Here is a 48,017-nt window from a genome sequence, read left to right as displayed (position 1 = left end):
CTCAGTGACAATCAAACTGCTCGGCTATCTGCTGTGATCAGCTGAGTCCCCGCAAACTCAACTGCCAGAACCATGGCAGTTACACCACTCGGTGGGACACGATCTGCGATTTGCTTGGGCGGCACAGCATTACTGCCGGCAGGTCTATTTGGCTCTGTCGAACTGACCGAAGAAGAAAAGCGTGTAACGCTTCTGTACTCACTGGCTCGCAATCAATGGGAGTGCAGAAAAAAGGAGGCAACGGAGCTTCTGTTGGCCCGGCACTTGGCCCGAGAGGCGGGCTTGCCAGGGTTTTCCATCACTGACGACCCTCAAGGCAAGATCACAGGGGAGTCGATGCTGGGGCTGTACTCAATGCTCGGTTACAAAGCGCGTTATCTTGCTATTCCTCAAGCCAAGCGAGCTCAACTCGACCAGATTGAAGCATTGAAGCGGCCATTCGATTTGATCGGGTCAGCCAAGGCATTGGGAATCTATCCGGAGCATTGAACAGGCATGGGCGATTGTTATGAATGAAAAAGCCGGCGCTAGCCGGCTTTTTCGTCTCGGGCGCGATTTAGTCGCAGGTTGTCCTCATCCTATTGATTGATATCAAGATTTTCCCTGTCCTCAGCCTCTAGCCTATCGGCGGTTTCGTTATTCCAGACAATGCCAAGGCTGCGCGGCGAGGAGGGCAAGTGGTGTTTCTCGAGTGGGAAAGCGATCTGGACACCGGTATCGAGGTCATCGATGGCCAGCACAAACGTATCGTCGAGATGATCAATGCGTTGCACGCCGCCCAGGTGGATCAGGACAAGGCCGCGGTGGCGCGGGTGATCGAGGAAGTAGTCGACTATACGCTGTCGCATTTCGCCTTCGAGGAAGCCTTGCTGGAAGATGCCGGCTACCGCTTCAGCCGAGCGCACAAGAAGGTCCATGAGCTGTTCATCCGGCGCGTCAACGTGTTGCGCACGCGTCACGAAGCCGCCGAAGACGTGGCCGACGAGCTCAAGGGCCTGCTCGGGCGCTGGTTGCTCAATCACATCCGCAACGACGATGCCAACTACGTCGAGGCAGTGAAGGCCAACATGCAGCAATTGACCCGGGACAACGGCAGTGGTGGCTGGCTGTCGCGCTCGATGAAACGCTTCTTCGGCTGAACGGGTTAGGACGCCGCCTGCCATGGCGGAGCGTCCGGGCCTGTACTAAGTTGGACGCTCCAGCCTGCCAACAGGCGTCCATCGGAGTGCCGGCCATGAAGTACCGGGGTAGCTGCCATTGCGGGAAGATAGCCTTCGAGGTCGAGGGCGTCATCGAGCAGGTCATGGAGTGCAACTGTTCGCTGTGCAGCCGGCGCGGCTACCTGCTCTGGTTCGTGCCACGGGAGCAGCTGCGTCTCTCCACGCCCGAGTCGGACCTGTCCACCTATCGCTTCAACCGCATGCACATCGCCCACCATTTCTGCGCCACCTGCGGCTGCGCGCCCTATGGCGAGGCCTCCGACCCCAAGGGCAAGGCCATGGCCGCAGTGAATGTCCGCTGCCTGGAAGACGTGCCCCTCGACGGGCTGAAGGTGGTGAAGGTGGACGGCAAGAGCTTCTAGCCGGCGAGGCCCAGGTCCTTGCCGTGGCGCAACGAAAGAAGCCGGCTTGCGCCGGCTTTTTCGGGGAAGGCGAAACTCAGTTGTTGATCAGGCTGAGGAATTCGCTGCGGGTCGCCGCGTTTTCGCGGAACTCGCCGAGCATCACCGAGGTGACCATGGAGGAGTTCTGCTTCTCCACGCCGCGCATCATCATGCACATGTGCTGGGCCTCGATGACCACGGCCACGCCCAGGGCGCCGGTGACCTGCTGCACGGCCTCGGCGATCTGGCGGCTGAGGTTTTCCTGGATCTGCAGGCGGCGGGCGTACATGTCGACGATGCGCGCGACCTTGGACAGGCCCAGCACCTTGCCGTTGGGGATGTAGGCCACGTGCGCCTTGCCGATGAACGGCAGCAGGTGGTGCTCGCAGAGCGAGTACAGCTCGATGTTCTTCACCAGCACCATTTCGCTGTTGTCGGAGCTGAACAGGGCGCCGTTGGTGACTTCTTCCAGCGTCTGCTCGTAGCCGCGGCAGAGATACTGCATCGCCTTGGCGGCGCGCTTCGGGGTATCGAGCAGGCCTTCACGGGAGACATCCTCGCCGAGCTGGCCGAGGATGGCGGTGTAATGCTGTTCCAGGGACATGGAAATTCCTGTGGGGGTTTACGCAAAGACGCAGGGTAGGGCGCCAAGGAGCGGCTGGCAAGGGCGGGCTGCGCTCGGCGCCCGCCGCTTGGTCGGGTGTTCTATTCGTCGCGGCCTTCCAGCATGGTCCGCCGCAGCATCACGTAGACCGCGCCGGTGCCGCCGTGCTTCGGCAGGCAGGAGGTGAAGCCCAGCACCTGCGGGTGCTGGCGCAGCCAGGTGTTGACGTGGCTCTTGATCAGCGGGCGCTTGCCGTCCAGGCGTGCCGCCTTGCCGTGGGTCACGCGCACGCAGCGCACCTCGAAGCGGGTGGCTTCGGCGATGAAGTCCCAGAGGGTCTCGCGGGCCTTTTCCACCGTCATGCCGTGCAGGTCGAGGCTGCCTTCGAAGCCGATCTGGCCTTGCTTGAGCTTGCGCATCTGACCTTCCTGGACGCCATCGCGGGACCAGGACAGCTCGTCCTCGGCGCCGACGTCGATGACGAACTGGTCGGACAGGCCGTCGACCTTCACGCTGGCGACGCTCAGGGTGGCGTTCTGCCGCCGGTTGGCCAGCTGTTTCAGGTCGGTGCGTACCTTGCCGGTGTCGGCGCGATCGGTCTGGATGCGCTTCACACCGCGCATTTCCATGGCGAACAGGGAACTTTCGTCGTCTTTCTGGGCGTCGTCTTGCATTACAGGCCTCCGCGAAGGGCGGCTAGTTTACCCAAATGCCCGGCTCGCGGCTCAGTCGCGTTTCTTCATCAGATGCGGTGACAGGCTGAGGTCGCTGCGGCGTCGGGAGCGCCGCCGGCAGAGGCGCCAGGCGAGTACCCCGACCCAGAGGAAGAGCAGGCCGAAGAGCAGCAGCACGATGGCCGCGCCGGTACTGTCGTTGAGTGGGCCCAGGGCGGGTGGGCGTCCCAGCAGGGTGGCGGTGCCGGCCATCGCCAGCAGTACGCCGAATCCGGCGAACAGCGCCGCCAGCGCCGCCGCGAAACGCCAGCGCCAATTGCCCGGGCCCCGTGGGCGCAGGCGGCGGGCATCGAAACCATCGGATAACTTCATCCGGACGTCCTCTTGCATGATCGGGATATGACCGGCGCCAGCTGGCGGTGGTTCCGGTCATTCCCCCGGCGGATGTCGTGGGATGCAACGACGCCTAGATCAGCGCCTTGGCCTGCGGCACCACGCTGGCGAAGTTGTCGGCGAGGGCGATCACCTCGACACGGTGCATTTCTTCCGCGCTGATGACGCCGCCATCGACGGTCGGCAGGTCGCGGGTCGCACAGGCTGCGCTCACCAGCGTGCAGCGATAACCATAGTCCTTGGCGGCACGGACCGTGGTGCTGATGCTGGAGTGGGTCATGAAACCGCAGACGATCAGGTCCAGGTGACCGATCTCCTGCAGGCGGTCGTGCAGGTCGGTGCCGGCGAAGGCGTTGGGCAGACGCTTCTCCACCACTATCTCGCCCGGCAGGGGGGCGACTTCCGGAAGGTGCTCGCCGCGTTCGCCACGGGGATCGAAGATACCGCCGGGCACGCCGAGGTGCTTCACGTGGACGATGGCGCTACCCATGGCGCGGGCGGCGGCGAGGAGGCTGGCGATCTCGTCGAGGGCGGCATCGAGGCCGGGCAGGGCGAGGACGCCGCTGCGATATTCCTCCTGGGCGTCTATGACGACCAGGGTGGCGTTGTTCAGGTTGGCCGGCGGATAGCCGCGGCCACTGAGCTGGAACATGGATTTTGGGGCGGACATGCGGACCTCCGAGTACGACATGGCCACTATTGTCCGCCGTGCGGAGGAATAAGTGAACCATGGACCAAGGTCCAGTTGCCCGGCGCACGTCGGGCATCGAGCCGCCCCGCGGCCTGCGGGGTGGCCGGGTGCTGGCCCCGGGCCTCCGTTCGTCGGCTGTCGCGAGCTGCCGCAAGTCGGGAGGGGTGCTAGACTTGACGCCCCGTTTGCCGAGGTAGCTGTCGTGTCCGAATCCCGCCTGCGAACCCTGCGTGATCACATCCGCTGGGCTGTCAGCCGTTTCCATGCTGAAAACCTGTTCTTCGGTCACGGCACCGACAATGCCTGGGACGAGGCGCGTCAGCTGGTGCTCGGTGCGCTGCACCTGCCCTATGAGATCGCCGACAGCTACCTGGACTGCCGCCTGGAAGAAGACGAGTGCGCCGGACTGCGCGAACTGCTCCGCCGGCGCATCGAGGAGCGCGTGCCGGTGGCCTATCTGCTGGGCGAGGCCTGGTTCTGTGGCATGCCCTTCGTGGTCGACGAGCGGGTCCTGGTGCCCCGTTCGCCGATCGCCGAGCTGATCCAGCAGCGCTTCGCTCCCTGGCTGCCCCAGGCCCCGGCGCGCATCCTCGACCTCTGTACCGGTTCCGGCTGCATTGGCATCGCCTGCGCCCATGGCTTCCCGGAAGCCGAAGTGGTGCTGGGCGACCTGTCCTTCGACGCGCTGGAAGTGGCCAACCTGAACATCGAGCGCCATGGCCTGGAAGAGCGGGTCTACACGGTGCAGGGCGACGGTTTCGACGCTCTGCCGGGGCAGCGATTCGACCTGATCGTTTCCAATCCGCCCTATGTGGATGCCGAGGACTTCGCCGACATGCCGGCCGAGTACCACCACGAACCCGAACTGGGGCTGGCCTGCGGCACCGATGGCCTGGACCTGGTACGGCGGATGCTGGCCGAAGCGGCCGACCACCTGACGGAAAAGGGCCTGCTGATAGTCGAGGTGGGCAACAGCCAGGTGCACGTGGAAGCGCTCTACCCGGAGGTTGACTTCCTCTGGCTGGAGTTCCAGCACGGTGGCCATGGCGTGTTCATGCTCAGCGCCAGGCAGTGCCGCGAGCACCAGGCGCTGTTCCGCGCGCGGCTGAACGGCTGACCCGCGGGGTCAGCGTGTGGTGATCCAGATCAGCAGGCCGGCCTGGAACACGGCGAAGGCCACCAGGCAGGCGATGGTGAAGCGCAGGCCGCTGTCTTCCCGCTTGTAGACGGCGATCCGCTCCCCCAGCTTGCGGATCTCCACCTCCTGCCGCTGCAGGTTCTGGTCCGCCTGTTCCAGCATCGCGGCGGCCTCCTGCAGATCCACCACCTGCACCTTCTCGCGGCGCCAGTCGCCGTGCAGTTCGCTGACCCGGCCAGCGCCATAGCGGGCCTTGAGCTGCAGGTTGTCCAGGTAGTCGACCTCGAAGCCCTGGGCCTTGAGCACGTGGTCGCGGCGCAGGCGCGCCTCGTTGTCCAGCGCGTCCTTGGCCGGCAGCGCGCCACCTTCGATCCGATAGTGCGCCCAGCGCTGCCTGGCCCAGGCGATGCCCTGGCCCAGCAGGAAGCGCCCCAGGCCACGGTTCTGCGGTTCCAGCTGCAAGCCGCTGTCCGGGCCGAAGCGGACTTCCTTGTTGCGATGATCGGCCCAGACCTCCAGCAGGTTCCGCTCCTTGCGGACTTTCTGTCCGGGCAACTGGATGACCAGGCGCAGCAGGCTCTGCTCCTTGCCGTGGCGCTCCACCCGGCCCAGCTCGACGAAGCGCAGGGGCCGCGCGCCGGTATGGCGGTCGATGGGCAGCGGCGCGAGGCGCAGCAGCTCGAAGCGCTCTGCGGCCAGTTCCGCCCAGGGGTGGGGCTGAGGTGCGGCTTCCTCGGTGCCCTGCTGTTCGGCTGTGCTTTCGGTCATCGGGAAATACCTTGTAGGGGCCTGCGCCGACGAATGTAGAACGTTCGTGCCGGTCTTGTTGAGCAATCTACCTGCACTGTGTGAGGTTTCTTGCAGAACCTGAGGTCTTATCGGCCGCTTTCCGAATTTCTGGAGGCGGGGAGCCCCTGGATGAAGGCCAGGATGTGCTCACCCAGCTCCCGCGCCAGGGGCAACTGCGGGTTCCTGTAGGACGCCAGCTGCTGTTCCATGTCCAGCGGCACGATACGCAGCATGTGGTTCATGCCTTCGACTATGGCCAGTCGGGCGTCGGGCCTGGCGGCCTTGAGCTGCTCGGCGTCGCTCACGCTGACCTGGATGTCGTGGCTGCCCTGGAGGATCAGCGCCGGTATGCGCAGGCGGCCGAAGGCCTGCGCCGGGTCCTGGCGGAACAGGGAGATCAGGTAGGGTTGCACGCTCGGCCGGAACAGTACCTCCAGCGCCTGCGGCACTTCGGCCACCTGCTGGCCCGCCCGCAGGCTGGCCAGCAGGGCGTCGCTCTGGGCCAGCAGGGGCGGCGGCAGGCGGTTCTGCAGCTGGTCGCGCAGCAACTGGTCGATGGGGCGGGCACTGCCGGCGATGCTGACCAGGGCGTCGGCTCCGGCCGCATCCGCGGCCAGGCTGGCGATCAGCGCGCCTTCGCTGTGGCCGATGAGGATCAGCCGGGAGAAGCGCGGGTCCTGCTTCAGGCGCTGGCCCCAGGCCGCCGCATCGCGGGCGTAGAGCTCGATGCTGAGCTGGCGCTCGTCGGTACCGGCCTCCCGGCTGGCGGCAATGCCACGCTTGTCATAGCGCAGGCTGGCGATGCCGTTGCGCGCGAGCAATTGCGCAAGCTTCTTCAGGCTGTCGTTGCGTCCGCCGAGCGAATTGTTGCCGTCGCGGTCGGTGGGGCCGGAGCCGGCGATGATCAGCGCCACCGGCACCGCATTCTCGGTCTTCGGCCGCAGCAGGGTGCCGTACAGCACGCCGCTGCCGGTGTCCAGTTCGATGGGGCGCTGCAGCACACTCTGGGGCTCGGCCCGGGCCAGGCCGGCGAGGAGGGGGAGGATCAGCAGGAGGAATCGCAGCATGGGTCGGGGTGGTGTCCTGGATGGCGGGTTGGACGCGGCCGACGGCACAAGGTTCGAGGGGTGAACTGGCTGGACGCCGCGGGTATACTGCTCGACCTTCGATCGAGGCCCATTTCTGCGGAGCACTGTGCATGTCCGGCAACACCTACGGCAAGCTGTTCACCGTCACCACCGCTGGCGAAAGCCATGGTCCGGCGCTGGTCGCCATAGTCGACGGCTGCCCGCCGGGGCTGGATATTTCCCTCGAGGACCTGCAGCGCGACCTGGATCGCCGCAAGCCGGGCACCAGTCGCCACACCACCCAGCGCCAGGAAGCCGACGAGGTGGAGATCCTCTCCGGCGTGTTCGAGGGCAAGACCACCGGTTGCGCCATCGGCCTGCTGATCCGCAACACCGACCAGAAGTCCAAGGACTACTCGGCGATCAAGGACCTGTTCCGCCCGGCCCATGCCGATTACACCTACCACCACAAGTACGGTATCCGCGACTACCGTGGCGGCGGCCGTTCCTCGGCGCGGGAAACCGCCATGCGCGTGGCTGCCGGCGCCATCGCCAAGAAGTTCCTGGCCACCCAGGGCATCACCGTGCGTGGCTACATGAGCCAGCTCGGCCCCATCGAGATTCCCTTCAAGACCTGGGATTCGGTGGAGCAGAACGCCTTCTTCAGCCCCGACCCGGACAAGGTGCCGGAGCTGGAGGCCTACATGGACCAGTTGCGTCGCGACCAGGATTCGGTGGGCGCGAAGATCACCGTGGTCGCCGAAGGCGTGCCGCCGGGCCTGGGCGAGCCGATCTTCGACCGCCTGGACGCCGAACTGGCCCACGCGCTGATGAGCATCAATGCGGTGAAGGGCGTGGAGATCGGCGCCGGTTTCGCCAGCGTGGCCCAGCGCGGCACCCAGCATCGCGACGAGCTGACCCCGCAAGGCTTCCTCTCCAACAATGCCGGCGGCATCCTCGGCGGCATTTCCTCCGGCCAGCCGATCGTCGCCAACCTGGCGCTCAAGCCCACCTCCAGCATCACCACCCCCGGCCGTTCCATCGATATCCACGGCAACCCGGTTGAGGTGGTCACCAAGGGCCGCCATGACCCCTGCGTGGGCATCCGCGCCACCCCGATCGCCGAAGCCATGATGGCCATCGTGCTGATGGACCACCTGCTGCGTCACCGTGCGCAGAACGCCGACGTGCAGGTCGAGACCCCGGTGCTCGGCCAGCTGTGACGGGCGGCGCGAGCGCGCTGCCCTACTGGCGGCTGTCCAGCTTCTATCTCTTCTATTTCTCCCTGCTGGGCGCCACGGCGCCCTTCCTCGGGCTGTACTTCGCGCACCTGGGCTTTTCCAGTGCGCGAATCGGCGAGCTGCTGGCCATTCCCATGCTGATGCGCTGCGTGGCGCCCAATCTCTGGGGCTGGCTGGGCGACCGCAGCGGCCGGCGCCTGGATATCGTGCGCTTCGGTGCCTTCTGCACCCTGGTGACCTTCTCGCTGATCTTCGTCAGCCACAGCTATGCCTGGCTGGCGCTGATCATGGCCCTGCACGCCTTCTTCTGGCATGCGGTGCTGCCGCAGTTCGAGGTGATCACCCTGGCGCACCTCAAGGAGCAGGCGGCGCGCTACAGCGAGGTACGGCTCTGGGGCTCCATCGGCTTCATCCTCACGGTGATCGGACTGGGCAAGCTGTTCGAGCTGTTCAGCCTGGATCTCTATCCCTGGGCGCTGGTGGTCATCATGGGCGGCATAGTCCTCAGCAGCTTCTGGGTGCCCAACGCCACGCCCCAGGCGCGGCCGGACGTGGCGGGGCAGGGTGGCTTCCTCGCCCAGCTGCGCCAGCCCGGCGTGCTGGCCTTCTATCTATGTGTGGGGCTGATGCAGCTGTCCCATGGCCCTTACTACAGCTTCCAGACCATCTACCTGGAGGCCCTCGGCTACTCGCGCAGCCTGATCGGCCAGCTCTGGGCCCTGGGGGTGGTGGCCGAGGTGCTGCTGTTCCTGGTGATGGCGCGCATCCTCGCGCGCTACTCGGTGCGTACGGTACTGCTGGCCAGCGTCCTGATCGCCGCTCTGCGCTGGCTGCTGCTGGGCAACTTCTCCGACCAGCTCCCGGTGCTGCTGTTCGCCCAGTTGCTGCACGCGGCCACCTTCGGCAGCTTTCACGCAGCCGCCATCCATTTCGTGCAACGTCGGTTCGGACCGCGCCAGCAGGGACAGAGCCAGGCGCTCTACGCCGCCCTGGCCGGCACCGGTGGCGCCCTCGGCGCACTCTACTCGGGCTATAGCTGGAGCAGCCTGGGGCCGGTCTGGACCTACGTCATCGCCAGTCTCGCGGCAACCGCCGCAGCCGTTATCATTGCCACCCGATTGCAAGAGGAGCGGGCATGAATCGCCAACAACTCGCCCAGGAAATCATCGACGCCGGCCGCTTCCTTTACGGCCGCGGCTGGTCGCCGGCCACCAGCAGCAACTACTCGGTACGCTTGTCCGCCAGCGAGGCGCTGCTGACCGTGTCCGGCAAGCACAAGGGCCAGCTGGGGCCGGACGACGTGCTGGCCACGGATCTCGACGGCAACAGCCTGGAGCCGGGGAAGAAACCCTCGGCGGAGACCCTGCTGCATACCCAGCTCTACCGCTGGAAGCCGGAAGTCGGTGCCGTGCTGCACACCCATTCGGTGAACGCCACCGTGCTCTCGCGGCTGACCCTGGCCGATTCCCTGGTGTTCGCCGACTACGAGCTGCAGAAGGCTTTCAGCGGCATCACCACCCACGAATCCCAGGTGCTGGTGCCGATCTTCGACAACGACCAGGACATCTCCCGCCTGGCCGCCAAGGTACAGCCCTGGCTGGAGCAGCACCCGGACTGCGTGGGTTACCTGATCCGCGGCCACGGCCTCTATACTTGGGGGCCGCGCATGAGCGATGCCCTGCGCCAGGTCGAAGCCTTCGAGTTTCTCTTCGAGTGCGAGCTGAAGACCCTCTCGATCTCCCGGCGTTGATGCTTCCTTCGCACGAAGATGCCTGACTGATACCGGTGCCGACCGACCCGCCAGAGAGCCGGGAGGAGGCCCGCAAAAGGAGTACCCGGATGAGCAGCCTGACCGTTTACCACGAATCCAGTCCTGACCTGCCGAACAAGGTCCTGACCCACCTGGACGATATCGCCTCCACCCTGGCCGCCGTCGGCGTGCGCTTCGAGCGCTGGGAAGCCGCGGCCCCCATCGCCCCGGGCGCCAGCCAGGATGAGGTGATCGCCGCCTACCGGCCGCAGATCGACCGCCTGATGCAGGAGCAGGGCTATGTCACGGTCGACGTGGTCAGCCTGACCGCCGACCATCCGCAGAAGGCCGAACTGCGCGCCAAGTTCCTCGACGAGCACCGCCACGGCGAGGACGAGGTGCGCTTCTTCGTCGCCGGTCGCGGCCTCTTCACCCTGCATATCGACGACTACGTCTACGCCGTGCTCTGCGAGAAGAACGACCTGATCTCGGTACCGGCCGGTACGCGCCACTGGTTCGACATGGGTGAGCATCCGCACTTCGTCGCCATCCGCCTGTTCAACAACCCGGAAGGCTGGGTCGCCCAGTTCACCGGCGACGAGATCGCCAAGCGCTTCCCGCAGCTGGAAGATTGAGCCGGCCATACCCGATTCACCTGGAGTTCCCCATGCCCATCAAGGCCATCCTGACTGATATCGAAGGTACCACCAGCGCGGTGAGCTTTGTCTTCGATGTGCTTTTCCCCTTCGCTGCCCGCCATCTGCCGGAGTTCGTCCTGACCCATGGGCAGGAGCCGGAAGTAGCGCGGCAGATCGATGCCGTGCGGGCCGAAAGCGGCGAGGCCGGGGCCAGCCCGGAGCGGGTGGTGGAAATCCTCCTGGGGTGGATAGCCGAGGACCGCAAGGCCACGTCGCTCAAGGCGCTGCAGGGCATGGTCTGGGAACAGGGCTATCGCGCCGGCCAGCTCAAGGGCCATGTCTACCCGGATGCGGTGGAAGCGCTGCGCCGCTGGAAGGAGCAGGGCTATGACCTCTACGTCTATTCCTCCGGTTCCATCCAGGCACAGAAGCTGATCTTCGGCTGCTCGGAGGCCGGCGACCTGACCCCGCTGTTCTCCGGCTACTTCGATACCACCTCCGGGCCCAAGCGCGAGGCGGCGTCCTACCAGCGCATCGCTTCGGCCATCGGCCTGCCCGGGGAGGAGATCCTGTTCCTCTCCGACGTGGTCCAGGAGCTGGATGCGGCCCGCGAAGCGGGCATGCAGACCATCGGCCTGGCCCGCGAAGGCGGTGCCCTGGATGGCCACGAGACAGTGGCCAGCTTCGCGGTGATCGACCTGGCGCGCTGCTGATGTCGCCCTGGATCGCCTGACGGAGCGCGAGGAAGGGTTCCTTCAGCCGATCTATCCTTGGGGTGACTGCATCCACCAGGGAGCGTCCTCCATGGGTTCCTGCCGCTGCGTCGTTGCGGCCCGACCGGATTCGGGCCTGTACAGGGCAACCAGTGGCCGGGCGTTGCAGCCGGCGCCCCGGCCATGACCCGACTCATCGTCCTTTTGCTGTGCGCGCTGCTGGCCCTGCCGGCGGCCGCCGACCAGAAATCCGCCTGGCAGGCCCTGCGCGAGGGCAAGGCCTTTCTGCTCCTGCGTCACACCACGGCGCCCGGTACCGGCGACCCTGAAGGTTTTCGCCTCGGCGATTGCAGCACCCAGCGCAACCTCAGCGAGCGGGGGCGCCAGGAGGCGCGGCGCTGGGGCAGGTTGCTGGTGCGGCGCAAGGTGGAACAGCCGCGCCTCTACACCAGCAGTTGGTGCCGTGCCCAGGACACCGCCCAGGAAATGGGGCTGGGGGCGGTGGAGACGCTTTCGGCGCTGGACTCCTTCTTCAGCGATCCGGAGAGCCAGGAGGCGCAGAAGGCGGAGATGCGCAAGGCCATCGAGAGCGTGCCCAAGGACCGGCCGGTGATCATGGTCAGCCACCAGGTGAACATCAAGGCGCTGACAGGTTTCTCGCCGAAGAACGGCGAGGGGATGATCATCGAGCTGCCATTGGCCGATCCACCGAAGGTGCTGGCGCGCATCCGGCAACCATGATGACTCGGCTCAGATCAGCAGCAACTGGTCCTGCTCCGGCTGCAGCTTGACCCCTTCCAGCTTCAGCAGCAGCGCCTTGCGCGACAGGCCGCCGGCATAGCCGGTCAGGCTGCCATCGCGGCCGATGACCCGGTGGCAGGGAATGATGATGGAAATGGGGTTGGCACCATTGGCCGTGCCCACGGCGCGCACCGCCTTCGGGTTGCCGATGCGTTCGGCCAGCTCGCTGTAGCTGGTGGTGCAGCCATAGGGGATTTCCAGCAGCGCCTTCCAGACTTCCTGCTGGAAGGGCGTACCGCGCGGTGCAAGAAGCAGGTCGAAGCGTTTCAGGCGGCCTTCGAAGTAGCGGTCCAACTGCCGGCAATGTTCGTCGAACTGGCGAGTGGCCGGCTGCCAGTCGGCGTTCGGGTATCCGCGCCGCTCGGTATCCATGTAGAGCATCTGCAGGCCGGACTCGTCGCCAGCCAGCAGCAGCTCGCCGGTGGGGCTTTCGTGGTAGCGGAAATACATCTTCATTCCTCCTCGGCATAGCTCTGCCAGAGATAGACGGCCGCATAGGCGCGCCAGGGGCGCCACTGCTCAGCCCGGCTGGCCAGCTCCCGCGCGCTGATACCTTCGGGGCCCCAGAGCGGCGACTTGAGCAGGCCGAGGTCTGCGGTGGGAAAGGCGTCCGGCTGGCCGAAGGCGCGCAAGGCGATGTATTCGGCGGTCCAGCGGCCAATGCCGGGCAGGGCGCAGAGGCGCTCCACCAGGGCTTCGACGCCGCCCGTCAGGTTCAGTTCAAGGCTGCCATCGGCCACCGCCCGGGCGAAGCGACGCAGGGTGTCGACACGCTTGCCGGGCATGCCGATGCCGGGCAGGGGGGCTTCGGCGATAGCTTGCGGGGTCGGAAAAAGCCGCTGCGGGCCGCCGGTCTCGGCATCCTCCAGGGGCTCCCCGAGCCGCTCCACCAGGCGTCCGGCGATGGTTACCGCCGCCTTCACCGTGACCTGCTGGCCGATGATGGTGCGCACCCCCTGCTCGAATGGGTCGAAGGCCACCGGCAGGCGCAGGCCCGGGTAGCGCGCCAGCAGGCCGCGCAGCAAGGGGTCGCGCGCCAGGTGACTGGCGATGGCGGTGGGGTCGGTGTCGAGGTCGAACATTTGCCGGATGCGCGGGGCCAGTTGCGACTCGAGGCCCCGGGCGGATGGGCTCAGCTCCAGTTCCAGGGCGCCTGCCCCCGGGCGCAGGCGCAGCCAGCCACTGCGTGCGCCCAGGCGGAAGCTGCGGCAATAGCTGTCGGCCGTCAGCTGCTCGACGCCGGGCAGGCGCCGCAGGGCGAAATGTTGCTGGAACTGCTTCCAGCTCCAGGGCTCGAAATAATCAAGGCGCATGGGCTCGGTGGGCTCGCGGGAATCTGCTGAAGGGAGCGGTTGCGGTCAGGGTGTGACGATATTCTCCCGGCGCCGTGCTGTCTCTGCAAAACTGACTTTCAAATTCTCCCGCCGCGGTTCGACCTGACATCCAAGCCATCGTAAAATGCGCGCCTTTTCATGGGGCGGAGGCACCGTCCGCTAATACAGCCAGCAGGGGAGACAACCCATGAGCGACTATCAGGAAACTCTCTACGACGGATACGGCCAGCGCTTTCGCATGGACAAGCTGCTGCACGAAGTGCGCACCGAGCACCAGCACCTGGTGATCTTCGAGAACGCCCGCATGGGGCGTGTCATGGCCCTGGACGGCGTGATCCAGACCACCGAGGCGGACGAGTTCATCTATCACGAGATGCTCACCCATGTGCCGATCCTCGCCCATGGCGCGGCGAAGAGCGTGCTGATCATCGGTGGTGGCGACGGTGGCATGCTCCGCGAAGTGTGCAAGCACCGCGATATCGAGCGCATCACCATGGTCGAGATCGACGGCACGGTAGTGGAGATGTGCAAGGAGTTCCTGCCGAACCATTCCAAGGGCGCCTATGAAGACCCGCGCCTGAACCTGGTGATCGATGACGGCATGCGCTTCGTCGCCACCACCGAGGAAAGGTTCGACGTCATCATCTCCGACTCCACCGACCCGATCGGTCCCGGCGAGGTGCTGTTCTCCGAAAACTTCTACCAGGCCTGCCGCCGCTGCCTGAACGACGGCGGCGTGCTGGTGACCCAGAACGGCACCCCCTTCATGCAGCTTGGCGAAGTGCAGACCACCGCCAGCCGCATGGACAGCCTGTTCGCCGACTGGCACTTCTACCAGGCGGCGGTGCCCACCTACATCGGCGGCGCCATGACCTTCGCCTGGGGCGCCACCGACCCGGAAATGCGCAAGCTTCCCGTGGAAACCCTGCGCCAACGCTATGCCGGCAGCGGCATCGTGACCCGCTACTACAATCCGGAAATCCATGTCGGCGCCTTCGCCCTGCCGCAGTACGTGCTGCAGGCGGTGAACAAGCCGAGCAACGACTGAGTTGTCGGGTAGATGAAAAGGGGCCTATTGGCCCCTTTTCATTGGTTCCGCTTTTCGTAGGGGGATGGCGCTCTTTCATCCACCAGCGGTGTCCGGCCAGCCCTCCCATGGTGGACCGATGAAGCGTGGTCCACCCTACGGATGAGCCCACCTTTGGCCCTGGTTGGACACCCATAATGAAAAAGCCCGGCACCTGCGGGCCGGGCTTATTTCATGCAGCGGTGGCTCAGATCTCCGCCGGCCTTACATGGCCGAAGAGCTCCTGGGAAAACCGTACGCGCTCTTCCGGGGTTTCCTGGATGCCCTTGGCCTTCAGCTCTTCGAGGCGGGCCTCGACGGCGTGGGCGCGGTGGGTCAGGCCGCAGTCGTTGGCGATCTGGATGTTCAGGCCGGGGCGGGCGTTGAGTTCAAGGATCAGGGGGCCCTTGTCCTGGTCCAGCACCATGTCGACACCGATGTAGCCCAGGCCGCAGAGCTCGTAGCAGCCGGCGGCCAGCTTCATGAAGCCGTCCCAGTTCGGCAGTTGCACGCCATCCACTGCGTTGGTGGTGTCCGGGTGCTTGGCGATCTTGTTGTTCAGCCAGGTGCCGCGCAGGGTCACGCCGGTGGCGAGGTCCACACCCACGCCGATGGCGCCCTGGTGGAGGTTGGCCTTGCCGTTGGACTGCCGGGTCGGCAGGCGCAGCATGGCCATCACCGGGTAGCCCATCAGCACGATGATGCGGATGTCCGGCACACCTTCGTAGCTGATGCTCTTGAAGATCTGGTCCGGGGTCACGCGGTACTCGATCAGTGCGCGGTCACGGTGCCCGCCGAGGGAGTAGAGGCCGGTGAGAATGGAGGAGAGCTGGTGCTCGATTTCCTCGTGGCTGATGATCCTGCCGGAAACCGTCTTGTAGCGGCCTTCGAAGCGGTCGGCGATCACCAGGATGCCGTCGCCGCCGGCGCCCTGCGCCGGCTTGATCACGAAGTCGTTACGCTCGCCGATGATCTCGTCGAGCTTCTCGATCTCCTTCTCGGTGGAGATCACGCCGTACATTTCCGGTACGTGGATCCCCGCCTCGATGGCGCGCTGCTTGGTGATGATCTTGTCGTCGACGATCGGGTACAGGTGCCGTTTGTTGTACTTCAGCACGTAGTCCGCATTTCGCCGGTTGATACCCATGATGCCTTTGGCTTCGAGGGCTTTCCACGTCTTGAGCAGGCCGAACATGGCTCAGTCCTTCAGGAAGGCTTTGAAGCGGAACAGCTCGGTCAGGCGGTAGCCGCGGTAGCGCCCCATCGCCAGCATGAAGCCCACCATGATCAACAGCACCGCCGGGAAGGTGAAGACGAAGTAGACCAGCTCCGGAATGCTCATCAGCAGGTGCGCCAGGATGGCCGCGACCAGGGTGCCGATGGCCACCTTGAAGGCATGGCCGCCGCCACGCTCTTCCCAGGTGATGGACAGGCGCTCGATGGTCATGGTCAGGATCACCATGGGGAACAGGGCCACGGACAGGCCGCGTTCCAGGCCGAGCTTGTGGCTCAGCAGGCTGATGACCGCGATCAGCACCACCACGAAGGTCAACACCACCGAGAGCCTTGGCAGCATCTGCAGCTTCAGGTGCTCGAGATAGGAGCGCAACGACAGGCCGAGCGCGGTGATGATGGTGAAGAGCACGATGCCGAAGCCCAGCTGGGTCTCACGGAAGGCGAGGGCGATCAGCACCGGGGTGAAGGTGCCCAGGGTCTGCAGGCCGCCGAGGTTGCGCAGGATCAGGATCACCAGCACGCCGATGGGGATCATGATCATGATCTGGTAGGTCTGCTGGGTCTGCAGCGGCAGTCCGTAGAGCGAGTACTCGAGGAAGTCGGCGTCGGTGTTCTCGTCGGTCAGCTTGGCCAGGCGGATGGCGTTCATCTCGCTGTTGTTCATGCTGAAGGTCACCTGGACCTTCTTGCCGCCGTCGACGGTGACCAGGCCGTCGTCACCGGTCCACCAGATCAGGCGGTCGCTGGGCAGGCCCTGCTCGCCGGTCTCGGGGTTGAAGTACAGCCAGTTCTCGCCGTTGAAGCTGCGCAGCCACAGCTCCGGGCTCTGCGCCTGTTCGCTGATCAGGCGGATGGTGTGCACGCGTTCCATCGGCACGTGGGCGATGGACAGCAGAAGTTCGATGACCTTGGCCTTGTTCGGGGTGCTCGGGTCGCCGGCCAGCAGCAGCTTGACGTTGTCATCGTTGAGGTTGTTGACCCGCTTGATGGTCTCGCTGATGAAGGTCTCGACGTCGGCGGAGTGCTGGCGGATGGGGGCCAGCAGGGCTTCGGCGGCGATCTTCTCGGGGCCTTCCACCGCAATGCTGTCGCGGAAGATTGGGCCTTTGTCCTTGGGCTTCTCGCCGCTGTAGCGCTTGGTCAGCACCAGGCGGTAATAGAGGGTCTGGCTGCCGCTGGCGCGGCGGGCGGACCAGGTCACCTTGCGGTTGCCATCGACGCGGTTGATGCTCACCCCGTAATTGTTGGAGATGAAGCTTTCGTTGAGGCTGACGTAGTCGCGGTTCAACGGCGGCACGAACATCTGGACCTTGACCGGGTCCTTCGGGCTCGCCTGGAACTCGACCTTGGCGTCGATGTTCCACAGGTCGTCGGTCTCATCCTCGGTGATCGGGATGCCCTGGATGAATATCTGGTAGGCCGTTATCAGAATGCCCAGGCTCACCAGCAGGGTGATCAGGACTTTCAGATGCAGGGTAAGAGAGCGCATGTGGGTTACTCGTCAGAGTTTGCATCGGTGGCGCAGCCGGGCTTGCCGGCAGCGTATTTAAGGCTCGGGTCGACCAGTGCGTCGAAGCGCTTGAGCGCCTCGGAACCGATCAGAAGCGGGTATTGGAAAGCACTACGGTCGGTGAGGTTCACTTCGATCGTCCGCAGGGCCTTGCCCATGCACACCTCCAGTTCGATGACCGGGCGTGCGGTGTAGGTCTTGCCTTCCTCGGGGTCGTAGTCCCCGGCGCGGCGTTTGATCTTGCTGATCCGCGCCAGGGGGCGCTCGATCGGGTGTTCGTGGGCGTCGTCGATCGCCAGGTAGAAGCGCACCCAGGGTTCGCCATTCTTCTTGAAGCGCTTGATGTCGCGCGCGCTGAGGGAAGCGGTCTTGGCGCCGGTGTCCAGCTTGGCGGCGACTTCGAGGTCCAGATCCTTCAGCCTGGCGTATTCATTGAGGCCGTAGACGGTCTTCTCGTTGGCGAGGCCAAGGCCGGGGAGGGCGAAGAGGCAGGCAATCAGGGCGAAGGGCTTGAGTGTCATAAGTCCTTTGAGCGTAACGCGATCATCGGTCCAGGAGCCCGGCCCACGGCCTTCTTGGCTGCGGCGCCTGGTCTGGGAGTCTTACAGGCTAGTCATCGGTGCCCAGACTGGCGCTGGCGGCGCGCATTCTAACACGTGGATTTTCTGCCGCGACAGACGCTTATGGCGCCGGAGCCGAACATCCAAGGCCCTGACTTAAATCCTGGGCTCACGACGGATTGTCGACAATTGGTCGAATGGTGTTTGACAGATTGGCTTTTATGGCAGTAGTTTTGCGTCATCGCTTACGAATGTGTCGACAATCATGCTGGACATCCCTGAAGCCCCCACCACTGGACAACTGGACTCGGAAACCCTTGCCGAGAGCGTCTTCCGGCGTATCCAGGCGGCCATAGTGCGCGGCGAGATCGCCCCCGGCAGCAAGATCTCCGAGCCCGAGCTGGCGCGCACCTATGGCATCAGCCGTGGCCCGCTGCGCGAGGCGATCCACCGCCTGGAAGGCCAGCGCCTGCTGGTGCGCGTGCCCCATGTCGGTGCCCGGGTGGTGTCGCTGAATCCTGCCGAGCTGATCGAGCTCTACGAGATCCGCGAATCCCTGGAAGGCATGGCCTGTCGCCTGGCCGCCGAGCGCATGAGCCAGGCCGAGATCGACGAGCTGCGCCGGGTGCTGGATACCCATGAGCGCGACGAGGCTTTCCAGGCCGGCCGTGGCTACTACCAGCAGGAAGGCGATTTCGACTTCCACTACCGGATCATCCAGGGCAGCGGCAACCAGACCCTGACCAAGATGCTCTGCGGGGAGCTCTACCAGCTGGTGCGCATGTACCGCCTGCAGTTCTCCAGCGTGCCGAACCGGCCGCGCCAGGCCTTCGCCGAACACCACCGTATTCTCGATGCCATCGCCGATCGTGACGGCGAGCTGGCCGAGTTGCTGATGCGCCGTCACATCGGCGCTTCCAAGCGCAATATCGAGCGCCACTACCAGGAAGCGCTCGCCAACCCGTCCAAAACACGAGGTGAGTCATGAGTCAGAAAACCGCCGGCCAGCGCTTCCGCGACGCCATCGCCGAGGAACGTCCGCTGCAGGTCATCGGTGCCATCAACGCCAACCATGCGCTGCTGGCCAAGCGTGCCGGCTTCAAGGCCATCTACCTGTCCGGTGGCGGTGTCGCCGCCGGCTCGCTGGGCCTGCCGGACCTGGGCATCAATACCCTGGACGACGTGCTCACCGACGTGCGCCGCATCACCGACGTCTGCGACCTGCCGCTGCTGGTGGATATCGACACCGGTTTCGGTCCCAGCGCCTTCAATATCGAGCGCACCGTCAAGAACCTGATCAAGGCCGGTGCCGCTGCCGCCCACATCGAGGACCAGGTCGGCGCCAAGCGCTGTGGCCACCGTCCGGGCAAGGAAATCGTCTCCACCGAGGAGATGGTCGATCGCGTCCGGGCCGCCGCTGATGCCAAGACCGACCCGAACTTCTTCCTGATCGCCCGTACCGACGCCATCCAGGCCGAAGGTGTGGATGCCGCCATCGAGCGCTGCCTGCGCTACGTCGAAGCCGGCGCCGATGCCATCTTCGCCGAAGCGGCCTACGACCTGCCGACCTACAAGCGTTTCGTCGACGCGCTGAATGTGCCGATCCTGGCCAACATCACCGAGTTCGGCGCGACCCCGCTGTTCTCCCGCGACGAGCTGGCCTCGGTCGGCGTGGCCATCCAGCTCTACCCGCTGTCGGCCTTCCGCGCCGCCAACAAGGCCGCCGAAGCCGTTTACACGGCGATTCGCCGCGATGGCCACCAGAAAGAAGTCATCGACCTGATGCAGACCCGTGCGGAGCTGTACGACCGCATCGGCTACCACGCCTTCGAGCAGAAGCTCGACGCGCTGTTCGCCGCCAACAAGAAATGACCGGACGCGGGCCGCCGCCCACCAGGGCGGCCCGTGGAAAAAGACGCACGCAACCGGATTGAATGAGGAGAATCAAGCGATGAACGCTACTGCCGAAACCACCACCCCGGGCTTCAAGCCGAAAAAATCCGTGGCCCTGAGCGGCACTGCCGCCGGCAACACCGCCCTGTGCACCGTTGGCCGTACCGGCAACGACCTGCACTACCGTGGCTATGACATTCTCGACTTTGCCAACGCCTGTGAGTTCGAGGAAATCGCTCACCTGCTGGTGCACGGCAAGCTGCCGAACATCGCCGAGCTGGCCGGCTACAAGGCCAAGCTGAAGGCCCTGCGCGGCCTGCCGGCCGGCGTCAAGGCCGCCCTCGAGCAGCTGCCGCCGTCCGCCCACCCGATGGATGTGATGCGCACCGCCGTTTCCGTACTGGGTTGCCTGTCGCCGGAGAAGGACGACCACAACCATCCGGGCGCCCGTGACATCGCCGACAAGCTGATGGCCTGCCTGGGTTCCGCCCTGCTGTACTGGTACCACTTCAGCCACAACGGCAAGCGCATCGACGTCGAGACCGATGACGACTCCATCGGCGGCCACTTCCTGCACCTGCTGCACGGCGAGAAGCCGCGCGACTCCTGGGTCCGCGCCATGCACACCTCGCTGATTCTCTACGCCGAGCACGAGTTCAACGCCTCCACCTTCACCTCCCGGGTGATCGCCGGCACCGGCTCCGACATGTACTCCTGCATCACCGGCGCCATCGGCGCGCTGCGCGGGCCGAAGCACGGCGGCGCCAACGAAGTGGCCTTCGAGATCCAGAAGCGCTACGACAACCCGGACGAAGCGGAAGCCGACATCCGCGCCCGCGTCGAGAAGAAGGAAGTGGTGATCGGCTTCGGCCACCCGGTCTACACCGTATCCGACCCGCGCAACAAGGTGATCAAGGAAGTCGCCCGCCAGCTCTCCGACGAGCAGAAGAACACCAAGATGTTCGACATCGCCGAGCGCCTGGAAAGCGTGATGTGGGAAATCAAGAAGATGTTCCCCAACCTCGACTGGTTCAGCGCCGTCAGCTACCACATGATGGGCGTGCCCACCGCCATGTTCACCCCGCTGTTCGTGATCGCCCGTACCTCCGGCTGGTCCTCCCACGTCATCGAGCAGCGTATCGACGGCAAGATCATCCGCCCGAGCGCCAACTACGTCGGCCCGGAAGATCTGAAGTTCGTGCCGCTCAAGGATCGCAAATAAGATGAACAGCCAATACCGCAAGAGCCTGCCGGGCACCCAGCTGGACTACTTCGACGCCCGCGCGGCCGTCGAGGCGATCCAGGCCGGTGCCTGGGAAAAACTGCCCTACACCTCCCGCGTACTCGCCGAACAGCTGGTGCGCCGCTGCGAGCCGGCGAGCCTGACCGCGTCGCTGGAACAGCTGATCTACCGCAAGCGCGACCTGGACTTCCCCTGGTACCCGGCGCGCGTGGTCTGCCACGACATCCTCGGCCAGACCGCACTGGTCGACCTGGCCGGCCTGCGTGATGCCATCGCCGAGCAGGGTGGCGATCCGTCCAAGGTCAACCCGGTGGTGCCGACCCAGTTGATCGTCGACCACTCGCTGGCCGTCGAAGCCCCGGGCTTCGACCCGGAAGCCTTCGAGAAGAACCGCGCCATCGAGGATCGCCGCAACGAAGACCGCTTCCACTTCATCGAGTGGACCAAGACCGCGTTCAAGAACGTCGACGTGATCCCGGCCGGCAACGGCATCATGCACCAGATCAACCTGGAGAAGATGAGCCCGGTGATCCAGGCGCGTGGCGGCGTTGCCTTCCCCGACACCTGCGTCGGCACCGACTCGCACACCCCGCACGTCGATGCCCTGGGCGTGATCGCCATCGGCGTCGGCGGCCTGGAAGCCGAAACCGTGATGCTCGGCCATCCGTCGATGATGCGCCTGCCCGACATCGTCGGTGTCGAGCTGACCGGCAAGCGCAAGCCGGGCATCACCGCCACCGATATCGTCCTGGCGCTGACCGAGTTCCTGCGCAAGGAGCGCGTGGTGGGTGCCTACGTCGAGTTCTTCGGCGAGGGCGCTGACAGCCTGTCGATCGGCGACCGCGCGACCATCTCCAACATGTGCCCGGAATACGGCGCCACCGCGGCGATGTTCTATATCGACCAGCAGACCATCGACTACCTCAAGCTCACCGGCCGCGAGCCCGAGCAGGTGGCGCTGGTGGAGAACTACGCGAAGACCCTCGGCTTGTGGAGCGACTCCCTGCAGACCGCCGAGTACGAGCGCGTGCTGAGCTTCGACCTGGGTACCGTGGTCCGCAACATGGCCGGACCAAGCAACCCGCACCGCCGCCTGCCGACCTCGGCCCTGGCCGAGCGCGGCATCGCCGACGAAGCCAAGCTGCAAAGCGGCAAGGCCGAGGAAGCCGAGGGCCTGATGCCCGATGGCGCGGTGATCATCGCCGCCATCACCAGCTGTACCAACACCTCCAACCCACGCAACGTGGTCGCCGCCGGCCTGCTGGCGAAGAAGGCCAACGTGCTGGGCCTGGTGCGCAAGCCGTGGGTGAAGACCTCCTTCGCTCCGGGTTCCAAGGTCGCCAAGCTGTACCTGGAAGAAGCCGGTCTGCTGCCGGAGCTGGAAAAGCTGGGCTTCGGCATCGTCGCCTACGCCTGCACCACCTGCAACGGCATGTCCGGCGCGCTGGAACCTGCGATCCAGCAGGAAATCATCGACCGCGACCTGTACGCGACCGCTGTGCTGTCGGGTAACCGCAACTTCGACGGCCGTATCCACCCGTACGCCAAGCAGGCCTTCCTGGCCTCGCCGCCGCTGGTGGTCGCCTACGCCATCGCCGGTACCGTGCGCTTCGATATCGAGCAGGATGTGCTGGGCACCGACAAGGACGGCAACCCCGTCACCCTGAAGGACCTGTGGCCGTCCGACGAGGAAATCGACGCCATCGTCGCCGCCAGCGTCAAGCCGGAGCAGTTCCGCCAGATCTACATCCCGATGTTCGACCTGGGCAACGTGAAGGAAGCGGACAGCCCGCTGTACGACTGGCGCCCGATGTCCACCTACATCCGTCGCCCGCCGTACTGGGAAGGCGCCCTGGCCGGTGAGCGCACCCTCAAGGGCATGCTCCCGCTGGCGATCCTGCCGGACAACATCACCACCGACCACCTGTCGCCGTCCAACGCCATCCTGCTGAACAGCGCGGCTGGCGAGTACCTGGCGAAGATGGGCCTGCCGGAGGAGGACTTCAACTCCTACGCGACCCACCGTGGCGACCACCTGACCGCGCAGCGCGCGACCTTCGCCAACCCGCAGCTGGTCAACGAAATGGCCGTTGTCGATGGCGCGGTGAAGAAGGGGTCGCTGGCGCGTGTCGAGCCGGAAGGCAAGGTGATGCGCATGTGGGAAGCGATCGAAACCTACATGAACCGCAAGCAGAACCTGATCATCGTCGCCGGTGCCGACTATGGCCAGGGTTCGTCCCGTGACTGGGCGGCCAAGGGCGTGCGCCTGGCCGGGGTCGAGGTGATCGTGGCCGAGGGCTTCGAGCGCATCCACCGTACCAACCTGGTCGGCATGGGCGTCCTGCCGGTCGAGTTCAAGCCGGGCACCACCCGCCTGACGCTGCAACTCGACGGTACCGAGACCTACGACATCCAGGGCGAGCTGTCGCCCGGCTGCGATCTGACCCTGGTGGTCAATCGCCGCAACGGCGAAGTGGTCGAAGTGCCGGTGACCTGCCGCCTGGACACCGCCGCCGAGGTGAATGTGTACAAGGCCGGTGGCGTGCTGCAGCGCTTCGCCAAGGACTTCCTCGAGTCGTCCGTGGCGTGATGTAAAGGCTCCGGCCTGCCTTGTGGCGGGCCGGAACAAAGGCCCCTCTCCCTGACCCTCTCCCTGAAGGGAGAGGGGACCGTTCCGCGCAGGATGAAACCATTGTGTCAGCCGGCACGGACAACTCCCTCTCACTTCAGGGAGAGGGCGGGGGAGAGGGCTGCCCCATAGAGCAACCAGGTACCGAACTCATGTCCCACGTACCCCAGATCAAAGTACCCGCCACCTACATCCGTGGCGGCACCAGCAAGGGCGTGTTCTTCCGCCTGCAGGACCTGCCCGAGCGCTGCCAGGTGCCGGGTGAGGCGCGCGATGCGCTGTTCATGCGAGTGATCGGCAGTCCCGATCCCTACTCCGCCCACATCGACGGCATGGGCGGGGCCACCTCCAGCACCAGCAAATGCGTGATCCTGTCGAAGAGCAGCCAGCCTGATCACGATGTGGACTACCTCTACGGCCAGATCTCCATCGACAAGGCCTTCGTCGACTGGAGCGGCAACTGCGGCAACCTGTCCACCGCCGCCGGGGCCTTCGCCCTGCACGCCGGCCTGGTGGATCCGGCGCGCATTCCGCAGAACGGCACCTGCGTGGTGCGCATCTGGCAGGCCAATATCCAGAAAACCATCATCGCCCATGTGCCGGTCACCAATGGCCAGGTCCAGGAAACCGGCGACTTCGAGCTGGACGGCGTGACCTTCCCGGCCGCGGAAATCGTGCTGGAATTCCTCGATCCGTCCGATGACGGCGAGGAGGGCGGCTCCATGTTCCCCACCGGCAACCTGGTCGACGACCTGGAAGTGCCGGGCATCGGCACGCTGAAGGCGACCATGATCACCGCCGGCATTCCCACCGTGTTCGTCAATGCCGAGGACATCGGCTACAGCGGAACCGAACTGCGCGAGGACATCAACGGCAACCCCGAAGCACTGGCCCGTTTCGAGGCCATCCGCGTCGCCGGGGCCCTGCGCATGGGGCTGATCAAGACCCCCGAAGAGGCCGCCACCCGCCAGCACACGCCGAAGATCGCCTTCGTCGCCAAGCCCAGGGACTACCGGGCCTCCAGCGGCAAGACGGTCAAGGCTGACGAGGTCGACCTGCTGGTGCGCGCCCTGTCCATGGGCAAGCTGCACCACGCCATGATGGGCACCGCTGCCGTGGCCATCGGTACCGCCGCGGCCATTCCGGGCACCCTGGTGAACCTCGCCGCCGGTGGCGGCGAACGTAATGCCGTGCGCTTCGGCCACCCGTCGGGCACCCTGCGCGTGGGCGCCGAGGCGGCCAGGGTGGACGGCGAATGGACGGTGACCAAGGCCATCATGAGCCGCAGCGCCCGCGTGCTGATGGAAGGTTGGGTGCGGGTGCCGGGGGAGGCCTTCTAGATAGCTGGAAGCTTGAAGCTGGAAGCTGGAAGTGAAAGGCGCATCCTGCCTGGCTTCTAGCTTCTAGCTTCTAGCTTCTAGCTTCTAGCTTCTAGCTTCTAGCTTCTAGCTTCTAGCTTCTAGCTTCTAGCTTCTAGCTTCTAGCTTCTAGCCTATTTCAGCCTTCTTTCCACACCCTTCTCGACCAGAATCTTCGCCGAGATTTCCTCCACCGAGAAATGCGTGGAGTTGATGAAGTTGATGTTTTCCCGGCGGAACAGGTTTTCCACTTCGCGCACCTCGAACTCGCACTGGGCGAAGCTGGCGTAGCGGCTGTTGGGCTTGCGCTCGTTGCGGATGGCGGTGAGGCGGTCGGGATCGATGGTCAGGCCGAAAAGCTTGTCCTTGTGCTGCTTGAGGGCGGAAGGCAGCTGCAGGCGCTCCATATCTTCCTCGGTCAGCGGATAGTTTGCGGCACGAATTCCGTATTGCATTGCCATATATAGACAGGTGGGTGTCTTGCCGCAGCGGGAGACGCCGACGAGGATGAGGTCGGCCTTGTTGTAGTAGTGGGTGCGGGCGCCGTCGTCGTTGTCCAGGGCGAAGTTCACCGCCTCGATGCGCTCCATGTAGTTGGAGTGCTGGCCGATGGAGTGGGATTTGCCCACCGAGTATGAGGAATGCGAGGTAAGTTCCTGTTCCAGCGGCGAAAGGAAGGTGGAGAAGATGTCGATCATGAAACCGTTGGAAGTGGCCAGGGTGTCACGGATCTCCTGGTTCACTATGGTGTCGAAGATGATCGGGCGGGCGCCGTCGGCCTCCGCAGCCTTGTTGATTTGCTGTACCATGGCGCGCGCTTTTTCAACGCTGTCGATGTAAGGCCGCGTGATCTTGTTGAAGGTAATGGTCTCGAACTGCGCCAGGAGGCTCTGGCCAAGGGTTTCCGCAGTGATACCAGTGCCGTCGGAGATGAAGAAAGCGGTTCGTTTCATTTGCGCCAAAGGCCTTAAGTCAGGAACGATTCTTGGCTATGATAGGCCGCGTTTTTCGCCAGGCCCCAGCCGGTCGGCATTGTGACGTATTTTTCTGGACCAAAGCCAGAACGCTGCGGAGTTGCTCCGCATGAGCTTTTCCAACAATTAGTGGAGAGATCACCTTGGTAGAGTACGTAGTTTCCCTCGATAAGCTCGGCGTTCACGATGTTGAGCATGTGGGGGGCAAGAACGCATCCCTGGGCGAGATGATCAGCAATCTGGCTGGCGCCGGCGTTTCCGTTCCCGGTGGTTTCGCCACGACCGCCCAGGCCTACCGTGACTTCCTCGAGCAGAGTGGCCTGAACGATCGCATTCATGCCGCCCTCGACAAGCTCGATGTGGATGACGTCAGCGCCCTGGCCAAGACCGGCGCCGAAATCCGCCAGTGGGTGATGGACGCCGAGTTCCCGGCGCGCCTGGATGCGGAAATCCGCGAGGCCTTCGCCGAACTTTCCAAGGGCAACGACAACCTGGCCGTTGCCGTGCGTTCCTCGGCCACCGCCGAAGACCTGCCCGACGCCTCCTTCGCCGGCCAGCAGGAAACCTTCCTCAACATTCGTGGCGTGGACAACGTGATCCGTGCCGCCAAGGAGGTTTTCGCCTCCCTGTTCAATGACCGCGCCATCGCCTACCGCGTGCACCAGGGCTTCGACCACAAGCTGGTGGCCCTGTCCGCCGGTGTGCAGCGCATGGTCCGTTCGGAAACCGGCACCGCCGGCGTGATGTTCACCCTGGACACCGAGTCCGGCTTCCGTGACGTGGTGTTCATCACCGCCGCCTATGGCCTCGGCGAGACCGTGGTACAAGGCGCCGTGAACCCCGACGAGTTCTACGTGCACAAGCCGACCCTGGAAGCCGGCCGTCCCGCCATCCTGCGCCGCAACCTGGGCAGCAAGGCGATCAAGATGATCTACGGCGAAGAAGCCAAGGCCGGCAAATCGGTGAAGACCGTCGATGTCGACCGCGCCGACCGCGCCCGCTTCGCCCTGACCGAAGCCGAAGTCACCGAGCTGGCCAAGCAGGCCCTGATCATCGAGAAGCACTATGGCCGCCCGATGGACATCGAGTGGGCGAAAGACGGCGACGACGGCAAGCTGTACATCGTGCAGGCCCGTCCGGAAACCGTTAAGAGCCGTGCCAGCGCCACCGTGATGGAGCGCTACCTGCTGAAGGAGAAGGGCAAGGTCCTGGTGGAAGGCCGCGCCATCGGCCAGCGCATCGGCGCCGGCCCGGTTCGCGTGATCCACGACGTATCCGAAATGGACAAGGTCCAGCCGGGCGACGTGCTGGTCTCCGACATGACCGACCCGGATTGGGAGCCGGTGATGAAGCGCGCCAGCGCCATCGTCACCAACCGCGGCGGCCGTACCTGCCATGCGGCGATCATCGCCCGTGAACTGGGCATCCCGGCCGTCGTCGGTTGCGGTAACGCCACCTCCGTGCTGAAGGATGGCCAGGGCGTCACGGTTTCCTGCGCCGAAGGCGATACCGGCTTCATCTTCGAAGGCCAGCTGGGCTTCGATATCCGCAAGAACTCGGTGGACGCCATGCCCGAGCTGCCGTTCAAGATCATGATGAACGTCGGCAACCCGGACCGCGCCTTCGACTTCGCCCAGCTGCCCAACGAGGGCGTGGGCCTGGCCCGCCTCGAGTTCATCATCAACCGCATGATCGGCGTGCACCCGAAGGCGCTGCTGAACTTCGCCAGCCTGCCGGCCGAGATCAAGGAAAGCGTCGAGAAGCGCATCGCCGGTTACAACGACCCGGTGGGCTTCTACGTCGAGAAGCTGGTGGAAGGTATCAGCACCCTGGCCGCGGCCTTCTGGCCGAAGAAGGTCATCGTGCGCCTGTCGGACTTCAAGTCCAACGAGTACGCCAACCTGATCGGCGGCAAGCTCTACGAACCGGAAGAAGAGAACCCGATGCTCGGCTTCCGCGGTGCGTCCCGCTACATCAGCGAGTCCTTCCGTGACTGCTTCGAGCTGGAATGCCGTGCGCTGAAGAAAGTGCGCAACGAGATGGGCCTGACCAACGTCGAGATCATGGTGCCCTTCGTGCGTACCCTGGGCGAGGCCTCGCAGGTGGTCGAGCTGCTGGCCAGCAATGGCCTGAAGCGCGGCGAGAACGGCCTGAAGGTCATCATGATGTGCGAACTGCCGTCCAACGCCCTGCTGGCCGACGAGTTCCTGGAGTTCTTCGATGGCTTCTCCATCGGCTCCAACGACCTGACCCAGCTGACCCTGGGCCTGGATCGCGACTCCGGTATCGTCGCCCACCTGTTCGACGAGCGTAACCCGGCGGTGAAGAAGCTGCTGGCCAATGCCATCGCCGCCTGCAACAAGGCCGGCAAGTACATCGGCATCTGCGGCCAGGGCCCGTCCGACCATCCGGATCTGGCCAAGTGGCTGATGGAGCAGGGCATCGAAAGCGTTTCCCTGAACCCCGACTCCGTGCTGGACACCTGGTTCTTCCTGGCGGAAGGTCAGGCCTGATCCCGGGTTGGTTGATTGACGAAAAGGGCGGGTTCGAAACCCGCCCTTTTTTGTGCAAGCGAAAATCATGCAGAGCAGTAGCGATCTCTTTCCCGTCGCGCTGATAAGCGCGGAACTTCGTGGCGACCTGACCGAGGATGTCTATCGCCTGAAGCCCAACAACAGCCCGGACCCCAGTGTCGAGCTGGTGCTGACCCGGCTTGGCCGTTTCGGCCAGGAGGCCGCCCGTGGCGTGCCGGTCGTCCTGGTCCATGGCAGCTTTTCCAATCGTCGTTTCTGGTATTCGCCCAAGGGCCTTGGCCTGGGGCCCCATCTCGCCCGTGCCGGTTTCGATGTCTGGATCGCCGAGATGCGTGGCCACGGTCTTTCGCCGCGCAACCAGCAATATCGCCGCAATCGCGTGGCCGACTACGCGCGCTACGACCTTCCGGCCATCGCCGGATTCGTTCGCGAGCAGAGCGGACAGGTGCCGCACTGGATCGGTCATTCCCTGGGCGGCACCACCCTGGCCGCGGCCCTGGGCGGGCAGTACCTGGGGGAAGGGCAGGTGGCTTCGGCGGCGCTGTTCGGCAGCCAGGTCAGCCGCGTCTACTGGCCCCTGAAAATGCCGCCGGTGGCGTGGGGCGGCCGCCTGCTGCTCAAGCGCTTCGAAGTGCTGTCCGGTACCCTGTTCAAGCGCGGGCCGGAAGACGAGCCCATTGGCCTGGCCCTGGAGAGCCTGCGCTGGCACGGCCTGTTCGGCCGCTTCGGCGATGCCGAGCGGGATTGGTGGGCCGGGCTGGCGGATGTACGCGTGCCGGTATTGGCCGTGGCGGCGGCGGGCGACCTGCAGGACCCGGTCTGGGCCTGCCGCAAGCTGGTGGAGCAGGTGCCCGAGGCGTATCGCCATTTCCAGCGCCTGGCGAAGGAAGAGGGGTTCAGCGATGACTTCGACCATCTCGCCATGCTGGTGAGCAAGGCCGCCGAGCGCGAGGTCTGGCCGCTGGTGACCCACTGGCTGGCGCACCAACGCTTGCCGGACGGGGAGCGGGCCGCCGAGGCCCTGGTGCTCTGATTCGCCACTTGCCGACGGCCCAAGGTTTCGGCTCGCCGGAGGCTGTGCTAAAGATGGCGGGAATCGCCGGAGCGGAGGCTCCATGTTCGTAGCGCTGGAACGACTGATCAACCTGCAGGAAGGCTACCGCGGCACTTTTCAGGTGCAGGGTCGTCAATTGTTACTGATCGTCGTTGATCAGCAGCCGATCCTCATGGAAAATCGCTGCCCACACCAGGGCGCGCCCCTGCACACCGGCACCCTCGAGGGCAGGGTGCTGCGGTGCGCCAGGCATGGCATGGCGTTCGACCTGGCCAATGGCCGCCCGGTCAATGCGCCTTGCCCTCCGTTGCAGCGCCTGCCGCTGGCCTATGACGGCGACCGCATCGGTCTCGATCTGTAACTGCTATCAAGGAGATGTCCATGCAATACGTTACCCCTGATCTGTGCGATGCCTACCCGGACCTGGTCCAGGTCGTCGAACCCATGTTCAGCAACTTCGGTGGGCGCGATTCCTTCGGCGGTGAGATCGTCACCATCAAGTGCTTCGAGGACAACTCCCTGGTCAAGGAGCAGGTCGACCTGCCGGGCAAGGGCAAGGTGCTGGTGGTGGACGGTGGTGGCTCCCTGCGTCGTGCCCTGCTGGGTGACATGCTGGCCGAGAAGGCGGCGAAGAATGGTTGGGAAGGTATCGTCGTCTACGGTTGCATCCGCGATGTCGACGTCATCGCCCAGACCGACCTGGGTGTCCAGGCCCTGGCCAGCCACCCGATGAAAACCGACAAGCGCGGCATCGGCGACCTCAACGTGGCGGTCACCTTCGGTGGCGTCACCTTCCGCCCGGGCGAGTTCGTCTATGCCGACAACAACGGCATCATCATTTCGCCAGAACCCCTGGAAATGCCGGCCTGATCGAAGAAGCCCGGGCTTCTCTTCCAAGGAGAGTTGATGTTCGAGGAGCGGAACGCCCAGTGGGGGCTGGTACACGCCTTCGTGCTGGACGGAAGGGGCGGCGCGGCGCCGATTTTCCGGGAGGCGCTGGCCGGCCTGCAATTGAAGCCGGAGCAGAGCCTCTGGCTGCACTGGGACCGCAGCCACCCCTTGGCGCGGCGCTGGCTGCGCGAGCAGAGCGGATTGTCCGAGTTCACCTGCGACCTCCTGCTGGAAGAAAGCACCCGGCCGCGCATGCTGGCCTTGCCGGACGACGAGCTGCTGCTGTTCCTCCGGGGCGTCAACCTGAATCCGGGCGCGGTCCCGGAGGACATGGTGTCGGTGCGCATCTTCGCGGCGGCGCAGCGCATCGTCTCCCTGCGCCTGCGGTCGCTGCATGCCACCGATGAGCTGATCGCGCAGTGGGCCCAGGGCTCCGGACCGAAGGTGGCCTCGGAAGTGCTGCTCTATCTGGCCGAGCACCTGACCGACAAGGTCGACTCGCTGGTGGCCGAGCTGTCCGAGAAGGTCGATGAACAGGAGGAGCACCTGGACAACAACGAGCGTTTTCGCCCGGACCATGACCTGATGCTGCAGATCCGTCGGCGCGCCGCCGGACTCAAGCGCTTCCTGGCGCCCCAGCGCGATATCTACGGGCAACTGGCGCGCAGCCGGATGCCCTGGTTCGTCGAGGACGACAGCGACTACTGGAACGAGCTGAACAACCGCCTGACCCGTTACCTGGAAGAGCTGGAGCTGATCCGCGAGCGCATCGGCCTGGTGCTGGAAAGCGAAAGCCGCCGACAGGGCGAGCGCACCAGCCGTACCATGTACCTGCTCGGCATCACCACCGGCTTCTTCCTGCCATTGAGCTTCATCACGGGCTTGCTGGGCATGAACGTGGGCGGCATTCCCGGCGACGGGGCGCCTTACGGTTTCATCATCGCCAGTCTGCTGATCCTGGGCGTGGCGGGGTTCCAGCTCTGGCTGTTCCGTCGATTGCGCTGGCTCTGATGTGACCTGGGCCGCCCCGGGCACGTCTAGCCGACATATCCACGCGAGGTGCGCATGCACGATCCGTTCGAAGAATCCCTGCGGGACCTGCTCAAGGCGTCCCCGCACTCCGACCACGACGATGACGCCACCCTGGGCCGTGTGCTCAAGACGGCCAATCGCCAGGTGGGCGCCGGGGATCTGTTCAGCCTCATGGGCCATTGGCTCGAGGCGATGATGATGGCCCTCAACAATGGTTCGCCTCACCTGGCGCCCGTATCGCGCCGCAATGCTTCTGTCCGTTCTGCAGATAAGGCTGATTGAACATGGAATTCGACCCCTGGACCCAAGGACTCGTTAACGCCATGACGTCGGTGTGGACACCGGTGGCAGGCTTCATTCCGCGCCTGTTCGGCGCGCTGGTGGTGGTGCTGCTCGGTTTCGTGGTGGCGAAGCTGCTGGACACCCTGCTCTCCAAGCTGCTGGCCAAGATCGGGCTGGACCGCCTGATGGCGGGCACGGGCCTGACCAAGATGCTGGCCCGCGCCGGCATCCAGGTACCGGTTTCGACCCTGATCGGCAAGATCGTCTACTGGTTCGTGCTGCTGATCTTCCTGGTGTCCGCCGCCGAATCGCTGGGACTGGACCGGGTTTCCGCCACTCTCGACGTGCTGGCCCTGTACCTGCCCAAGGTGCTGGGTGCGGCCCTGGTGCTGCTGGCGGGTGTGCTGCTGGCGCAACTGGTCAGCGGGCTGGTGCGCGGCGCAGCCGAAGGTGTCGGCCTGGAATACGCCCATGGCCTGGGTCGAATCGCCCAGGGGCTGGTGATCATCATCAGCATCTCCGTGGCTATCGGCCAGCTGGAGGTCAAGACCGACCTGCTGAACAACGTCATCGCCATCGTGCTGATTTCCTTCGGCCTGGCGGCGGCGCTGGCGCTGGGCCTCGGCAGTCGCGAGATAGCCGGGCAGATCCTCGCCGGCATCTATGTGCGCGAACTTTATCAGGTCGGGCAACAAGTGAAGGTCGGCGATGTCGAAGGGCAGATCGAGGAGATCGGCACGGTGAAGACCCTGCTGCTCACCGAGGAAGGTGAGCTGGTATCGGTGTCGAACCGCACCCTGCTCGATCAACGGGTAACCAGCCGCTAACACGATGGCATTTCCCTGCTAATGTATGCCGCCAGACAGGGCGCGCGGACCTCGCGCCCCGGCGGCTTTTGACCTGACTGTCGGCCCGACCCCTTTTGAACAAGCCCCAATCGCTTTCCTTGCGCTATGACCCACGCGAGCTCTCGGACGAGGAGCTGGTGGAGCGCGCGCATGGCGAGTTGTTCCATGTCACTCGCGCCTATGAAGAATTGATGCGCCGCTATCAGCGCACCTTGTTCAATGTCTGTGCCCGCTACTTGGGGAACGACCGCGACGCTGATGATGTCTGTCAGGAAGTGATGCTCAAGGTGCTCTATGGACTGAAGAACTTCGAAGGCAAGTCGAAGTTCAAGACATGGCTATATAGCATCACCTACAACGAGTGCATTACCCAATATCGGAAAGAACGTCGCAAGCGTCGTTTGCTTGATGCGCTGAGTCTGGATCCTTTGGAAGAAGCTTCCGAAGAGAAAGCTCCCAAGGTCGAGGAACGGGGAGGCCTGGAGCGTTGGTTGGTACATGTCAACCCCATTGACCGGGAAATTCTTGTGCTACGTTTTGTCGCAGAGCTGGAGTTCCAGGAGATCGCCGACATTATGCACATGGGCCTGAGCGCCACAAAAATGCGCTACAAACGTGCACTTGATCGCCTGCGTGAAAAATTCTCGGGCCTCGCCGAAACTTAGTTCGGGAAAAATAATCTCTTATGGGCTGGCACCTTCTGCTAGAATTGCCGCCCAAGTTGTCCGGAGATTGTTCGACAACTTACTGACCACCAAGATGGGGATTTACGGATGAAACTGAAAAACACCTTAGGCGTAGCCGTTGGCTCTCTTGTTGCCGCCTTTTCGCTGAACGCGCTGGCTCAGGGCCAAGGCGCAGTTGAGGTGGAAGCTTTCGGTAAGCGTTACTTCACCGACAGTTCTCGCGATCTCGAGAACGGCAACCTGTACGGCGGCTCGGTAGGCTACTACCTGACCGACGACGTCTCCCTGGCTCTGTCGTACGGCGAATACCACGACATGACCTCCGAAGACTCCTTCGGCACCGATGGCCACAAGGACATCAAGGGCAACCTCGCATCCCTGGATGCCATCTACCACTTCGGTACTCCGGGTGTTGGCCTGCGTCCGTACGTTTCTGCCGGCTTCGCCCATCAGAACATCAGCAACATCCCGCCGCGCACTGGCCGTGACCACAGCACCTTTGCCAACGTCGGCACCGGTCTGAAGTACTACTTCACCGAGAACTTCTTCGCCAAGGCGGGCCTGGACGGCATGTACAACCTGGACGCCCAGGAAGCCGAGTGGATGGCCGGTGTTGGCGTTGGTGTCAACTTCGGTGGTTCCACCAAGCAGGCTGAGCCGGCTCCGGCCCCGGTTGCCGAAGTGTGCGCCGACAGCGACAACGACGGTGTTTGCGACAACGTCGACAAGTGCCCGGACACCCCGGCCAACGTCACCGTTGACGCCGATGGCTGCCCGGCTGTTGCCGAAGTCGTTCGTGTCGAGCTGGACGTGAAGTTCGACTTCGACAAGGCCAAGGTCAAGGAAGAAAGCTACGGCGACATCAAGAATCTGGCTGACTTCATGAACCAGTACCCGTCCACCACCACCACCGTTGAAGGCCACACCGACTCCGTTGGTACCGACGCCTACAACCAGAAGCTGTCCGAGCGTCGTGCCAACGCCGTTCGCGAAGTGCTGGTCGACCAGTACGGTGTAGGTGGCGAGCGCGTCAACGCTGTCGGCTACGGCGAAACCCGTCCGGTTGCTGATAACGCTACTGCTGAAGGCCGCGCTGTTAACCGTCGCGTAGAAGCCGAAGTGGAAGCCCAGGCCAAGTAATTGGTTCGAGCTTCAGGAGAAACCCGGCCCCGGCCGGGTTTTTCTTTGCCTGGAGAAAAGTGCCGGAGCGGCCGGCCGGCGTTGCGGCCAGGGTTGGTGCGCACGGCGCACCCTTGCGCGAGGTGTCGTGCGGTAGGGGGCGCTGTGCGCACCGGATACCGTCAGGCAGCCGCACCCAGGTAGCTGGCGAAGATCCATAAAAAAGCCCGGCAAAGCCGGGCAAGCACTACTTCGCAGGAGCGAAGAGGGATCAGGCGGTCTGCGCCATGGGCATAACCGCGGCTGCCGCGGCCACTTCGCCTATTACGAGGATGGCCGGGCTCTTCAGTTCGAAAGCCCTGGCATCTGCTTGCATTTGTCCAAGGGAACTGCGGCATTCGCGCTGGTGGGGCAGGGAGGCGTTTTCGATCATCGCCACGGGCATGGCGCTGGACATGCCGCCCGCCAGAAGCCCCTCGCGGATGTCCGCCAGCTTGGCCACGCCCATGTAGACCACCAGGGTGGTGCCCGATTGCGCCAGGGCGTGCCAGTTGAGGCTGCTGTCGTCCTGGGTGTGGGCGGTGACCAGGGTCACGCCACGGCTGATGCCGCGCAGCGTGAGGGGGATGCCGCAGTTGGTGGCGCCGGCCAGGCCAGCGGTGATGCCGTTGACCAGCTCGCTCTCGATGCCGCGTTCGGCCAGCCACTCGGCCTCCTCGCTGCCACGGCCGAAGATACAGGGGTCGCCGCCTTTCAGCCGTACCACGCACTTGCCCTGCCGCGCATAGCGCAGCATCAGGCGGTGGATGAATTCCTGGGGCGTCGAGCGGCAGCCGCCGCGTTTGCCGACGCGGATAACCCGGGCCGCGTGGCAGTGCTCCAGCACCGCCGGGTTGACCAGGTCGTCGATCATCACGATTTCCGCCTGGTTCAGGGCCTTCACCGCTTTCAGGGTCAGGAGTTCGGGGTCGCCGGGACCTGCGCCCACCAGCCAGACTTTGCCGTTCATCTCGGTACTCCTCGGCGCGGGCGCCGCAGTTGATTCAGGTCCAGGCCAATACGTCGTCGGAGGCCAGTTCTATCTGCCAGTCGTGCAAGGGGCAGGCGCCGGGCATTCCCGATACTTCACCCGGATGGGGCAGGTCGCCGGCGCTGAACATCTCGATCCCGGCCACCTTGAGCCTGGTGCCGGTGCTGGAGCCCTGGTAGCGGGCGAAGCCAAGCATGGCCAGGTGGTTGGCGCAGACCTTTGCCTGTTCCATCAGTGGCGCTACCAGCCCATAGGAGATGCCGCGGTGATTGGCACACTCGCCAATGGCGTAGATGCGCGGGTCGTAGGTCTGCAGGGTGTCGTCCACCAGGATGCCGTGGTTGCAGGGCAGACCGGCCTGTTCGGCCAGCTCGGTGTTGGGCTTGATGCCGGCCGCCATGACCACCAGGTCGGCAGTGATCACCTCGCCACCGGCCAGTTGCACGGCGCAGACGCGGCCATCGCCGTTGTCGATCAGCTCTTCGGTGGCAGTGCCCAGGCGGAAGCGGATGCCGCGGGCCCGCAGGGCGCGCAGCAGCTTTTCGCCGGCAGGGCGGTCGAGTTGTTTTTCCAGCAACCAATCGGCGAGGTGCACCACGGTCACGTCCATGCCGCGTTGCTTCAGGCCGTTGGCCGCTTCCAGGCCGAGCAGGCCGCCGCCGATGACCACGGCGTGGCTGTGGGTGCGGGCGGTCTCGATCATGGCGCGGGTACCGGCGATGTCGCGATAGCCGATCACGCCCCGCAGACGATTGCCGGGGATCGACAGTCGGCTTGGCGTGGAACCGGTGGCGATCACCAGGCGGTCGTAGTCGGCGCAGGTGCCGTCTTCGGCGATCACCCGGCGACGCTGACGGTCGATCTGCACCACCTTGCGATTCAGCAGCAGCTCGATGCCGTTTTCCGCGTACCAGGCCAGGTCGTTGAGGATGATTTCCTCGAAGGACTGCTCACCCGCCAATACCGGGGAGAGCTGGGCACGGTTGTAGTTCGGATGGGGTTCGGCGCCGAACACCGTGACCTGATAGTGGTCGGGAGCGAGCCTCAGCAGCTCTTCGAGGGTACGCACTCCGGCCATGCCGTTTCCGATCACCACCAGCTTGGGTTTGTTCATGCGGGAGACTCCTGCATAAAGGTCGAGCAAACAAAAAAGGCGTCCCGCTGTTGCCAGCAGGACGCCTTTGTCCAAGTCCCGATCGATCGGGAAAGTGCCGTCTCGTCGTTGAGGCGGGCGCTTTTGTAGATTGTCGATACCGACTTTGCAGATGTCGTGCCAACCCTGGGATCCCCGTATTCCGGAGCGCGGCGGGGGTGACCTGCTGGTCGCCTCGCTCTTCGCTGGGGCGATGCGCACTGTTCTGGTGCGTCACCCCTTCAGCAGCAGGGCCAGCAATACCAGGTTGCACAGCAGGGAGAATAGCGCCATGCCGCGCCAGACTTTCAGCGGTTCTCGCTCCAGCAGCGGCCTGGGTTTGACCGTGAGTGCGCGGCGTTCGCCCTGTTCGAGGGCCAGCAGCCACTCTTCCATGGTTTCGTAGCGGCTGGCCGGATCGGCGGCCACTGCGCGGGCCAGGCATTCATCCAGCCAGGTGGGCAGGTCGGGCCGGTAGCGGCTGGCCGGGGTGGGTGTGCCGAAGCGCGGATGCTGGAAGGCCTCCACTTCGCCGTAGGGGTAGTGGCCGGTGAGCAGGTGGTAGAGGGTCACGCCCGCGGCGTAGAGGTCCTGCTGTGTCGAAGGGGCGGTACCGGCGAAGGCCTCCGGGGCGATATAGCTCGGGGTACCGGGCAGGCTGTGGGCTTCGTCCTGGGAAAGGCCGGGGCAGTAGGCCAGTCCGAAATCCAGCAGGCGCAATTCGCCGTCGTCGCACCAGAGCAGGTTTTCCGGCTTGATGTCGCGATGCAGGATGTTGCGCCGATGCAGCTGGCCCAGGGCCCTGAGCAGGCGCGGCGCGATATCCTGCCACTCCGGCAGCGCCATGGGACCGCTGAGCCGGAGGTGCTCGGCCAGGGTCTGGCCGGCATACTCACGCTGCACATAGTAAAGGTGCTGGCGTTGGGGCAGGGGATGGGGCTCGGGGAAATGCCGCCCGGCTACCCGCCGCAGGAACCACTCCTCCAGCAGCAGCGCCGGGCCCGCTCCGGGCTCGTCATGGCGACTGGCCGGCAGGGTCTTCAGCAGCCAGCGTCGCTCCTGGGCATCCCGCACGCGGTAGACCATCGACTGGCGGGATTCGGCGATCAGCCGTTCCACCTGCCAGCCTTCGAACGCCTGGCCCTCCTGCAGCCTTGGCGGCAGTGGCCAGTGGTCCAGCTGTGCCAGGGAGTCCGCGAGGCCCGCCTGGGGCAGGTGGTCGACACGTACCAGCAAGGCGCTGGCGTTATCCTGGCTTCCGGCCAGGTGCGCCGCGCTGACCAGGGCCTGGGCGGCGGCCGAGAGGTCCTGTTCATCCAGCAGGATGCGCTGGATGCCCTGGTCGCCAAGCACTGCCCAGACGCCATCGCTGACCAGCACGAAGCTCTGGCGTTCCTCCAGTTCGCCATCCAGGTAGTCCACCACCAGATGCTGGTCCAGGCCCAGCGCGCGCTTGAGGACGTGCTGCATGCCGGGTTGTTCCCAGACATGGTCTTCGCTGAGGCGCGTCAGTTGCTTGCCGTCCCAGCGGTAAGCGCGGCAATCGCCGACGTGGGCCAGGGTGTAGCGACGGCCACGCAAGACCAGGGCGGTGAGGGTGGTGAGCAGCGGCTGGCCGCCGCCGTTGGCCTGCAGCCAGCGATTGTGGGCGACCAGCAGGCGATCCAGGGACTGGGCGACGGCCCAGGTTTCCGGGGTCGAGTAGTAGTCCAGCGCCAGGGCCTGCAAGGTAGCGCGGGCGGCCAGGCCGCCATCGGCGCATTGGCTGACGCCGTCAGCCAGGGCGAAGAGGAAGCCTTTGCTCGCCGCCAGGGCCGGCGCCGGGGTAACCACCCGCAGGGCGTCCTGGTTCTCGCTGCGGGGACCGGTGGCGCTGGCTTCGCCGAAGCTGAGTTGCAGGGTCATCTGGGCACAAGTCCTGTATGGGCGAAAGGAGCGCGGGTGCGCTCCTTGTCGGGTGATGCCCGGTGCCGGTCCAGGCCGGCACCGGAATGCTTCGTGGTCAGACGCGGGCGGCGGTTACCGCGGCCGAGCCCCAGGTGGTGCGCCAGCGCTGCTTGACGCCGTGGAGGCCGAACCAGGCCACGACGCCCAGGCTGGCGAACAGCCAGAGGCCGAGCTGGTAGTCGCCGGTGTATTGCTTGATGGCGCCGAGACCGGCGGTCAGGCAGAAGCCGCCGATACCGCCGGCCATCCCGATCAGGCCGGTCATCACGCCGATCTCCTTGTGGAAACGCTGCGGCACCAGCTGGAATACCGCGCCGTTACCTGCGCCAAGGCTCAGCATGGCGACCACGAAGAGCGCCAGGACGAGGGGCGGGTTGGAGATATGGAAGCCCACGGCGGCGATGCACAGCGACGCCACAGTGTAGACCGCCAGCAGAGTGCGGATACCGCCGACGCGATCGGCGAAGGCGCCGCCCAGCGGGCGCATCAGGCTGCCGGCGAAGACGCAGGCGGCTGTGTAGTGGCCGGCGGTGACCGGGGCCAGGCCGTACTGGTCATGGAAGTAGCCGGGCAGGGTGCTGGCCAGGCCGAGGAAGCCGCCGAAGGTGACGCTGTAGAACAGCATGAACCACCAGCTGTCACGGTCGCCGAGGGCCTTGAGGTAGTCGCCGAGGGCCTTGGGTGCCGGGCGGTTGGGGGCATTGCGCGCGGCCAGGGAGAAAATCGCCAGGGTCAGCACCAGCGGGATCAGCGCCAGGCCGAAGACGCTGTTCCAGCCGTAGAGGGCGGCCAGGCCCGGAGCGAAGAGGGCGGCCAGCACGGTGCCCGAGTTGCCGGCGCCGGCGATACCCATGGCCTTGCCCTGGTGCTGCGGCGGGTACCACTGGGAAGCCAGCGGCAGGGCGACGGCGAAGGAGGCCCCGGCAACGCCGAGGAAGAGGCCGAGGAGCAGGGCCTGCTCATAGCTGTGGACGCCCATCTGCCAGGCCACGAACAGGGCGCTGATCACCACTATCTGGCCGACCAGGCCGGCGGTCTTGGGCGAGGTGCGGTCCGCCAGCATGCCCATCAGGAAGCGCAGCACGGCGCCGGCCAGGATGGGGGTGGCGACCATCATGGCGCGTTGCTGGGTGGTGAGCCCCAGGTCAGCGGCGATCTGTACACCCAGCGGGCCGAGCACGTACCAGACCATGAAACTCAGGTCGAAATAGAGGAAGGCGGAGAACAGGGTGGGCGTATGGCCGGCTTTCCAGAAACTCGTTGTCATCGAACACCTCATCTGCAGTAAGGGGCCGGGAGGCGCCCCGTCGTGATCGTGGGCACGACGGTCGCACCTCCCGGTAAAACGTCGCGCTTGTGGCGCTTCGTCCTGCGGCCGGAGCCGCAGCGGGATTGAGTGAGCTGCAAGCGAACGTCCGGATTCCGGCCCGTCCACCGCCCCATCGCTGGGGCCGGAACGAAAAAGGCGCCGCACCACTGCCCGCATTGCTGGGGAGTGACGCGACGCCTTTGTCGTGTAGTGGGGCAACCGCCTTTGGTTACCTCTGCCTGTAACAGAGCAAGACCTGGGCCAATCTTCGAAATGGCCGTTCTAGAGCGGTTTGCTCGCGATCGGCGATTTTCTGTCCTGATTCAAAACGGGGCGATGGGGCCTTCGTTGCACCGAGTTGAAGCCGATTCGGTGCCGTCGGGCCGGATTGCCCGGCATTTCCATGCTGGGTATCAGCGGTGCAGGCTGTTCAGCCAGTAGAAGGTGACGCGGCCACCTTCGTTGAGGGGGCCGTAGTTATCCTGGATATAGGCACCCGCCTTGAAGTACAGCTGCTGGGGAGACCAGTAGCCGCTGAGCTCGCGGTACAGGCCACCGTCATCGCCCTTGCTGGTGATGGTGATGCCGAGTTTGCCGGAGGGGGTGATGCGCAGGTCGTAACCGAAGCGCTCACCCAGGTCGACGTTCTGGGCGAGCAGAATGTTCTCCACCTCGCTATCCCCGGGGCGTTTGCGCAGCAGCGCCTCGATCCGGCCATTACCGCGCAGGTAGTGGTACTGGATCTTGACCAGCGGGTCGTTGTAGCTGCCGGGCTGGTCCTTGCTGTGGATCTGGCCTATGACGATCTTGCGCTCGCTTGGCACCTGCTCCACCGAGAGTACCGCGCTGAGGTAATTGTCCGCGCTGCTGTAATACCAGTTGCTGAGGGTGCCGTCGGCCTGGGTTTCCCGCAGTTCGGTGCGCGGGTAGGTGGAGTCCGAGGTGTGGGAACCGTTCACCGGCACCCAGAAACTGATGCTGCCATCGGAGTTGCGGCGGAAGTACTGGCTCTCGTAACCATTGCTAAGCCGTTCGGTGGTGATCAGGGTTGCGGAATCGATGGCGGGAACCGTGAGGTTCCACGTGGTGAGGTCTATCACTTCATGTCCTTACTGCTGGATATCGGGCAGCAGTTCGTACACGCGGATATCGAAAAAGTTCCGATGGAGCCGACCGGCGGAGCGGGGAGGATACTGGCACTTTAATGCTGGATTCGCTGTTGATTCGAGGTCAGCGACAGGGAAGGGGGCAGCGAAGTGAAGAGTTTCTTGTAACGTTGAAGTTGTCTTGCAAGTTATTTGAAATTGCCAGTTCCAATATTCTTCTTGAAACTGGGCATCCCTGCCCAGTCATCTCTTACCACGACGCGAGTGCGGGATTCACTCGGGAAGGAGTGAGGTTTTCAGCTCTGTTGCTTGCCCACTTCACCAGCAGTGTCATCGCAATGAAGCCGAGGCAGATGAGGACCGGGTAAGCGAACATGATTTCGCCCAGGGAGTATTTCCAGCTGAGCGGACGAGCGATGCCCAGCATGGCCCCGTAGAACCAGGAAACTCCGGATACGACACCCGAGAATACTGCGAGGGTGCGGGCGTTGGTTTCCATCTTGACCAGCGTGCCGGCCTTCTTGATGGCAGGCAGTACAGCGCTGTGCAGGAGGAAGCCGTTAACGGTCAGCAGTACTACGACCAGGATCTTGGCCTGGAGTTTGGGGTTGAGGAAGTACACCGCGCCTTTGACAGAGTAATCCATCAGGATGATACCTATCCCTGTAGCCCAAAGCGCCGCCAGTGCAAGCAGTACAGTTTTCTTCAGAGTATCAAGATGGGTTTTGTCGCTATGAGAGTCGTCTTTGCCGGAGATCATCTGCTTGATCATGGCGTAGTCGCTGGTCAGGACCAGGCCGATTGCCACGCAGCAGGCGATCAGGTGGGCATAAACTACACCCATGCGCATTAATTCCATGGTGGCTTCCTGTTTGAACAGGGAAGTGATCAGATGGTACAGCTCCATGGTTTACCTCTTGTTTTACAAAGTAAGTTGGTGTGCTGATGCAGTTAGGGCACCGATATGTGTTGATATTTCTTTCTCGCGAGTCTCTTTGGACTGCTAGTGGTCTTTATGTAGTTCGTACAGCTCTACTCGTACTTCATGTCTTCATATGCACTCCTCCTTTTTTTGAGACAGAGAAACCTCTGCACATGAACTTGTGCATTGGGAATCGCTCCGGACTCAAGGGGAAAAAAGACATGCGCGCCGCTGACCGACCATGGTTCAGCTTCGGCACGATGAACTCAGGCTTTCATGAGAGTCATAGTAGCCTGATTTTGTTCAAAAAATGTTCAAAAAGCTGACGAACGGTTGTAGGAAGAGGGGCCATCCAATGGCCTGAAAAAGGCGAGAAAGCCTTGCCGGGCGGGCGTTTCAGGAAAGTTCAGGTTTTTTCGTGCCCCCTGTGACCAGGGGGCGCGAACCGGCGTCAGGCCTTGCCGGTCTTGCGGGCCCTGGGCGGAACCGGTTGGCCGAGGATGCCATCGGCGCGGAACATCCCCTTGATGCCACGTACGGCCTGGCGGATGCGGTCCTGGTTCTCGATCAGCGCAAAGCGCACATGGTCGTCACCATAGTCGCCGAATCCCAGTCCCGGGGATACGCAGACCTTGGCCTCGGCCAGCAGCTTCTTGGCGAACTCCAGGGAACCCATGGCGGCGTAGGGCTCGGGAATCTTCGCCCAGACATACATCGAGGCCTTGGGGTTTTCCACCATCCAGCCGATCTCGTGGAGCCCCTTCACCAGCACGTTGCGGCGCTGGCGGTACTGCTCGGCGATGTCGCGCACGCACTGCTGGTCGCCCTCCAGGGCGGCGATGGCCGCGACCTGCAGCGGAGTGAAGGTGCCGTAGTCGTGGTAGCTCTTGATCCGCGCCAGGGCGCTGACCAGCTCCTGGTTGCCGACCATGAAACCGATTCGCCAGCCCGCCATGTTGTAGCTCTTGGACAGGGTGAAGAACTCCACCGCGATGTCCTTCGCCCCGGGCACCTGCATGATCGAGGGCGCCTTCCAGCCGTCGTAGACGATGTCGGCATAGGCCAGGTCGTGCACCACCAGTACTTCGTACTGCTTGGCCAGGGCGACCACGCGCTCGAAGAAGTCCAGTTCCACGCACTGGGCGGTGGGGTTGGAGGGGAAACCGATGATCATCATCTTCGGTTTCGGAATGGATTCGCGGATGGCCCGTTCCAGTTCGGCGAAAAAGTCCACACCGGGCACCAGGGGTACCGAACGGACCTGGGCGCCGGCGATGACCGCACCGTAGATGTGGATCGGGTAGCTGGGATTGGGCACCAATACCGTGTCGCCATGGTCCAGGGTGGCGAGCATCAGGTGTGCCAGGCCTTCCTTGGAGCCGATGGTGACGATGGCTTCGCTTTCAGGATCGATCTCCACGTCGTAGCGGTCCTTGTACCAGCGCGAGATGGCCCTGCGCAGGCGCGGAATGCCGCGGGAGGTGGAGTATCCGTGGGTGTCTTCGCGCTGGGCGACCTGCACGAGCTTTTCCACGATATGCGGCGGGGTGGCGCCGTCGGGGTTGCCCATGGACAGGTCGATGATGTCCTCGCCGCGACGGCGTGCGGCCATCTTGAGTTCGGCGGTGATGTTGAAGACGTAGGGGGGGAGACGATCGATACGCGCGAAGCGGCGCGCTGAACGCTGGTCAGCCATGCTTTCCTCGGATACGTAAGCGCCCGGAACCGTCCGAGCGACGTCGGCCACTGCTGTGGCCTGGCGGCGAAGATAAGGGCTGGGCGGGGGGCTTGTCGAGGAAAGTTTCTCGACGCCCGGCCGATTCGCGGCCGGGAGCCGTCGGCGTTATTGCGCCACCAGGATGGAGAACTTCTTGTGATGGGTGCTGCCGTTGACATCGCGTACCTGGGCTACGAACCAGTGGGCGATGGGTGAGACGGCGCTGGGCGCCGGTGTGCCCTGCACGACCCCGTCGGCGGACAGGTTGAGGCCCGCCGGCGGATGGCCGCTGACCAGCTTCCAGGTGGCGCCGCCGAGGCCGCCGGTGCTGTAGAGCTGCGCCAGGTAGGGCTGGCCGGCGTGGGCGTCGGGCAGGGCAGCGGCGCTGTTGACGAAGAGCCCGTCGTTGGGATGGCTGGCCGCCAGGCGGTAGAACTTCACCCGCGCGCCTTCGCTGGCGCTGTCGCCATGCATGTGCAGGTAGGCGCCGGCCTTGAAGTAGAAGGTCTCGCCGTTCCAGGCCGGGTCCATTTCCATGCGCGCCACCGGCCCGCCATTGGCCGATGCCATGGCCACATTGCGGCTGACCCTCATCTGGTAGCTGAAGGTCTCGCCCAGGGCGACATCGTCGGCCAGCACATGGTTGGTGAAGGGCGGCCCCTGTTCCGGCAGGCCCTGCAACTTGGCGATCACCCGGCCCGAACCCTTCGCCGCGTCATAGCGGTAATAGACCATGATCAGCGGCGCGCTGCCGTAGCCATGGACCTGGCCGACGATGACGATACCGTCGCTGGGCACCTGCAGGACCTTGAGCAGGGCATCCTGCACCGACTCGCCCGCACCGTTCCAGTTCAGCCCGAGGGTGCTTGGGTCGAGCATCTCGCGAAGTTCCGTGCGCGGGCTGCTGGAGCCGCCGGCGGTGGCGCCATTGATCGGCGTCCAGAAGGTCATGGCACCATCCCGGGTATCGGTGTGGAACCAGCGTGATTGGTAGCCGTCGGGGCCGCTGAGCTGGTCGGGGCGGACCGTGACCGCCTTGCCGGTGGTACCGCCGTCGGCATCCTGCGGCACGGTGAGGTTCCAGTTCTCCAGGGCGAAATTGCCGCCGGGCGGAACGCCGGTGTACAGATCCGCGCTGGCATCGCTCAGCAGCAGCCAGCCGATCAGGCCGATCCATCGGTTTGCGGGCGGTCGTACTGGAGCGGGGGAGTGCGTCTGCATGCCTTTCTTCCTCGTCGGGGGCCGCCTCGCTTGGCTCGAGACCATGGATCTTGAGCCGGGCGCGCCTGTTCTGTGCCTGGAGATGACCTGCCGGCGGCAGGTCTATCACTGACTGGGTGCCCGAAAGCAAGGTTCGAAAGAATTGCCACCGAGGTGACCGGCGGCCGGTACGCGGGATGCCGCTGCGTCGGCGAATTCCCGCTTTGAGGCGGGTCAGCCTACTTCCCCAGCATGTCGTGCATGGCGATGATCTGTTCGGCCACCTGGATCAACTTTTGCTGCCGGCTCATCGCCTGGCGGCGCATCAGGGTGTAGGCCTCTTCCTCGTTGCAGTTCTTCATTTTCATCAGCAGTCCCTTGGCCAGTTCGATGCGCTTGCGTTCCGCCAGCTGCTGGTCGCGGGCCGAGAGTTGGGCGCGCAGCGCCTGCTCGCTTTCGAACCGGGCCATGGCGACGTCGAGGATGGGTTGCAGGCGGTCGGCCTGGATGCCTTCGACGATGTAGGCGCTGACGCCGGCCTGGATGGCCTGGCGCATGACCTTGGGGTCGTGCTCGTCGGTGAACATCACGATGGGGCGCGGCTGGTCGCGGGTCACCATCACCACCTGTTCCATCACGTCCCGGCCTGGGGATTCGGTATCGATCAGCACCACGTCCGGGCGAATGGCCTCGACGCGGGCCGGCAGGTCGATGGTCAGTCCGGATTCGTCGATGACGTCGAATCCGGCTTCCACCAGGGCGGCCTTGAGCCGGCCGACTTTCTTGGGGGTGTCATTGATCAGCAGGATACGCAACATGGCGGCGTCTTCCCAAGCGGCTACAGGGCGATGGCCCGGACACTGCCGGCCAGCGAGTGGATCGGGAAGCTCCGTGCGTAGCCCGCCGGGTCACTGCCGTCCCAGGTGCGTCCGTCGATCAGTATGGCGCTGCGCATCAGCTCCGGCACCGGGATTCCCAGGGATTCGGCGGCCTGGCAGTAGATGTCCAGGCGCTGCACGCGCTGGGCCACTGCCAGGTAGTCCGGGTCGTCACGCAGCAGGCCCCAGCGTCGGAACTGGGTCATGAACCAGATCCCGTCGGACAGGTAGGGCATGTTCACCTTGCCGTCTTCGAAGAAGCGCAGCGGGTGTTCATCTTCCCAGGCGTTGCCGAGGCCGTCCTGGTAGTGGCCGAGGAAACGCCCCTCCACGGCCGAGAGCGGTACGTCCACGTAATCACTGCCGCTGATGAGCTGGGCGGTGCTGTGGCGATTCTCCTCGCTGGCGTCGATGAAGCGGCTGGCCTCCAGTACGGCCATGGTCAGGGCGCGGGCGGTGTTGGGGTACTGCTCGGCGAATTCGCGGGTTACGGCAAGAACCTTTTCCGGATGGTCTGGCCAGATCATCTGGCTGGTTGCCAGGGTGAAGCCCTGGCCCTGGTCCACTGCCAGGGCGCCCCAGGGGCCGCCGGCGCAGAAGCCGTCGATGCGCGCAGCCTCGAGGTGGGCAACCATCTGCGAGGGCGGCACCACGACCGTGTCGACGTCCCGCAACGGATGGATGCCCTGGGCCGCGAGCCAGTAGTTCAGCCACATGGCGTGGGTGCCGGTGGGAAAGGTCTGGGCGAAGGTCAGGCGTGCACCGCCTTGGCGCACATGGCGGGCCAGTGCCTCGGAACTGGTCACGCCGATGCGCTTGAGTGGTTCGGAGAGGTTGATCGCCTGGCCGTTCTGGCACAGGCCCATGAGGATGGACATCGCGGCGCCAGGTCCGCCGATGCCCAGCTCGATGCCGTAGACCTGGCCGTAGAGGGCCTGTGCCGCGTCGAGTTCGCCGCAGAGCAGCTTGTCGCGCAATGCGGCCCAGGAGGATTGGCGCTGGAGGTTCAGGGTCAGGCCGTAGGGTTGGGCGAAGCCCTGGGTTGCGGCGACTATCAAGGACGCCGAATCGGTCAGGGGCATGAAGCCCAGGTTGAGCATGCACTTCTCCGGTGCATCGCTGCCCGCTATCCAGGCCAGGTTGTCTGCGCGCGTGTTCTGCTTGTCCGTCATCTTGGTTGCCACCTGTCAGCGAAATGGCGCCGATCCGGAGCAGCCGGGGCCCGCCGGTATCGACGCCATCGTCATCACCCCGCTCCGCTGCTGGAGTGAGTGTCGTTGAGGCGGATCAAGCAAGCGATATGCCAGGGGCCGAAAAAAGAAACCCCGCCGGGGGCGGGGCAAGGGTTCGAGGTCGGAGCCACCTCAACGTTCGATGATCTTTCGCGGGATCTGCTGGACGCGGCCTTCGTGGTCCTCGAACTCGATCAGGCCGGTGTCCTTGTGTCTCGTCAGTGGTGATGAGCGGGCCGTCCGTGATGGCAGCTGATACCTGCAACATAGCTGCTGGCGGAGGGGCTGCAAGGCGAACAGGGCTAACCTCTGTCGAAACTGTGCGGTTATTGGCAAGCGGCCCTGCAGCTTGCGCCAGGAGGGGGTTGGCAGGGGCAGGGTTGATCGAATCACTGTCGGTGGTGGACACGAAAAGCGATATCCACCCTGCGCATATGGCCTGTTCGCCGCGGCATGGGGCATATCCGGAGCAAGAAAAAGCCCCGCACGGGGCGGGGCTTCTTCATTACCGAGCTACCGATGCAGGCTTAGGCCTGGACCACCGGGATCTTGGCGTTGGCCGCGGCTTCCTTGTACTCGGCGATCTGGTCGAAGGACAGGTAGCGGTAGATATCGGCAGCCATGCTGTCGATGTTCTTCGCGTATTCCATGTACTCGGCCACGGTCGGCAGTTTGCCCAGGATCGAGGCCACGGCCGCCAGTTCGGCGGAGGCCAGGTAGACGTTGGTGGCGTCGCCCAGGCGGTTGGGGAAGTTGCGGGTGGAGGTGGAGACCACGGTGGCACCGGTCTGCACGCGGGCCTGGTTGCCCATGCACAGGGAGCAGCCCGGCATTTCCATGCGCGCGCCGGCCTTGCCGTAGATGCCGTAGTAGCCTTCCTCGGTCAGCTGGTGCTGGTCCATCTTGGTCGGCGGGGCCAGCCACAGGCGGGTCGGGATACCGCCCTTGACCTTGTCCAGCAGTTTGCCGGCGGCGCGGAAGTGACCGATGTTGGTCATGCAGGAACCGATGAACACCTCGTCGATCTTGTCGCCGGCCACGGTGGACAGCAGGCGGGCATCGTCCGGGTCGTTCGGCGCGCAGAGCACGGGCTCCTTGACCTCGGCCAGGTCGATCTCGATGACCGCGGCGTATTCGGCGTCGGCGTCGGCTTCCAGCAGTTGCGGCTTGGCCAGCCAGGCTTCCATGGCCTG

47 protein-coding genes and 1 pseudogene are annotated in these 48,017 nt (G+C 64.6%); 25 read left to right on the top strand and 23 right to left on the bottom strand.

Annotation, left to right across the window (positions count from 1 at the left end; all coding sequences use genetic code 11):
• Nucleotides 1–114 precede the first annotated feature (114 nt).
• The 3 genes from ACFPU0_RS18670 (at nt 115) to ACFPU0_RS18660 (ending at nt 1,582) form a co-directional block, all read left to right on the top strand.
• Nucleotides 115–489 carry a hypothetical protein gene (locus ACFPU0_RS18670; RefSeq protein ID WP_377694769.1) on the top strand — a complete coding sequence of 125 codons (375 nt, stop codon included), beginning with the start codon at nt 115–117 and terminating at the stop codon, nt 487–489.
• Between the two features lie 188 nt (nt 490–677).
• Nucleotides 678–1,139 carry a bacteriohemerythrin gene (locus ACFPU0_RS18665; RefSeq protein WP_377694768.1) on the top strand — a complete coding sequence of 154 codons (462 nt, stop codon included), beginning with the start codon at nt 678–680 and terminating at the stop codon, nt 1,137–1,139.
• A gap of 95 nt (nt 1,140–1,234) precedes the next feature.
• Entirely contained in the window at nt 1,235–1,582 is a 348-nt protein-coding gene (locus ACFPU0_RS18660) for a GFA family protein (protein ID WP_377694767.1), read from the top strand.
• Nucleotides 1,583–1,658: 76 nt separating this feature from the next.
• On the opposite strand, the gene folE is transcribed toward ACFPU0_RS18660, so the two are convergent.
• The 4 genes from folE to ACFPU0_RS18640 all read right to left on the bottom strand — a co-directional run bounded on the left by folE (nt 1,659) and on the right by ACFPU0_RS18640 (nt 3,944).
• Nucleotides 1,659–2,207, bottom strand: a complete 549-nt coding sequence (gene folE, locus ACFPU0_RS18655; protein ID WP_377694766.1) for a GTP cyclohydrolase I FolE — start codon at nt 2,205–2,207, stop codon at nt 1,659–1,661.
• A gap of 101 nt (nt 2,208–2,308) precedes the next feature.
• Nucleotides 2,309–2,881 carry a Smr/MutS family protein gene (locus ACFPU0_RS18650; protein WP_377694765.1) on the bottom strand — a complete coding sequence of 191 codons (573 nt, stop codon included), beginning with the start codon at nt 2,879–2,881 and terminating at the stop codon, nt 2,309–2,311.
• Nucleotides 2,882–2,932: 51 nt separating this feature from the next.
• Nucleotides 2,933–3,253: a hypothetical protein gene (locus ACFPU0_RS18645; protein ID WP_377694764.1), complete on the bottom strand. Its 321-nt coding sequence runs from the start codon at nt 3,251–3,253 to the stop codon at nt 2,933–2,935.
• A gap of 94 nt (nt 3,254–3,347) precedes the next feature.
• Nucleotides 3,348–3,944 carry a cysteine hydrolase family protein gene (locus ACFPU0_RS18640; protein WP_377694763.1) on the bottom strand — a complete coding sequence of 199 codons (597 nt, stop codon included), beginning with the start codon at nt 3,942–3,944 and terminating at the stop codon, nt 3,348–3,350.
• Nucleotides 3,945–4,167: 223 nt separating this feature from the next.
• On the opposite strand from ACFPU0_RS18640, the gene prmB reads away from it, so the two are divergent.
• Nucleotides 4,168–5,082, top strand: coding sequence for a 50S ribosomal protein L3 N(5)-glutamine methyltransferase (gene prmB, locus ACFPU0_RS18635; RefSeq protein WP_377694762.1), 915 nt, complete (start codon nt 4,168–4,170; stop codon nt 5,080–5,082).
• Between the two features lie 9 nt (nt 5,083–5,091).
• Here the strand turns inward: prmB and ACFPU0_RS18630 are convergent, their stop codons facing one another.
• Nucleotides 5,092–5,871 carry a hypothetical protein gene (locus ACFPU0_RS18630; RefSeq protein WP_377694761.1) on the bottom strand — a complete coding sequence of 260 codons (780 nt, stop codon included), beginning with the start codon at nt 5,869–5,871 and terminating at the stop codon, nt 5,092–5,094.
• Nucleotides 5,872–5,978: 107 nt separating this feature from the next.
• Nucleotides 5,979–6,959: an alpha/beta hydrolase gene (locus tag ACFPU0_RS18625; protein WP_377694760.1), complete on the bottom strand. Its 981-nt coding sequence runs from the start codon at nt 6,957–6,959 to the stop codon at nt 5,979–5,981.
• Between the two features lie 131 nt (nt 6,960–7,090).
• On the opposite strand from ACFPU0_RS18625, the gene aroC reads away from it, so the two are divergent.
• The 6 genes from aroC (at nt 7,091) to ACFPU0_RS18595 (ending at nt 12,042) form a co-directional block, all read left to right on the top strand.
• Nucleotides 7,091–8,182, top strand: coding sequence for a chorismate synthase (gene aroC, locus ACFPU0_RS18620; protein ID WP_377694759.1), 1,092 nt, complete (start codon nt 7,091–7,093; stop codon nt 8,180–8,182).
• On the top strand, nt 8,179–9,339 hold the full coding sequence (locus tag ACFPU0_RS18615; RefSeq protein WP_377694757.1) for an MFS transporter: 1,161 nt from the start codon (nt 8,179–8,181) through the stop codon (nt 9,337–9,339). Before aroC ends, ACFPU0_RS18615 begins: the two co-directional genes overlap by 4 nt.
• Entirely contained in the window at nt 9,336–9,950 is a 615-nt protein-coding gene (locus tag ACFPU0_RS18610; protein WP_377694756.1) for a methylthioribulose 1-phosphate dehydratase, read from the top strand. Before ACFPU0_RS18615 ends, ACFPU0_RS18610 begins: the two co-directional genes overlap by 4 nt.
• Nucleotides 9,951–10,039: 89 nt before the next feature.
• On the top strand, nt 10,040–10,585 hold the full coding sequence (locus ACFPU0_RS18605) for a 1,2-dihydroxy-3-keto-5-methylthiopentene dioxygenase (RefSeq protein WP_377694755.1): 546 nt from the start codon (nt 10,040–10,042) through the stop codon (nt 10,583–10,585).
• Nucleotides 10,586–10,617: 32 nt separating this feature from the next.
• Nucleotides 10,618–11,301: an acireductone synthase gene (gene mtnC / locus ACFPU0_RS18600; RefSeq protein ID WP_377694754.1), complete on the top strand. Its 684-nt coding sequence runs from the start codon at nt 10,618–10,620 to the stop codon at nt 11,299–11,301.
• A gap of 183 nt (nt 11,302–11,484) precedes the next feature.
• A complete protein-coding gene (locus ACFPU0_RS18595; protein WP_377694753.1) occupies nt 11,485–12,042 on the top strand; it encodes a histidine phosphatase family protein in 558 nt (185 codons plus the stop codon).
• Nucleotides 12,043–12,051: 9 nt separating this feature from the next.
• Here the strand turns inward: ACFPU0_RS18595 and ACFPU0_RS18590 are convergent, their stop codons facing one another.
• Together ACFPU0_RS18590 and ACFPU0_RS18585 are read right to left on the bottom strand one after the other, a co-directional pair.
• A complete protein-coding gene (locus ACFPU0_RS18590; protein WP_377694752.1) occupies nt 12,052–12,552 on the bottom strand; it encodes a methylated-DNA--[protein]-cysteine S-methyltransferase in 501 nt (166 codons plus the stop codon).
• Nucleotides 12,553–12,554: 2 nt separating this feature from the next.
• Entirely contained in the window at nt 12,555–13,415 is an 861-nt protein-coding gene (locus tag ACFPU0_RS18585) for a DNA-3-methyladenine glycosylase family protein (protein WP_377694751.1), read from the bottom strand.
• Nucleotides 13,416–13,623: 208 nt separating this feature from the next.
• Between ACFPU0_RS18585 and speE the strand changes: the two genes are divergently transcribed.
• Nucleotides 13,624–14,484, top strand: coding sequence for a polyamine aminopropyltransferase (gene speE / locus ACFPU0_RS18580; RefSeq protein ID WP_377694750.1), 861 nt, complete (start codon nt 13,624–13,626; stop codon nt 14,482–14,484).
• A 226-nt stretch (nt 14,485–14,710) separates the two neighbouring features.
• Here the strand turns inward: speE and ACFPU0_RS18575 are convergent, their stop codons facing one another.
• From ACFPU0_RS18575 to ACFPU0_RS18565, 3 genes are read right to left on the bottom strand one after another with little or no spacing between them, the layout of a single operon-like run.
• The gene (locus tag ACFPU0_RS18575) at nt 14,711–15,697 is read right to left on the bottom strand and encodes an alpha-L-glutamate ligase-like protein (RefSeq protein WP_377694749.1); all 987 of its coding nucleotides are present in this window, start codon (nt 15,695–15,697) and stop codon (nt 14,711–14,713) included.
• A gap of 3 nt (nt 15,698–15,700) precedes the next feature.
• On the bottom strand, nt 15,701–17,227 hold the full coding sequence (locus ACFPU0_RS18570; protein WP_377694748.1) for an inactive transglutaminase family protein: 1,527 nt from the start codon (nt 17,225–17,227) through the stop codon (nt 15,701–15,703).
• Between the two features lie 5 nt (nt 17,228–17,232).
• Nucleotides 17,233–17,769, bottom strand: coding sequence for an ATP-dependent zinc protease (locus ACFPU0_RS18565; RefSeq protein WP_377694747.1), 537 nt, complete (start codon nt 17,767–17,769; stop codon nt 17,233–17,235).
• Between the two features lie 304 nt (nt 17,770–18,073).
• On the opposite strand from ACFPU0_RS18565, the gene ACFPU0_RS18560 reads away from it, so the two are divergent.
• From ACFPU0_RS18560 to prpF, 5 genes are all read left to right on the top strand, one after another.
• Complete coding sequence (locus ACFPU0_RS18560; protein WP_377694746.1) at nt 18,074–18,796, top strand: GntR family transcriptional regulator; 723 nt, start codon at nt 18,074–18,076, stop codon at nt 18,794–18,796.
• Entirely contained in the window at nt 18,793–19,680 is an 888-nt protein-coding gene (gene prpB, locus ACFPU0_RS18555; protein ID WP_377694745.1) for a methylisocitrate lyase, read from the top strand. Before ACFPU0_RS18560 ends, prpB begins: the two co-directional genes overlap by 4 nt.
• A 79-nt stretch (nt 19,681–19,759) precedes the next feature.
• Entirely contained in the window at nt 19,760–20,923 is a 1,164-nt protein-coding gene (prpC, locus tag ACFPU0_RS18550) for a bifunctional 2-methylcitrate synthase/citrate synthase (protein ID WP_377694744.1), read from the top strand.
• 1 nt (nt 20,924) lies between these two features.
• A complete protein-coding gene (gene acnD / locus ACFPU0_RS18545; RefSeq protein ID WP_377694743.1) occupies nt 20,925–23,534 on the top strand; it encodes a Fe/S-dependent 2-methylisocitrate dehydratase AcnD in 2,610 nt (869 codons plus the stop codon).
• A 191-nt stretch (nt 23,535–23,725) separates the two neighbouring features.
• The gene (gene prpF / locus ACFPU0_RS18540) at nt 23,726–24,913 is read left to right on the top strand and encodes a 2-methylaconitate cis-trans isomerase PrpF (RefSeq protein ID WP_377694742.1); all 1,188 of its coding nucleotides are present in this window, start codon (nt 23,726–23,728) and stop codon (nt 24,911–24,913) included.
• Between the two features lie 152 nt (nt 24,914–25,065).
• On the opposite strand, the gene ACFPU0_RS18535 is transcribed toward prpF, so the two are convergent.
• Nucleotides 25,066–25,884, bottom strand: a complete 819-nt coding sequence (locus ACFPU0_RS18535) for a pyruvate, water dikinase regulatory protein (protein WP_377694741.1) — start codon at nt 25,882–25,884, stop codon at nt 25,066–25,068.
• Between the two features lie 164 nt (nt 25,885–26,048).
• Between ACFPU0_RS18535 and ppsA the strand changes: the two genes are divergently transcribed.
• The 9 genes from ppsA (at nt 26,049) to ACFPU0_RS18490 (ending at nt 34,372) form a co-directional block, all read left to right on the top strand.
• The gene (gene ppsA, locus ACFPU0_RS18530) at nt 26,049–28,418 is read left to right on the top strand and encodes a phosphoenolpyruvate synthase (protein ID WP_377694740.1); all 2,370 of its coding nucleotides are present in this window, start codon (nt 26,049–26,051) and stop codon (nt 28,416–28,418) included.
• Between the two features lie 67 nt (nt 28,419–28,485).
• Entirely contained in the window at nt 28,486–29,472 is a 987-nt protein-coding gene (locus tag ACFPU0_RS18525) for an alpha/beta fold hydrolase (protein ID WP_377694739.1), read from the top strand.
• An 82-nt stretch (nt 29,473–29,554) separates the two neighbouring features.
• Nucleotides 29,555–29,854, top strand: a complete 300-nt coding sequence (locus ACFPU0_RS18520) for a Rieske (2Fe-2S) protein (RefSeq protein ID WP_377694738.1) — start codon at nt 29,555–29,557, stop codon at nt 29,852–29,854.
• A 20-nt stretch (nt 29,855–29,874) separates the two neighbouring features.
• On the top strand, nt 29,875–30,363 hold the full coding sequence (gene rraA, locus ACFPU0_RS18515) for a ribonuclease E activity regulator RraA (RefSeq protein WP_377694737.1): 489 nt from the start codon (nt 29,875–29,877) through the stop codon (nt 30,361–30,363).
• Nucleotides 30,364–30,399: 36 nt separating this feature from the next.
• Nucleotides 30,400–31,395, top strand: a complete 996-nt coding sequence (locus tag ACFPU0_RS18510; RefSeq protein ID WP_377694736.1) for a zinc transporter ZntB — start codon at nt 30,400–30,402, stop codon at nt 31,393–31,395.
• A 48-nt stretch (nt 31,396–31,443) separates the two neighbouring features.
• Entirely contained in the window at nt 31,444–31,698 is a 255-nt protein-coding gene (locus tag ACFPU0_RS18505) for a CrfX protein (protein WP_377694735.1), read from the top strand.
• A 2-nt stretch (nt 31,699–31,700) separates the two neighbouring features.
• Nucleotides 31,701–32,525, top strand: a complete 825-nt coding sequence (locus ACFPU0_RS18500; protein ID WP_377694734.1) for a mechanosensitive ion channel family protein — start codon at nt 31,701–31,703, stop codon at nt 32,523–32,525.
• Nucleotides 32,526–32,620: 95 nt separating this feature from the next.
• Entirely contained in the window at nt 32,621–33,211 is a 591-nt protein-coding gene (gene sigX, locus ACFPU0_RS18495; RefSeq protein WP_377694733.1) for an RNA polymerase sigma factor SigX, read from the top strand.
• A 108-nt stretch (nt 33,212–33,319) separates the two neighbouring features.
• Entirely contained in the window at nt 33,320–34,372 is a 1,053-nt protein-coding gene (locus ACFPU0_RS18490; RefSeq protein ID WP_377694732.1) for an OmpA family protein, read from the top strand.
• 250 nt (nt 34,373–34,622) lie between these two features.
• Here the strand turns inward: ACFPU0_RS18490 and cobA are convergent, their stop codons facing one another.
• From cobA to ACFPU0_RS18435, 11 genes and pseudogenes are all read right to left on the bottom strand, one after another.
• Complete coding sequence (gene cobA / locus ACFPU0_RS18485) at nt 34,623–35,360, bottom strand: uroporphyrinogen-III C-methyltransferase (protein WP_377694731.1); 738 nt, start codon at nt 35,358–35,360, stop codon at nt 34,623–34,625.
• A gap of 133 nt (nt 35,361–35,493) precedes the next feature.
• A pseudogene (locus ACFPU0_RS18480) lies at nt 35,494–36,495 on the bottom strand (NAD(P)/FAD-dependent oxidoreductase); the annotation flags it as partial.
• 252 nt (nt 36,496–36,747) lie between these two features.
• Nucleotides 36,748–38,418, bottom strand: coding sequence for a protein kinase domain-containing protein (locus tag ACFPU0_RS18475; RefSeq protein ID WP_377694730.1), 1,671 nt, complete (start codon nt 38,416–38,418; stop codon nt 36,748–36,750).
• A 97-nt stretch (nt 38,419–38,515) separates the two neighbouring features.
• The gene (locus ACFPU0_RS18470) at nt 38,516–39,727 is read right to left on the bottom strand and encodes an MFS transporter (protein ID WP_377694729.1); all 1,212 of its coding nucleotides are present in this window, start codon (nt 39,725–39,727) and stop codon (nt 38,516–38,518) included.
• A gap of 455 nt (nt 39,728–40,182) precedes the next feature.
• Nucleotides 40,183–40,869 (bottom strand): polysaccharide lyase family 7 protein, encoded by a 687-nt coding sequence (locus ACFPU0_RS18465; protein WP_377694727.1) that lies wholly within the window; start codon nt 40,867–40,869, stop codon nt 40,183–40,185.
• Nucleotides 40,870–41,125: 256 nt separating this feature from the next.
• Nucleotides 41,126–41,782 (bottom strand): hypothetical protein, encoded by a 657-nt coding sequence (locus tag ACFPU0_RS18460; protein WP_377694726.1) that lies wholly within the window; start codon nt 41,780–41,782, stop codon nt 41,126–41,128.
• Nucleotides 41,783–42,248: 466 nt separating this feature from the next.
• Nucleotides 42,249–43,493, bottom strand: a complete 1,245-nt coding sequence (gene alaC, locus ACFPU0_RS18455) for an alanine transaminase (protein WP_377694725.1) — start codon at nt 43,491–43,493, stop codon at nt 42,249–42,251.
• Nucleotides 43,494–43,640: 147 nt separating this feature from the next.
• Nucleotides 43,641–44,735 carry a polysaccharide lyase family 7 protein gene (locus ACFPU0_RS18450; RefSeq protein WP_377694724.1) on the bottom strand — a complete coding sequence of 365 codons (1,095 nt, stop codon included), beginning with the start codon at nt 44,733–44,735 and terminating at the stop codon, nt 43,641–43,643.
• A gap of 218 nt (nt 44,736–44,953) precedes the next feature.
• A complete protein-coding gene (locus tag ACFPU0_RS18445; protein WP_377694722.1) occupies nt 44,954–45,532 on the bottom strand; it encodes an ANTAR domain-containing response regulator in 579 nt (192 codons plus the stop codon).
• Between the two features lie 20 nt (nt 45,533–45,552).
• Nucleotides 45,553–46,764 carry a CmpA/NrtA family ABC transporter substrate-binding protein gene (locus ACFPU0_RS18440; RefSeq protein WP_377694721.1) on the bottom strand — a complete coding sequence of 404 codons (1,212 nt, stop codon included), beginning with the start codon at nt 46,762–46,764 and terminating at the stop codon, nt 45,553–45,555.
• Between the two features lie 587 nt (nt 46,765–47,351).
• The coding region (locus ACFPU0_RS18435) for an aconitase family protein (RefSeq protein ID WP_377694719.1) at nt 47,352–48,017 on the bottom strand (666 nt) is incomplete at its 5' end.

The sequence above is a fragment of the Pseudomonas sp. GCM10022186 genome, from assembly GCF_042656385.1.
Taxonomy (GTDB): domain Bacteria; phylum Pseudomonadota; class Gammaproteobacteria; order Pseudomonadales; family Pseudomonadaceae; genus Metapseudomonas.
The sequence above is the reverse complement of the archived record's forward strand: the minus strand, read 5'-3'. Positions and strand labels throughout refer to the sequence as shown.

Bases quoted from the DNA above. Each gene is read 5' to 3' on its own strand.
- ACFPU0_RS18660 (WP_377694767.1), top strand. From the start codon at position 1,235: ATGAAGTACCGGGGTAGCTGCCATTGCGGGAAGATAGCCTTCGAGGTC.
- folE (WP_377694766.1), bottom strand. From the start codon at position 2,207: ATGTCCCTGGAACAGCATTACACCGCCATCCTCGGCCAGCTCGGCGAG.
- ACFPU0_RS18650 (WP_377694765.1), bottom strand. From the start codon at position 2,881: ATGCAAGACGACGCCCAGAAAGACGACGAAAGTTCCCTGTTCGCCATG.
- ACFPU0_RS18645 (WP_377694764.1), bottom strand. From the start codon at position 3,253: ATGAAGTTATCCGATGGTTTCGATGCCCGCCGCCTGCGCCCACGGGGC.
- ACFPU0_RS18640 (WP_377694763.1), bottom strand. From the start codon at position 3,944: ATGTCCGCCCCAAAATCCATGTTCCAGCTCAGTGGCCGCGGCTATCCG.
- ACFPU0_RS18630 (WP_377694761.1), bottom strand. From the start codon at position 5,871: ATGACCGAAAGCACAGCCGAACAGCAGGGCACCGAGGAAGCCGCACCT.
- ACFPU0_RS18625 (WP_377694760.1), bottom strand. From the start codon at position 6,959: ATGCTGCGATTCCTCCTGCTGATCCTCCCCCTCCTCGCCGGCCTGGCC.
- aroC (WP_377694759.1), top strand. From the start codon at position 7,091: ATGTCCGGCAACACCTACGGCAAGCTGTTCACCGTCACCACCGCTGGC.
- ACFPU0_RS18610 (WP_377694756.1), top strand. From the start codon at position 9,336: ATGAATCGCCAACAACTCGCCCAGGAAATCATCGACGCCGGCCGCTTC.
- ACFPU0_RS18605 (WP_377694755.1), top strand. From the start codon at position 10,040: ATGAGCAGCCTGACCGTTTACCACGAATCCAGTCCTGACCTGCCGAAC.
- mtnC (WP_377694754.1), top strand. From the start codon at position 10,618: ATGCCCATCAAGGCCATCCTGACTGATATCGAAGGTACCACCAGCGCG.
- ACFPU0_RS18595 (WP_377694753.1), top strand. From the start codon at position 11,485: ATGACCCGACTCATCGTCCTTTTGCTGTGCGCGCTGCTGGCCCTGCCG.
- ACFPU0_RS18590 (WP_377694752.1), bottom strand. From the start codon at position 12,552: ATGTATTTCCGCTACCACGAAAGCCCCACCGGCGAGCTGCTGCTGGCT.
- ACFPU0_RS18585 (WP_377694751.1), bottom strand. From the start codon at position 13,415: ATGCGCCTTGATTATTTCGAGCCCTGGAGCTGGAAGCAGTTCCAGCAA.
- speE (WP_377694750.1), top strand. From the start codon at position 13,624: ATGAGCGACTATCAGGAAACTCTCTACGACGGATACGGCCAGCGCTTT.
- ACFPU0_RS18575 (WP_377694749.1), bottom strand. From the start codon at position 15,697: ATGTTCGGCCTGCTCAAGACGTGGAAAGCCCTCGAAGCCAAAGGCATC.
- ACFPU0_RS18570 (WP_377694748.1), bottom strand. From the start codon at position 17,227: ATGCGCTCTCTTACCCTGCATCTGAAAGTCCTGATCACCCTGCTGGTG.
- ACFPU0_RS18565 (WP_377694747.1), bottom strand. From the start codon at position 17,769: ATGACACTCAAGCCCTTCGCCCTGATTGCCTGCCTCTTCGCCCTCCCC.
- ACFPU0_RS18560 (WP_377694746.1), top strand. From the start codon at position 18,074: ATGCTGGACATCCCTGAAGCCCCCACCACTGGACAACTGGACTCGGAA.
- prpB (WP_377694745.1), top strand. From the start codon at position 18,793: ATGAGTCAGAAAACCGCCGGCCAGCGCTTCCGCGACGCCATCGCCGAG.
- prpC (WP_377694744.1), top strand. From the start codon at position 19,760: ATGAACGCTACTGCCGAAACCACCACCCCGGGCTTCAAGCCGAAAAAA.
- acnD (WP_377694743.1), top strand. From the start codon at position 20,925: ATGAACAGCCAATACCGCAAGAGCCTGCCGGGCACCCAGCTGGACTAC.
- prpF (WP_377694742.1), top strand. From the start codon at position 23,726: ATGTCCCACGTACCCCAGATCAAAGTACCCGCCACCTACATCCGTGGC.
- ACFPU0_RS18535 (WP_377694741.1), bottom strand. From the start codon at position 25,884: ATGAAACGAACCGCTTTCTTCATCTCCGACGGCACTGGTATCACTGCG.
- ACFPU0_RS18525 (WP_377694739.1), top strand. From the start codon at position 28,486: ATGCAGAGCAGTAGCGATCTCTTTCCCGTCGCGCTGATAAGCGCGGAA.
- ACFPU0_RS18520 (WP_377694738.1), top strand. From the start codon at position 29,555: ATGTTCGTAGCGCTGGAACGACTGATCAACCTGCAGGAAGGCTACCGC.
- rraA (WP_377694737.1), top strand. From the start codon at position 29,875: ATGCAATACGTTACCCCTGATCTGTGCGATGCCTACCCGGACCTGGTC.
- ACFPU0_RS18510 (WP_377694736.1), top strand. From the start codon at position 30,400: ATGTTCGAGGAGCGGAACGCCCAGTGGGGGCTGGTACACGCCTTCGTG.
- ACFPU0_RS18500 (WP_377694734.1), top strand. From the start codon at position 31,701: ATGGAATTCGACCCCTGGACCCAAGGACTCGTTAACGCCATGACGTCG.
- ACFPU0_RS18490 (WP_377694732.1), top strand. From the start codon at position 33,320: ATGAAACTGAAAAACACCTTAGGCGTAGCCGTTGGCTCTCTTGTTGCC.
- cobA (WP_377694731.1), bottom strand. From the start codon at position 35,360: ATGAACGGCAAAGTCTGGCTGGTGGGCGCAGGTCCCGGCGACCCCGAA.
- ACFPU0_RS18475 (WP_377694730.1), bottom strand. From the start codon at position 38,418: ATGACCCTGCAACTCAGCTTCGGCGAAGCCAGCGCCACCGGTCCCCGC.
- ACFPU0_RS18470 (WP_377694729.1), bottom strand. From the start codon at position 39,727: ATGACAACGAGTTTCTGGAAAGCCGGCCATACGCCCACCCTGTTCTCC.
- ACFPU0_RS18460 (WP_377694726.1), bottom strand. From the start codon at position 41,782: ATGGAGCTGTACCATCTGATCACTTCCCTGTTCAAACAGGAAGCCACC.
- alaC (WP_377694725.1), bottom strand. From the start codon at position 43,493: ATGGCTGACCAGCGTTCAGCGCGCCGCTTCGCGCGTATCGATCGTCTC.
- ACFPU0_RS18450 (WP_377694724.1), bottom strand. From the start codon at position 44,735: ATGCAGACGCACTCCCCCGCTCCAGTACGACCGCCCGCAAACCGATGG.
- ACFPU0_RS18445 (WP_377694722.1), bottom strand. From the start codon at position 45,532: ATGTTGCGTATCCTGCTGATCAATGACACCCCCAAGAAAGTCGGCCGG.
- ACFPU0_RS18440 (WP_377694721.1), bottom strand. From the start codon at position 46,764: ATGACGGACAAGCAGAACACGCGCGCAGACAACCTGGCCTGGATAGCG.